Origin of the sequence: Streptococcus parasanguinis (genome assembly GCF_047465465.1) — a bacterium.
GTDB classification, from domain to species: Bacteria; Bacillota; Bacilli; order Lactobacillales; family Streptococcaceae; genus Streptococcus; species Streptococcus parasanguinis_AI.
This window is the reverse complement of record NZ_JASGZU010000005.1, coordinates 55,994-113,093: the sequence shown is the minus strand read 5'-3', so window position 1 is coordinate 113,093 and position 57,100 is coordinate 55,994. Positions and strand designations below refer to the sequence as shown.

At 43.9% G+C, this 57,100-nt stretch carries 59 protein-coding genes and 3 pseudogenes (2 of these 62 cut by a window edge); 53 read left to right on the top strand and 9 right to left on the bottom strand.

The features are described from left to right. From purF to purH, 4 genes are all read left to right on the top strand, one after another. A protein-coding gene (gene purF / locus QM351_RS09185) for an amidophosphoribosyltransferase (protein ID WP_003009289.1) crosses the window boundary here: on the top strand, positions 1–450 show its 3' end. Its footprint begins 990 nt before the window's first position; only the last 450 of its 1,440 coding nucleotides appear in the window; its start codon lies beyond the left edge, outside the window; its stop codon occupies positions 448–450. A 209-nt stretch (positions 451–659) separates the two neighbouring features. Then, positions 660–1,682, top strand: a complete 1,023-nt coding sequence (gene purM, locus QM351_RS09180) for a phosphoribosylformylglycinamidine cyclo-ligase (RefSeq protein WP_414327234.1) — start codon at positions 660–662, stop codon at positions 1,680–1,682. Positions 1,683–1,866: 184 nt separating this feature from the next. After that, a complete protein-coding gene (purN, locus tag QM351_RS09175; protein ID WP_414327233.1) occupies positions 1,867–2,415 on the top strand; it encodes a phosphoribosylglycinamide formyltransferase in 549 nt (182 codons plus the stop codon). A gap of 75 nt (positions 2,416–2,490) precedes the next feature. Then, a complete protein-coding gene (gene purH / locus QM351_RS09170) occupies positions 2,491–4,038 on the top strand; it encodes a bifunctional phosphoribosylaminoimidazolecarboxamide formyltransferase/IMP cyclohydrolase (RefSeq protein ID WP_414327232.1) in 1,548 nt (515 codons plus the stop codon). Between the two features lie 182 nt (positions 4,039–4,220). Here purH and QM351_RS09165 read toward each other — a convergent pair whose 3' ends face one another. Beyond that, a complete protein-coding gene (locus QM351_RS09165; RefSeq protein ID WP_342984018.1) occupies positions 4,221–4,763 on the bottom strand; it encodes a TetR/AcrR family transcriptional regulator in 543 nt (180 codons plus the stop codon). 166 nt (positions 4,764–4,929) lie between these two features. Between QM351_RS09165 and QM351_RS09160 the strand changes: the two genes are divergently transcribed. Both QM351_RS09160 and QM351_RS09155 read left to right on the top strand, forming a co-directional pair. Then, on the top strand, positions 4,930–5,439 hold the full coding sequence (locus tag QM351_RS09160) for an HXXEE domain-containing protein (protein ID WP_342984017.1): 510 nt from the start codon (positions 4,930–4,932) through the stop codon (positions 5,437–5,439). A gap of 59 nt (positions 5,440–5,498) precedes the next feature. Next, a pseudogene (locus QM351_RS09155) lies at positions 5,499–5,573 on the top strand (IMP cyclohydrolase); the annotation flags it as partial. A 54-nt stretch (positions 5,574–5,627) separates the two neighbouring features. Here the strand turns inward: QM351_RS09155 and QM351_RS09150 are convergent. Beyond that, complete coding sequence (locus QM351_RS09150) at positions 5,628–6,647, bottom strand: GBS Bsp-like repeat-containing protein (protein ID WP_414327231.1); 1,020 nt, start codon at positions 6,645–6,647, stop codon at positions 5,628–5,630. Positions 6,648–6,829: 182 nt separating this feature from the next. Here QM351_RS09150 and purD point away from each other — a divergent pair, with 182 nt between their 5' ends. From purD to purB, 6 genes are all read left to right on the top strand, one after another. Next, complete coding sequence (gene purD / locus QM351_RS09145) at positions 6,830–8,092, top strand: phosphoribosylamine--glycine ligase (protein ID WP_414327230.1); 1,263 nt, start codon at positions 6,830–6,832, stop codon at positions 8,090–8,092. 298 nt (positions 8,093–8,390) lie between these two features. Then, positions 8,391–8,879 carry a 5-(carboxyamino)imidazole ribonucleotide mutase gene (gene purE, locus QM351_RS09140; RefSeq protein ID WP_414327229.1) on the top strand — a complete coding sequence of 163 codons (489 nt, stop codon included), beginning with the start codon at positions 8,391–8,393 and terminating at the stop codon, positions 8,877–8,879. After that, on the top strand, positions 8,866–9,957 hold the full coding sequence (gene purK / locus QM351_RS09135) for a 5-(carboxyamino)imidazole ribonucleotide synthase (RefSeq protein ID WP_414327228.1): 1,092 nt from the start codon (positions 8,866–8,868) through the stop codon (positions 9,955–9,957). Before purE ends, purK begins: the two co-directional genes overlap by 14 nt. Beyond that, entirely contained in the window at positions 9,958–10,908 is a 951-nt protein-coding gene (locus QM351_RS09130; RefSeq protein WP_373106225.1) for a ketopantoate reductase family protein, read from the top strand. Positions 10,909–10,917: 9 nt separating this feature from the next. After that, positions 10,918–11,145 (top strand): hypothetical protein, encoded by a 228-nt coding sequence (locus QM351_RS09125; protein ID WP_045760093.1) that lies wholly within the window; start codon positions 10,918–10,920, stop codon positions 11,143–11,145. 55 nt (positions 11,146–11,200) lie between these two features. Then, a complete protein-coding gene (gene purB, locus QM351_RS09120) occupies positions 11,201–12,499 on the top strand; it encodes an adenylosuccinate lyase (protein WP_003013885.1) in 1,299 nt (432 codons plus the stop codon). 338 nt (positions 12,500–12,837) lie between these two features. Here the strand turns inward: purB and QM351_RS09115 are convergent, their stop codons facing one another. Beyond that, on the bottom strand, positions 12,838–13,554 hold the full coding sequence (locus tag QM351_RS09115) for a GntR family transcriptional regulator (protein ID WP_023920049.1): 717 nt from the start codon (positions 13,552–13,554) through the stop codon (positions 12,838–12,840). Between the two features lie 132 nt (positions 13,555–13,686). Between QM351_RS09115 and QM351_RS09110 the strand changes: the two genes are divergently transcribed. From QM351_RS09110 to QM351_RS08980, 27 genes and pseudogenes are all read left to right on the top strand, one after another. Beyond that, positions 13,687–15,474: a beta-galactosidase family protein gene (locus QM351_RS09110; RefSeq protein ID WP_368385674.1), complete on the top strand. Its 1,788-nt coding sequence runs from the start codon at positions 13,687–13,689 to the stop codon at positions 15,472–15,474. Then, complete coding sequence (locus QM351_RS09105) at positions 15,471–15,947, top strand: PTS system mannose/fructose/N-acetylgalactosamine-transporter subunit IIB (RefSeq protein WP_003009322.1); 477 nt, start codon at positions 15,471–15,473, stop codon at positions 15,945–15,947. Before QM351_RS09110 ends, QM351_RS09105 begins: the two co-directional genes overlap by 4 nt. Before the next feature lie 26 nt (positions 15,948–15,973). Continuing rightward, complete coding sequence (locus QM351_RS09100) at positions 15,974–16,888, top strand: PTS mannose/fructose/sorbose/N-acetylgalactosamine transporter subunit IIC (protein WP_347112526.1); 915 nt, start codon at positions 15,974–15,976, stop codon at positions 16,886–16,888. After that, complete coding sequence (locus QM351_RS09095) at positions 16,875–17,693, top strand: PTS system mannose/fructose/sorbose family transporter subunit IID (protein WP_414327227.1); 819 nt, start codon at positions 16,875–16,877, stop codon at positions 17,691–17,693. The genes QM351_RS09100 and QM351_RS09095 overlap by 14 nt, the downstream gene beginning before the upstream one ends. A gap of 11 nt (positions 17,694–17,704) precedes the next feature. Continuing rightward, complete coding sequence (locus QM351_RS09090) at positions 17,705–18,109, top strand: PTS sugar transporter subunit IIA (protein ID WP_003002366.1); 405 nt, start codon at positions 17,705–17,707, stop codon at positions 18,107–18,109. Positions 18,110–18,192: 83 nt separating this feature from the next. Further along, a pseudogene (locus QM351_RS09085) lies at positions 18,193–18,784 on the top strand (SIS domain-containing protein); the annotation flags it as partial. 65 nt (positions 18,785–18,849) lie between these two features. Continuing rightward, positions 18,850–19,362 (top strand): annotated as a pseudogene (locus tag QM351_RS09080) (SIS domain-containing protein); the annotation flags it as partial. A gap of 81 nt (positions 19,363–19,443) precedes the next feature. After that, positions 19,444–20,484, top strand: coding sequence for an aldose epimerase family protein (locus QM351_RS09075; RefSeq protein ID WP_368385677.1), 1,041 nt, complete (start codon positions 19,444–19,446; stop codon positions 20,482–20,484). A gap of 420 nt (positions 20,485–20,904) precedes the next feature. Beyond that, positions 20,905–21,897 carry a Holliday junction branch migration DNA helicase RuvB gene (gene ruvB / locus QM351_RS09070; RefSeq protein ID WP_368385678.1) on the top strand — a complete coding sequence of 331 codons (993 nt, stop codon included), beginning with the start codon at positions 20,905–20,907 and terminating at the stop codon, positions 21,895–21,897. A 12-nt stretch (positions 21,898–21,909) separates the two neighbouring features. Continuing rightward, on the top strand, positions 21,910–22,476 hold the full coding sequence (locus QM351_RS09065; RefSeq protein WP_368385679.1) for a nucleotidyltransferase family protein: 567 nt from the start codon (positions 21,910–21,912) through the stop codon (positions 22,474–22,476). 174 nt (positions 22,477–22,650) lie between these two features. After that, entirely contained in the window at positions 22,651–23,076 is a 426-nt protein-coding gene (locus QM351_RS09060) for a low molecular weight protein-tyrosine-phosphatase (RefSeq protein WP_049483967.1), read from the top strand. A gap of 25 nt (positions 23,077–23,101) precedes the next feature. Further along, on the top strand, positions 23,102–23,506 hold the full coding sequence (locus tag QM351_RS09055; protein WP_070586627.1) for a hypothetical protein: 405 nt from the start codon (positions 23,102–23,104) through the stop codon (positions 23,504–23,506). Continuing rightward, entirely contained in the window at positions 23,496–25,298 is a 1,803-nt protein-coding gene (locus QM351_RS09050; RefSeq protein ID WP_049472667.1) for an acyltransferase family protein, read from the top strand. Before QM351_RS09055 ends, QM351_RS09050 begins: the two co-directional genes overlap by 11 nt. A 403-nt stretch (positions 25,299–25,701) precedes the next feature. After that, complete coding sequence (adhE, locus tag QM351_RS09045; RefSeq protein WP_049485591.1) at positions 25,702–28,353, top strand: bifunctional acetaldehyde-CoA/alcohol dehydrogenase; 2,652 nt, start codon at positions 25,702–25,704, stop codon at positions 28,351–28,353. 251 nt (positions 28,354–28,604) lie between these two features. Further along, complete coding sequence (locus QM351_RS09040; RefSeq protein WP_414327226.1) at positions 28,605–29,162, top strand: hypothetical protein; 558 nt, start codon at positions 28,605–28,607, stop codon at positions 29,160–29,162. Between the two features lie 13 nt (positions 29,163–29,175). Further along, positions 29,176–29,481 carry a hypothetical protein gene (locus QM351_RS09035; RefSeq protein ID WP_049472664.1) on the top strand — a complete coding sequence of 102 codons (306 nt, stop codon included), beginning with the start codon at positions 29,176–29,178 and terminating at the stop codon, positions 29,479–29,481. Further along, positions 29,481–29,804: a hypothetical protein gene (locus tag QM351_RS09030; RefSeq protein ID WP_003009394.1), complete on the top strand. Its 324-nt coding sequence runs from the start codon at positions 29,481–29,483 to the stop codon at positions 29,802–29,804. The genes QM351_RS09035 and QM351_RS09030 overlap by 1 nt, the downstream gene beginning before the upstream one ends. Before the next feature lie 161 nt (positions 29,805–29,965). After that, complete coding sequence (locus tag QM351_RS09025; protein ID WP_003015314.1) at positions 29,966–31,018, top strand: zinc-dependent alcohol dehydrogenase family protein; 1,053 nt, start codon at positions 29,966–29,968, stop codon at positions 31,016–31,018. A gap of 158 nt (positions 31,019–31,176) precedes the next feature. Further along, a complete protein-coding gene (locus QM351_RS09020) occupies positions 31,177–31,563 on the top strand; it encodes an ABC transporter permease (RefSeq protein ID WP_118398170.1) in 387 nt (128 codons plus the stop codon). Positions 31,564–31,733: 170 nt separating this feature from the next. Then, on the top strand, positions 31,734–32,432 hold the full coding sequence (locus QM351_RS09015) for an N-acetylmannosamine-6-phosphate 2-epimerase (protein ID WP_118398167.1): 699 nt from the start codon (positions 31,734–31,736) through the stop codon (positions 32,430–32,432). A 139-nt stretch (positions 32,433–32,571) separates the two neighbouring features. Further along, positions 32,572–33,888 carry an extracellular solute-binding protein gene (locus tag QM351_RS09010; protein WP_118398165.1) on the top strand — a complete coding sequence of 439 codons (1,317 nt, stop codon included), beginning with the start codon at positions 32,572–32,574 and terminating at the stop codon, positions 33,886–33,888. 182 nt (positions 33,889–34,070) lie between these two features. Beyond that, positions 34,071–34,958, top strand: coding sequence for a carbohydrate ABC transporter permease (locus QM351_RS09005; protein WP_003009412.1), 888 nt, complete (start codon positions 34,071–34,073; stop codon positions 34,956–34,958). Between the two features lie 15 nt (positions 34,959–34,973). Next, entirely contained in the window at positions 34,974–35,813 is an 840-nt protein-coding gene (locus QM351_RS09000; RefSeq protein ID WP_003002334.1) for a carbohydrate ABC transporter permease, read from the top strand. 74 nt (positions 35,814–35,887) lie between these two features. Beyond that, positions 35,888–36,340 carry a YhcH/YjgK/YiaL family protein gene (locus QM351_RS08995; RefSeq protein WP_049472658.1) on the top strand — a complete coding sequence of 151 codons (453 nt, stop codon included), beginning with the start codon at positions 35,888–35,890 and terminating at the stop codon, positions 36,338–36,340. Positions 36,341–36,361: 21 nt separating this feature from the next. Next, the gene (locus QM351_RS08990) at positions 36,362–37,009 is read left to right on the top strand and encodes a YesL family protein (protein ID WP_003009419.1); all 648 of its coding nucleotides are present in this window, start codon (positions 36,362–36,364) and stop codon (positions 37,007–37,009) included. Positions 37,010–37,040: 31 nt separating this feature from the next. Continuing rightward, entirely contained in the window at positions 37,041–37,958 is a 918-nt protein-coding gene (locus tag QM351_RS08985) for a dihydrodipicolinate synthase family protein (RefSeq protein ID WP_070594665.1), read from the top strand. A gap of 15 nt (positions 37,959–37,973) precedes the next feature. After that, positions 37,974–38,861 (top strand): ROK family protein, encoded by an 888-nt coding sequence (locus QM351_RS08980; RefSeq protein WP_414327225.1) that lies wholly within the window; start codon positions 37,974–37,976, stop codon positions 38,859–38,861. Positions 38,862–38,958: 97 nt separating this feature from the next. Here the strand turns inward: QM351_RS08980 and QM351_RS08975 are convergent, their stop codons facing one another. Continuing rightward, the gene (locus tag QM351_RS08975; protein WP_414327224.1) at positions 38,959–39,798 is read right to left on the bottom strand and encodes a MurR/RpiR family transcriptional regulator; all 840 of its coding nucleotides are present in this window, start codon (positions 39,796–39,798) and stop codon (positions 38,959–38,961) included. 293 nt (positions 39,799–40,091) lie between these two features. Between QM351_RS08975 and QM351_RS08970 the strand changes: the two genes are divergently transcribed. From QM351_RS08970 to QM351_RS08920, 11 genes are all read left to right on the top strand, one after another. After that, entirely contained in the window at positions 40,092–40,415 is a 324-nt protein-coding gene (locus tag QM351_RS08970; protein WP_003015405.1) for a hypothetical protein, read from the top strand. Then, positions 40,405–42,366, top strand: a complete 1,962-nt coding sequence (locus tag QM351_RS08965) for a V-type ATP synthase subunit I (RefSeq protein ID WP_414327223.1) — start codon at positions 40,405–40,407, stop codon at positions 42,364–42,366. The genes QM351_RS08970 and QM351_RS08965 overlap by 11 nt, the downstream gene beginning before the upstream one ends. 30 nt (positions 42,367–42,396) lie before the next feature. Continuing rightward, entirely contained in the window at positions 42,397–42,876 is a 480-nt protein-coding gene (locus QM351_RS08960) for a V-type ATP synthase subunit K (protein ID WP_003009435.1), read from the top strand. A 70-nt stretch (positions 42,877–42,946) separates the two neighbouring features. Further along, positions 42,947–43,537 carry a hypothetical protein gene (locus QM351_RS08955; RefSeq protein ID WP_414327222.1) on the top strand — a complete coding sequence of 197 codons (591 nt, stop codon included), beginning with the start codon at positions 42,947–42,949 and terminating at the stop codon, positions 43,535–43,537. 9 nt (positions 43,538–43,546) lie between these two features. Beyond that, complete coding sequence (locus tag QM351_RS08950; protein WP_414327221.1) at positions 43,547–44,566, top strand: V-type ATPase subunit; 1,020 nt, start codon at positions 43,547–43,549, stop codon at positions 44,564–44,566. Further along, entirely contained in the window at positions 44,547–44,867 is a 321-nt protein-coding gene (locus QM351_RS08945) for a V-type ATP synthase subunit F (protein WP_031572747.1), read from the top strand. The genes QM351_RS08950 and QM351_RS08945 overlap by 20 nt, the downstream gene beginning before the upstream one ends. Next, positions 44,864–45,568, top strand: coding sequence for a GNAT family N-acetyltransferase (locus QM351_RS08940; protein ID WP_414327220.1), 705 nt, complete (start codon positions 44,864–44,866; stop codon positions 45,566–45,568). Before QM351_RS08945 ends, QM351_RS08940 begins: the two co-directional genes overlap by 4 nt. Before the next feature lie 33 nt (positions 45,569–45,601). After that, the gene (locus QM351_RS08935; RefSeq protein ID WP_414327219.1) at positions 45,602–47,392 is read left to right on the top strand and encodes a V-type ATP synthase subunit A; all 1,791 of its coding nucleotides are present in this window, start codon (positions 45,602–45,604) and stop codon (positions 47,390–47,392) included. Further along, positions 47,379–48,764, top strand: coding sequence for a V-type ATP synthase subunit B (locus QM351_RS08930; protein WP_003002370.1), 1,386 nt, complete (start codon positions 47,379–47,381; stop codon positions 48,762–48,764). The genes QM351_RS08935 and QM351_RS08930 overlap by 14 nt, the downstream gene beginning before the upstream one ends. 3 nt (positions 48,765–48,767) lie before the next feature. Then, positions 48,768–49,391 carry a V-type ATP synthase subunit D gene (locus QM351_RS08925; RefSeq protein ID WP_414327218.1) on the top strand — a complete coding sequence of 208 codons (624 nt, stop codon included), beginning with the start codon at positions 48,768–48,770 and terminating at the stop codon, positions 49,389–49,391. A gap of 481 nt (positions 49,392–49,872) precedes the next feature. Then, positions 49,873–51,012 (top strand): LysM peptidoglycan-binding domain-containing protein, encoded by a 1,140-nt coding sequence (locus QM351_RS08920; protein WP_414327217.1) that lies wholly within the window; start codon positions 49,873–49,875, stop codon positions 51,010–51,012. 90 nt (positions 51,013–51,102) lie between these two features. Here QM351_RS08920 and QM351_RS08915 read toward each other — a convergent pair whose 3' ends face one another. Further along, positions 51,103–52,272: a CynX/NimT family MFS transporter gene (locus QM351_RS08915; protein ID WP_414327216.1), complete on the bottom strand. Its 1,170-nt coding sequence runs from the start codon at positions 52,270–52,272 to the stop codon at positions 51,103–51,105. A 1,013-nt stretch (positions 52,273–53,285) separates the two neighbouring features. On the opposite strand from QM351_RS08915, the gene QM351_RS08910 reads away from it, so the two are divergent. Continuing rightward, positions 53,286–53,567, top strand: a complete 282-nt coding sequence (locus tag QM351_RS08910) for an autorepressor SdpR family transcription factor (RefSeq protein WP_414327215.1) — start codon at positions 53,286–53,288, stop codon at positions 53,565–53,567. Continuing rightward, positions 53,554–54,189: an SdpI family protein gene (locus QM351_RS08905; protein ID WP_414327214.1), complete on the top strand. Its 636-nt coding sequence runs from the start codon at positions 53,554–53,556 to the stop codon at positions 54,187–54,189. Before QM351_RS08910 ends, QM351_RS08905 begins: the two co-directional genes overlap by 14 nt. 119 nt (positions 54,190–54,308) lie before the next feature. Here the strand turns inward: QM351_RS08905 and QM351_RS08900 are convergent, their stop codons facing one another. The 3 genes from QM351_RS08900 to QM351_RS08890 all read right to left on the bottom strand — a co-directional run bounded on the left by QM351_RS08900 (position 54,309) and on the right by QM351_RS08890 (position 56,159). Further along, a complete protein-coding gene (locus tag QM351_RS08900) occupies positions 54,309–54,776 on the bottom strand; it encodes a DUF1643 domain-containing protein (RefSeq protein WP_414327213.1) in 468 nt (155 codons plus the stop codon). A gap of 418 nt (positions 54,777–55,194) precedes the next feature. Next, entirely contained in the window at positions 55,195–55,533 is a 339-nt protein-coding gene (cadX, locus tag QM351_RS08895) for a Cd(II)/Zn(II)-sensing metalloregulatory transcriptional regulator CadX (protein WP_000711078.1), read from the bottom strand. Positions 55,534–55,544: 11 nt separating this feature from the next. Next, the gene (locus QM351_RS08890; protein ID WP_414327212.1) at positions 55,545–56,159 is read right to left on the bottom strand and encodes a CadD family cadmium resistance transporter; all 615 of its coding nucleotides are present in this window, start codon (positions 56,157–56,159) and stop codon (positions 55,545–55,547) included. A gap of 28 nt (positions 56,160–56,187) precedes the next feature. Between QM351_RS08890 and QM351_RS08885 the strand changes: the two genes are divergently transcribed. Further along, positions 56,188–56,373, top strand: coding sequence for a FanG protein (locus QM351_RS08885; protein WP_414327211.1), 186 nt, complete (start codon positions 56,188–56,190; stop codon positions 56,371–56,373). Positions 56,374–56,568: 195 nt separating this feature from the next. Here QM351_RS08885 and QM351_RS08880 read toward each other — a convergent pair whose 3' ends face one another. After that, a protein-coding gene (locus QM351_RS08880) for a tyrosine-type recombinase/integrase (RefSeq protein ID WP_414327210.1) crosses the window boundary here: on the bottom strand, positions 56,569–57,100 show its end. 734 nt of this gene lie beyond the right edge of the window; the window shows 532 of its 1,266 coding nt (coding positions 735–1,266); the start codon falls outside the window, past its right edge — the gene reads right to left on this strand; it ends in the stop codon at positions 56,569–56,571.

Below are 57,100 nucleotides of genomic sequence, written 5' to 3'. Positions count from 1 at the left end.
GAACTACGGGAGCAAGGGGTTCGGATGAAGCTCTCTGCCGTATCCGGTGTCGTGAAAGGCAAACGGGTTGTCATGATTGACGATTCTATCGTACGTGGGACAACATCACGTCGGATTGTGAAGTTATTGAAAGAAGCAGGAGCTACAGAGGTCCACGTAGCAATCGGTAGCCCAGCCCTTGCCTATCCATGTTTCTACGGGATCGATATTCAAACACGTAAGGAATTGATTGCTGCCAATCATACAGTAGAGGAAACACGCGATATCATTGGTGCAGATAGCTTGACGTATTTGTCAATCGATGGCTTGATTGATTCTATTGGAATCGATACAGATGCCCCCAATGGCGGTCTTTGTGTGGCTTACTTTGATGGAAAATATCCAACGCCTTTGTATGACTACGAAGAACGCTATGTGGAAAGTTTGAAAGAACATACTTCTTTCTATTAAGAGTAGTGCAAAAGAAAAAAGAGGAAAAAATTATGTCTAAAAATGCTTATGCTCCACGTCTCACTACTGACTAAAAGCTAAAGCATTTGTCAGTAGACGCTTTGCCCTATGGGACCAAAGCTAGAGACCTGACTAGTATTTTTAGATAAAAAAATTGTTTATCTAAAAATACGTCGCACTCTTTCTCAAAAAAAGAAAAGGATTAAAAAATGACAAATAAGAATGCATACGCTCAATCTGGTGTGGATGTTGAAGCGGGTTATGAAGTTGTTGAACGGATCAAAAAACACGTTGCTCGTACGGAACGTGCTGGTGTCATGGGAGCTCTTGGTGGCTTCGGTGGTATGTTCGACCTTTCAAAAACAGGTGTCAAAGAGCCTGTTTTGATCTCAGGTACAGATGGTGTTGGTACCAAGTTGATGCTGGCTATTAAGTACGACAAACACGATACCATTGGTCAAGACTGTGTGGCCATGTGTGTTAACGATATCATCGCTGCAGGTGCGGAGCCCCTTTACTTCCTTGACTATATCGCAACTGGTAAAAATGAACCTGCTAAATTAGAGCAAGTCGTTGCTGGTGTTGCAGAAGGTTGTGTGCAGGCTGGTGCAGCCCTTATCGGTGGAGAAACGGCTGAAATGCCTGGTATGTATGGTGAAGATGACTATGATTTGGCTGGGTTTGCTGTCGGTGTTGCAGAAAAATCTCAAATCATTGACGGTTCAAAAGTAGCTGAAGGGGATGTGATTCTTGGATTTGCTTCAAGCGGTATCCACTCAAATGGTTACTCACTTGTTCGTCGTGTCTTTGCGGATTACACGGGTGAAGAAGTTCTCCCAGAATTGGAAGGCAAAAAACTTAAAGACGTTCTTTTGGAACCAACTCGTATCTACGTCAAAGCAGCTTTGCCACTCATCAAAGAAGAATTGATCAACGGAATTGCCCACATCACAGGTGGTGGTTTCATCGAAAATGTACCACGTATGTTCTCAGATGACTTGGCTGCTGAAATTGATGAAAGCAAAGTGCCAGTCCTTCCAATTTTTAAAGCCCTTGAAAAATATGGCCAAATCAAACATGAAGAAATGTTTGAAATCTTCAACATGGGGATTGGTCTCATGCTTGCAGTGAAACCAGAAAATGTGGAACGTGTCAAAGAACTTCTTGACGAGCCTGTTTATGAAATCGGTCGGATTGTGAAGAAAGATGGCGCAAGTGTGGTGATTAAATAATGGTGCTATCACCATTTTATACGGAGAAATTGTAGAAAGGAGTGTTTAGTTAGCAAGCCTAACTGAACACGGGACTCATTTTCTAGGAAAAAAGAGAAATCATTTTGTGTGCAAGCACCCAGCAATGATTTCCTATTTTTCTACGAAACTGTTCGGCTAGCCGAAACGTCCCTTTGTATCGAATATGAAAATCGCTGTATTTGCCTCTGGCAACGGCTCAAACTTTCAGGTGATTGCAGAACAATTTCCAGTAGAATTTGTCTTTTCAGATCATCGTGATACCTATGTCTTAGAACGTGCCAAGAACCTTGGTGTGGCTAGTCATGCCTTTGAACTCAAGGAATTTGACAATAAAGCAGCTTATGAAGAAGCTATCGTCAAACTTTTGGATGAATACCAGATTGACTTGGTTTGTTTAGCGGGTTATATGAAAATCGTTGGTCCAACCTTGCTAGCAGCTTATGAAGGCCGTATCATCAATATTCACCCGGCTTATCTCCCTGAATTTCCAGGTGCTCATGGTATTGAGGATGCTTGGAATGCGGGCGTTGCTGAGAGCGGTGTGACCATTCACTGGGTGGATTCGGGCGTTGATACCGGAAAGGTCATCAAACAAGTCCGTGTCCCACGCCTTGAAGGTGATACCCTTGATACTTTCGAAACTCGCATCCATGAAACAGAGTACAAGCTCTATCCAGAAGTGTTGGATAGTTTGGGTGTAGCGAGAAAATAAGGAAGTGCTAGAGCAGAAAGATAATTTTCGACTGTAGCAGATAAAGAACTTTTTTAAAAAAGGAAAATAAAGAAAATGACTAAACGCGCACTAATTAGTGTTTCAGACAAAGCGGGCATCGTTGAATTTGCCCAAGAACTCAAAAAACTCGGTTGGGACATCATCTCGACAGGTGGGACTAAAGTTGCCCTTGACAATGCTGGGGTAGACACTATCGCTATCGACGATGTGACTGGTTTCCCAGAAATGATGGACGGTCGTGTGAAGACCCTCCACCCAAATATCCACGGTGGTCTCCTCGCTCGTCGTGATCTCGATAGCCACCTAGAGGCTGCTAAGGATAATAAGATTGAATTGATCGACCTTGTTGTGGTCAATCTTTACCCATTCAAGGAAACCATCCTTAAACCAGATGTGACTTACGCTGATGCGGTGGAAAATATTGACATAGGTGGGCCATCCATGCTCCGCTCAGCAGCGAAAAACCACGCTAGCGTGACAGTCGTGGTAGACCCTGCTGACTATGCTGTGGTTTTGGAAGAATTGTCAGCTAATGGCGAAACCACTTATGAAACTCGCCAACGGTTGGCAGCCAAAGTTTTCCGTCACACAGCAGCTTATGATGCCTTGATTGCGGAATATTTTACAGCTCAAGTGGGGGAAAGTAAACCTGAAAAACTCACTCTGACTTATGACCTCAAACAAGCTATGCGTTATGGGGAAAACCCTCAACAAGATGCCGATTTCTACCAAAAAGCCTTGCCGACGGATTACTCCATTGCATCCGCTAAACAGCTGAACGGGAAAGAATTATCCTTCAACAATATCCGTGACGCTGATGCCGCTATCCGGATCATCCGTGATTTCAAAGACCGTCCAACCGTTGTGGCTCTCAAACACATGAATCCATGTGGGATCGGTCAAGCAGATGACATCGAGACTGCTTGGGACTATGCGTATGAGTCTGATCCAGTATCCATCTTTGGTGGAATCGTGGTTCTCAACCGTGAAGTAGACGCTGCGACAGCTCAAAAAATGCACGGTGTCTTCCTTGAAATCATCATTGCACCAAGCTATACAGATGAAGCGCTTGAAATCTTGGCTACCAAGAAGAAAAACTTGCGGATTCTTGAGCTACCGTTTGATGCTCAAGATGCCAGTGAAGTGGAAGCAGAATACACTGGTGTTGTTGGCGGCCTTCTCGTTCAAAACCAAGACGTGGTGAAAGAAAGTCCAGCTGACTGGCAAGTGGTGACCAAGCGTCAACCAACGGAGACAGAAGCAACAGCTCTTGAGTTTGCTTGGAAAGCCATCAAGTATGTCAAATCAAATGGAATTATCGTGACTAATGACCACATGACACTTGGTGTTGGCCCTGGTCAAACAAACCGTGTGGCTTCAGTTCGTATTGCTATTGACCAAGCTAAAGACCGTCTTGACGGCGCTGTTCTTGCGTCAGATGCCTTCTTCCCATTTGCGGATAACGTGGAAGAAATCGCCAAAGCAGGGATTAAAGCGATCATCCAGCCGGGTGGATCAGTCCGTGACCAAGAGTCAATCGAAGCGGCTGATAAATATGGCTTGACTATGGTTTTCACAGGCGTGAGACATTTTAGACATTGATGGGTATTTTAAAATTAGCTCATTATCAACTGTGATAAAGGATTTATCGCTAACAAAAAGAGAAGACGTAAGTTGTCTTCTCTTTTTGTATGTCTAAAACAATAAGCATTTTAGTGTTAGAAATTATTAAAATGATTTGTTAGAGCTGTTCATGACGAATCTCGAAAAACTCAGTTTCTCACTTAACTATTTTTTATACGTTTTATGGTGTTTAAGGTTGTTGTGACTAGCTCGTTAATAGGCATGGCTTTATAATCTCCTTTTAACCATTCATCAAAAATATTGTAGAGACCGCCGGTAATGAATCTAATATCATAGTTGATTTGTCTTTGATCACTATTTGTGATGTGCCAAGGTGCTATGACAGTGGTATAAGCAGCAGGAAACTTATCATAATACCTTTGCAAGATAAGCACGAGTAAGTTTGCGTCTTGCAAAATTTTTAATGGCTCAGTGTACTGGCTCCAATACTGAAAGAAAAGGTTCACTAAATCTTCAAAATTAGTCAGTTTTGCTGTTTGAAGTTCGATAATATAGTATTGGATTAAGCGGTCTAAATAGTTCGTAAGAACTTCCTCTTTTGAATGGTAATAACGATAAAATGTTCGTCTAGCAATCTGAGCATGCTCGCTCAGTTCAGCAATGCTGATGTTTTGGAGAGATTTCTTAGTTGCTAATAAATCGAACAAGGCTTCCTCCAGCCATTGTCGCGTTTGATATTCCATGGTATTTTTCCTTTCCTGTCGCACTTTTGGTCAAACTGTGCCAATTCTCTTAACCTCTTGTTTTTGTAACGGTTTATCTTTATACTAAAAGTGTTGCGCGTGATATATGATGATCATTTATTCTTAACATTGTACAATTGTTAGTTGTTATTAAGGAGGGAAAGATATGAGCATTCTTTTTAATGTTTGGATGCTTCCTATTTTATTTATTTTACATGATTTTGAAGAAATAATTTTTATGCCCTTGTGGAAAACACGGCATCATCAAAAGTTAGAAACTTTTAAGAAACCGTTCTTTGGTTCCGTTACGCAAGGTTCAGCTTTTGCAGTAGGTGTGTTCGAAGAATTTATCATCCTGGTGTTTATTTCTGGATTCTGCCAAATAACTCACAACAGTTTACTCTATTTATCTTTTGTAATAGCTTATACAGCTCATTTCATAATCCATTATATCATGTGCCTGCAATTTAGGGGCTATGTTCCTGGAGTCGTCACGGTAACCCTAGAATTGCCAATGGTTCTAATGATTGTTTCCCACTATTGGCCTTCTGACATTTCTTTGTTATCAGTCGTTGTCTATCTTTTATTGGCCATGGTAATAGCTTTTACGAATCTTAAAATCATGCATCTCATCATGCCAAAAATTCAAACACATCTAGAAAAATACGCGAAATGAAAAACGATTAAACGAGAGCTACTTTTTAACCTTTCTGATATAACTGGTTAATGAGCGGCCAAGAATCTATCGAAGTGGCTGATAAATATGGCTTGACTATGATCTTCACAGGAGTGAGACATTTTAGACATTAATCAAATAAGGCACACATCAATGGATGGGTGCCTTTTCTGCTGGTTAAGAAGACCTTAATCTGGGTAGATATAGGTGACAGTTCCCCAGATGGGGTTGGTCGGATCAAACCAGCCACGGAAGTTGTCGATATAGCGATGGCCGTTGTAATTAGCCTCTTGGATCTGAATTTTTTGGTCATGTTCGACATCCGTAACCAAGGCGACATGACCATATCCCCCATTGTCCCAACAGGCGATGGCACCGACCTCTGGGATGTCTCCTGTCCGGAATCCCGCAGTGCGTGCACTAGCTGCCCACATGCCACCGTTTCCCCACCAGTTGTGGGCCCAAGGGGCTAATTCTTTGGCTCCCCAGGTGCACTCACCAATGGGGTAGGTGTTTCCCGGATGTGTCGCGAGTGGAGTGAGCTTTGGCTTTGCCTTTTCCACTTGAAAGGTAGTGGGGAATAGTCCTTGTAGTTGCCCCTTCTTTTTCTGATAGACGTGGAGATGAAATAGCCCACTTCCCTTGTGTTTTTGAGCCTGAAAGCGCAGTTGGAAATGTCCAGGTGCGATCTTCTTTGCGGGATACCAGACCAGATCATCCTGCCCATTTTCTTCAGACCAGATGGGGAAGACAATCTCGTCAACGTCTTCGAACAACTTTAGGTCTACCTCAAATTCTTGTGAGGAGATGGGTGTGATCGTAATCTTGGGTTGGGAAGAAGCCAGGTCTTTTTGCTGGACGCTGGTCGTGAGAGGGTAAAGACCGGTTAACTGTTCATTTGCCTCCATCCCATAGACATGAACATGATAAAGTCCAGCTTGATCAGAATGGTTGGTCAATGGCACTTGTAGATTAAATCCAGTGTCACTTCGCTCCACAGGATACCAAATCAGGTCATCTTGGCCATTTTGGTCAGACCAGATGGGAACTTGGATCTTATGATACTTATCCGGGACATTTCCAAGATGAATCATCAGCTGCCCTTTTTCGGCATAGATAGCATTGGTCGCTTGATCTGCATGAGCAATAGAGGCTTGCATCCCCCATGCCGCACAAGTCAGTACTACAAATTTTTTGATCGTTTGCATAATACTCCTTTTCATCAATTAGTAGGTCTCACCTATACTATTCGGAAAAAAATGAGAAATAGGAGAAAATAGCAAAAAATGTTTGGATTCTACTGGAAATAGGAGACTTTTGCTGAAATCATTAGAATAAAACGAACGATTATGATATAATTTAATAAAATAATTCGCAAAAGAGGTTTGAGATGAAACTTTTGGTTGTTGGATCTGGTGGTCGTGAGCATGCGATTGCTAAGAAATTGTTGGAGTCTACAAACGTTGAGCAGGTTTTTGTGGCTCCTGGTAATGACGGGATGCGATTAGATGGTCTGGATTTGATCAATATCGGAATTTCCGAACATTCTAAGCTGATTGACTTCGCAAAAGCGAACGATATTGCTTGGACCTTTATCGGCCCAGATGATGCCCTTGCAGCTGGAATCGTGGATGATTTCAATGCAGCTGGTCTCAAAGCCTTTGGTCCTACAAGATTAGCAGCAGAGCTGGAGTGGTCTAAGGATTTCGCTAAGGAAATCATGGTCAAATACGACGTTCCGACAGCAGCTTATGGCACCTTTTCAGATTTCGAGGAAGCCAAGGCCTACATCGAGGAAAAAGGCGCTCCAATCGTCGTCAAGGCAGACGGATTGGCCCTAGGTAAAGGTGTCGTCGTTGCGGAGACGGTTGAGCAAGCAGTTGAAGCCGCTCACGAGATGCTTTTGGACAATAAATTCGGTGATTCAGGTGCGCGTGTGGTCATCGAGGAATTCCTTGACGGGGAAGAGTTCTCTCTCTTTGCCTTTGTCAACGGGGACAAGTTCTATATCATGCCAACGGCTCAGGACCACAAACGTGCCTACGATGGTGACAAGGGCCCTAACACTGGCGGAATGGGTGCCTATGCGCCGGTTCCTCACTTGCCACAGAGCGTAGTTGACACAGCGGTTGACACCATTGTCAAGCCGGTTCTTGAAGGTATGATTAAAGAAGGCCGTCCGTACCTTGGTGTCCTTTACGCTGGTCTTATCTTGACAGCTGATGGACCGAAAGTCATCGAGTTCAACTCACGTTTTGGCGATCCTGAAACGCAAATCATCTTGCCTCGTTTGACATCTGACTTTGCACAAAACATCACTGACATTTTGGATGGCAAAGAGCCAGCCATCACTTGGACGGACAAGGGTGTGACACTGGGGGTGGTTGTAGCATCAAACGGATATCCACTCGCTTATGAGAAAGGTGTCAAGCTTCCTACCAAGACAGAAGGCGACATCATCACTTACTATGCTGGAGCTAAATTTGCTGAAAATGGCCAAGACCTCCTCTCAAACGGCGGACGTGTCTACATGCTCGTCACAACAGCAGACACCGTCAAAGACGGCCAAAACATTATCTACAACGAACTCAACAAACAAAACACAGAAGGCCTGTTCTATCGTACGGATATCGGTAGCAAGGCGAATAAATAAAACTCTTTGAAAATCTTCGATTGACTGTGTTAAAGCTCCTTGATGAACTTTAGTTCTATCTTCGTCGCTTTGCCTTGTCACTCTATGATTTTCTTCGAGTTTTCGAATATCAATGCTATATTAGGCGATGAAGTCGCCAAACACGTTAATGGTCGCCGTGGTGAAAAGACCAGAACAGCATCTGTTCTGGTCGGGGGAAACTTTGAGACCTTAGGCTCAAAGTTTAGGAATGAAACCGAAGGTTTGCTTCCGTCCCCACCACCTAAGACCATTATCAAAAAAAGAAAAAGGATTAAAAATGAAACCAGTAATTTCCATCATCATGGGCTCAAAATCTGACTGGGCAACCATGCAAAAAGCTGCTGAAGTCTTCGACAACTTCGGCGTCGCTTACGAAAAGAAAGTTGTCTCTGCTCACCGGACACCAGACCTCATGTTCAAACATGCGGAAGAAGCACGTAGCCGTGGCATCAAGGTCATCATCGCGGGTGCGGGTGGCGCTGCTCACTTGCCAGGTATGGTTGCTGCTAAAACAACCCTTCCAGTTATCGGGGTACCCGTCAAATCACGTGCCCTTAGCGGTGTGGATTCGCTCTATTCTATCGTTCAGATGCCGGGTGGCGTGCCTGTGGCAACAATGGCCATTGGTGAAGCAGGAGCGACAAACGCAGCCCTCTTTGCCCTTCGTCTTCTTTCAGTAGAGGACCAGGCTATTGCGACAGCGTTAGCGGATTTCGCAGAAGAACAAGGAAAAATCGCAGAGGAGTCTACCAATGAGCTCAACTAAAACCATTGGCATCATCGGTGGCGGTCAGCTTGGTCAGATGATGGCCATTTCTGCTATTTACATGGGTCACAAGGTCATCGCCTTGGACCCAGCAGCTGATTGTCCAGCCTCCCGCGTGGCGGAAATCATCGTGGCCCCTTACGACGACGTGGATGCCCTTCGTCAGTTGGCAGATTGCTGTGATGTTCTCACTTATGAATTTGAAAATGTGGATGCTGACGGTTTGGATGCTGTTATCAAGGAAGGACAACTCCCTCAAGGAACAGACCTGCTCCGCATTTCTCAAAATCGAATCTTTGAGAAGGATTTTCTTTCTAACAAGGCCCAAGTCACTGTGGCTCCTTACAAGGTCGTGACCTCAAGCCAGGATTTGGCAGATATTGACCTGTCGAAAAATTATGTCCTCAAGACTGCGACCGGTGGTTACGATGGCCATGGTCAAAAGGTTATTCGTTCAGAAGCAGACTTGGAAGAAGCATACACTTTAGCCGATTCAGCAGACTGTGTCTTGGAAGAATTTGTCAACTTTGACCTTGAGATTTCAGTCATCGTGTCTGGAAATGGCAAGGATGTGACAGTCTTTCCCGTTCAGGAAAATATCCACCGCAACAACATTCTTTCAAAAACCATTGTGCCTGCTCGCATTTCAGAAAGTCTAGCTGAAAAAGCCAAAGTCATGGCAGTGCGAATCGCAGAACAACTGAACCTTTCTGGTACACTTTGTGTAGAAATGTTTGCGACAGCTGATGACATCATTGTCAACGAAATTGCGCCACGTCCACACAACTCAGGTCATTACTCAATCGAAGCCTGCGACTTCTCCCAGTTTGATACCCATATCTTGGGTGTTCTCGGAGCACCACTCCCAGCAATTCACCTTCATGCACCAGCTGTTATGCTCAATGTTCTCGGCCAACATGTCGAGGCTGCTGAAATATATGTGACAGAAAATCCAAGCGCTCACCTCCACTTATATGGTAAACTAGAAGCAAAGCACAACCGCAAGATGGGACATGTGACTTTGTTTAGTGATATGCCTGATAAGGTTGAGGAATTTGGGAAAGGGATTGATTTTTAAGTGAAAATAGCGATTCTAGGACTTGGAGTCATCGGGACCACTTATGCCTACGCCTTCCAAAAAGCAGGCCATCAAGTGGAACACGTACTGAGAGATAGTAAGAAAAGCACTGCTCCGAAGGAGTTGTCGGTTGATCTACTAGATGGTCGCTATCATTCCAAAGGTGAAAATAAACACGACACCTATGAGGTTCATGTGGCAGAAGCTGATTCAGAATATGATTTTATTTTTCTGAGTGTGCGACATGGGTTTGTCAAAGAAGCTGTGGAGACCTTGCGAAAAAATAACATCAAAGGTACCCTTGTTTTCTTCTGCAATTTCTGGGATACTCGAAAAGAGGTCCAAGAGTGGGCAGGGGATTACGACTATATTCTGGCCTTTCCGACAGCTGGAGGTCACATGCAGGAGGACCATTTGGATGGTGTCTTGTTTGACCATTTAATGCTAGAAGCTGAGCAAAAAGCACACATTTCTAACTATGCTGATCTGACGACTTTGCTGACTTCTGCAGATTTGAAGTGGGAAGTGCCTCATGATATGGTCGAGTGGATTTGGATTCACATGGCGATTAATGCGGGTGTTACTTCGACAGCTGCGCGTTCGGGAAATCTGGAAAATCCAGAAGAATTGGCTCTGAACTTGATGAATAGTTCTTCGGAATTATCATTAGCTATCAAGGCCATTCGAGAAGCTTTGAAAGTTGTAGAAGCGCGTGGTGTGAATTTGAAACTTTATAAGGCAGAACTCTTACCCTACAAAATTCCCGCTTGGATAGCCGGCAAAGCCATGAAAGTTATGTTTGCGAAAAATGAGCTAACCCGAAAAATCATGACCTTACACAATGATAAACAGGACATCTTCTATTGTTGTCAAAGTGTTTATCAGACTGGTCAGGAGTTAGGTGTGAAGATGCCTATTCTGGAAGCAAATATGAAGGGCATTTCGATTTAGGAGGTTTTTATGATTCAACTTATCGTCAACGCATTTGTTGAAAAAGAGAAGACTGGAGCAGTCGTCGAAGTCTTATATGCTAGTAGCGATCACGAAAAAGTGAAAGCTAAGTATGAAGAGCTGACTGCTCAATACCCTGAAAACTATTTAGCTATCTATGATGTCCCACTGGATACGGATTTGAATACACTCGATCACTATCCATCTGTGTGGATTGGGAAAGAAGAATTTGAGTAAAGCGACAGTCGGTTGCTAACTGATGTGAAACATCAAAAGAAAGGAAAATAATAATATGATCGAACGTTACTCTCGCCCAGAAATGGCGAACATTTGGACTGAAGAAAATAAATACCGTGCTTGGCTTGAGGTGGAAATCTTGGCTGACGAAGCCTGGGCTGAGTTGGGGGAAATCCCTAAGGAAGATGTGGCTTTGATTCGCGAAAAAGCGGACTTTGACATCGACCGTATTTTGGAAATCGAGCAGCAAACGCGTCACGATGTGGTGGCTTTCACACGTGCGGTTTCTGAAACGCTTGGTGAAGAGCGCAAGTGGGTGCACTATGGTTTGACTTCTACTGACGTGGTCGATACGGCCTATGGTTACCTCTACAAACAAGCCAACGATATCATCCGCAAGGACCTTGAAAACTTCCTTAACATCATCGCTGACAAAGCGAAAGAACACAAGTTCACTATCATGATGGGTCGTACTCACGGTGTGCACGCTGAACCGACAACTTTTGGTCTTAAATTAGCAACTTGGTACAGCGAAATGAAGCGGAACATCGAGCGTTTTGAGCACGCGGCTGCTGGTGTGGAAGCTGGTAAGATTTCTGGTGCGGTTGGTAACTTTGCTAACATCCCACCATTTGTTGAAAAATACGTCTGCGATAAATTGGGTATCCGTGCTCAAGAAATCTCTACACAGGTGCTCCCTCGTGACCTTCACGCTGAGTACTTTGCAGTTCTTGCGAGCATCGCAACTTCGATCGAGCGGATGGCGACTGAAATCCGTGGTCTTCAAAAATCTGAACAACGTGAAGTGGAAGAATTCTTTGCCAAAGGTCAAAAAGGATCTTCAGCAATGCCGCACAAACGTAACCCAATCGGTTCTGAAAACATGACAGGTCTTGCGCGTGTTATCCGTGGTCACATGGTCACAGCTTATGAAAACGTAGCCCTTTGGCACGAACGTGATATCTCTCACTCATCAGCTGAGCGCATCATCGCACCAGACACAACCATCTTGATTGACTACATGCTCAACCGTTTCGGAAACATCGTTAAGAACTTGACAGTCTTCCCAGAAAACATGATTCGCAACATGAACTCTACATTTGGTTTGATCTTCAGCCAACGTGCCATGTTGACTTTGATTGAAAAAGGGATGACACGTGAGCAAGCTTACGACCTTGTTCAACCGAAGACTGCCCAATCATGGGATAACCAAGTAGACTTCAAACCACTTCTTGAAGCAGATCCAGAAGTAACTTCACGTCTCACTCAAGAAGAGATCGACGAAATCTTCAACCCAACTTACTACACCAAACGGGTGGATGAAATCTTCGAACGCATCGGTTTGGGTGACTAATCGCAACGAAAAAGGGAATTTGAAAAATAGACGAAAGAGGCTGGGCAAAAACTGTCCAGCCTTTGATGTTTGATAAGACTAACTGCAAGACGCAGTGGTTGAGTGGGCTCTAATACGCTGATTTCATCAGCTTTTACAGCCCTACTCAACTGTGCGGAGGTGGGACGACGAAATCGAATTCTAACGAATTACCGATTTCTGTCCCACTCTCTTTTTAAACTTTTTATAGCTAAACTATCACTAATTATATATATTTTTAAAGAGGTCTTTAGAAATCGTTTTTAACATGCTATACTGGAGCTATAAAAAAGACCGAGATGTCTCAGTCTTTTTGGTTCTTAGTGATCGCGGTCACAGGAGATGAACTTGATCTTGTAGTAGTCACCGCGTTTATAGGTTTCCGTGTATTCAAGGATTTGGCCAGTCGCTTCTAGCTTGGTCGTCTTCACTTGTTTGACCGTTGGGAAATTTTCATCGATCTTCAATACTTTAGCAATCTTGCTTGGTGTAGGAAAGACGATTTCGTTGACTTCTTCGAAGTGCTCGTCATTCATATGAATGTGGTAGTCTTCTTTGAAGCGATCATAGATAGAGCTGTAGTATTCCAAATTTGGATAGTTTGGATTGATGTATTGTTCAGGAACATAGGTTTGGTGGAAGATATAGGTATCATCCCCTGTCTGGCGAGTCCGTTCGATCTTATAGTAGAATTGCGTTGGGTTGAGGCCTAGTTTGTCTAGGATGCTTAAGGTATTTCCACGTTTAATAGAGAGAACTTTGACTTTGGCCTTTTGGATTGGGAAGGTTTCAACATCTGAAAATTCAACCAGTTTGTGTTTTCGAGCACGAGAAACAAAGGTTCCTTTTCCTTGCTGGCGGACAATGTAGCCATCAGCAGCGAGGTCGTTCAAAGCACGGACAACGGTGATAGAGCTGACATCATAAATTTTAATGAGTTCAGCTTCAGTATAAAATTTATCTCCATTTTCAAATTTTCCGGAGATAATTTGCTGCTTCAATTCATCTTTGATGTGTTGGTACTTTGGAATTGCCATAGTGCTACCTCTCTTTAGATTTCTCTTATTTAACCCTATTTTAACATATTTTTTATAAAAGTGTTGACATTTTTTAAATAATTTATTATATTAATAAATGAAAAGGGTTACATATAAGAAAGGGGGGCGTTTATGGGAGTTTTTGAGATTCGCGATGCTTTCTATTTAAAAGATCAACCCTTCAAGATTTTATCCGGAGCGATCCATTATTTCCGAATTGACCCAGCAGACTGGTATCATTCCTTGTATAATCTAAAGGCTTTAGGTTTTAACACGGTTGAGACCTATGTCCCTTGGAATGCGCATGAACCCCGCAAAGGGGAGTTTGACTTTAGTGGTCGATTGGATCTAGAGCGTTTCATTCGAACAGCCCAGTCCCTAGGACTTTACATGATTGTAAGGCCGTCGCCCTTTATCTGTGCAGAGTGGGAATTTGGTGGATTACCAGCCTGGCTCTTAGAAGAAGACCTGCGAATCCGCTCATCTGACCCAGCCTTTATCGAATCAGTGGATCGTTATTATGATCGCTTGCTTGGCTTGTTGACACCCTACCAAGTGGATCAGGGTGGTCCAATCCTCATGATGCAGGTGGAAAATGAGTACGGCTCTTATGGAGAGGATAAGGATTATCTTCGTGCCATTCGGGATTTGATGAAGGAAAAAGGCGTGACCTGTCCTCTCTTTACATCAGATGGACCATGGCGAGCAACGCTAAGAACAGGAACCTTGATAGAAGAAGACCTCTTTGTGACGGGAAACTTCGGTTCCAAAGCAGCCTATAACTTTGCTCAGATGCAAGAATTCTTTGACGAATACGGCAAGAAATGGCCCTTGATGTGTATGGAATTTTGGGATGGCTGGTTTACCCGCTGGAAAGAACCTGTGATTCACAGGGACCCAGAGGAGTTGGCAGAAGCTGTCCATGAGGTCTTGGAGCTTGGCTCCATCAATCTCTATATGTTTCATGGCGGGACCAATTTCGGCTTTATGAATGGTTGCTCAGCTCGGGGAACGCTAGACTTGCCACAGGTAACGTCCTATGACTATGGGGCTTTGCTCAATGAGCAGGGAAATCCGACGGAGAAGTATTATGCTATTCAAAAAATGATGGCGACCTATTATCCGGAATACCCACAGCAAGAACCACTCATCAAAGAGTGTTTGCCAGAACAAACCTTGCAATTGGCAGCCAAGACTAGTCTTTTTGGGAATTTGGACAATTTGGCTCAGGTCGAGACCAGCCTTTATCCCGAAAAGATGGAAGAGTTGGGGCAAACCACAGGTTATCTCCTATATGAGACAGACCTTGAGTTGGATGCGGAAGAAGAAAAACTGCGCATCATTGATGGTCGGGATCGGGTACAAATTTACCTGGATGATCAACATGTAGCAACGCAATACCAAACAGAGATCGGTGAAGATCTTTTTATCAAAGGAAAAAAGAAAGCGGTTACGAATTTAAAAATCTTGCTTGAGAATATGGGACGTGTAAACTATGGGCACAAGCTCTTGGCTGATAGCCAGCACAAGGGCATTCGCACAGGTGTCTGTGTGGATTTACATTTCCACCTTCATTGGAAGCAGTACCCACTGGATTTACAAGATCTCAGTCAGCTCGATTTTTCAAAGGAATGGCAGGCAGGTGCTCCAGCATTTTACCGATATGATTTTCAGCTGGACCACACCCTTGACACTTATCTGGATATGACAGGATTTGGGAAAGGGGTCGTCTTTGTCAACGGCCACAACCTTGGTCGCTTCTGGGAGGTCGGACCGACCACTTCACTTTATGTGCCTCATGGTTTCCTCAAAGAAGGAGCCAATAGCCTGATCGTCTTTGAGACAGAAGGACGTTACCAAGAGACACTTCAACTTGTTCAACAACCTACATTCAAAGAAGTAAAGGGGGAAAACTTATGACTATTGTAGGATGCCGTATCGATGGACGTTTGATCCACGGGCAGGTAGCCAATCTTTGGACTACCAAACTAAATGTTTCACGTATCATGGTGATCGATGATGAAGTCGCTCAAAATGATATCGAAAAAAGTGGCTTGAAACTAGCGACACCACCTGGTGTTAAGCTCAGTATCTTGCCAGTCGCAAAAGCTGCGGAAAATATCTTGGCTGGAAAATATGATAGCCAACGACTCTTTATCGTGGCTCGCAAACCTGATCGTTTCCTTCGTTTGATCGAAGCAGGCGTTCAGCTTGAAACGCTGAATGTCGGCAATATGTCTCAATCCGATGAGACACGCGCGATTACCCGCTCGATCAATGTGGTGGACGCGGACGTGGAAGACTTTAACAAAATCCACGAAAAAGGTGTGAAGATTACGTCTCAGATGGTGCCAAACGACACTGCAGAAGACTTTATGAAGTTATTAAAGTAAAAGAAAATTTTTAGGAGGAAATTGTCATGATACAATGGTGGCAAATTTTACTACTTACTTTGTACTCAGCTTATCAAATCTGTGATGAGTTGACGATTGTTTCATCAGCAGGATCACCAGTCTTTGCTGGTTTCATTACAGGACTTGTCATGGGAGATTTAAAGACAGGTCTATTTATCGGAGCTTCTCTTCAATTGACAGTGCTCGGTGTTGGTACTTTCGGTGGAGCTTCTCGTATTGACGCCACTTCTGGTGCCGTTCTTGCGACTGCCTTCTCAGTAGCAAAAGGGATTGATGCAGAGATTGCTATTGCTACAATCGCTGTGCCGGTAGCAACTTTGTTGACCTACTTTGATATTCTTGGTCGTATGACTACAACTTACTTCGCTCACCGTGTAGATGCTGCGATCGAACGTTACGACTATAAAGGAATTGAACGCAACTACCTTCTTGGTGCTGTTCCTTGGGCTCTTTCTCGTGCCCTTCCAGTCTTCTTGGCTCTTGCCTTTGGTGGTTCTTTCGTAGAAACTGTTGTTACAGGTCTTGCTAATGTACAATGGTTGGCAAACGGTCTGAAACTTGCAGGTCAAATGCTTCCAGGTCTTGGATTTGCGATCTTGCTTCGTTACCTTCCTGTTCGTCGTAACCTTCACTATTTAGCACTTGGCTTTGGCTTAACAGCAATGTTGACAGTGCTTTATAGCAATGTTCAAAGCCTTGGTGCTGCAGTGTCTAGCATTGTTGGTTCTGATGTGTTCGCTAAACTTCCAAAAGAACAAGCTATTACTTTTGTTAACAACTTCAAGAGTGTATCTATGATTGGTATTGCCATCATCGGTATCTTCCTTGCAGTACAACACTTCAAAAACAGCCAACGTACAGTTGTAGCTGCTCCAGCAAGCAATGTAGAAAGCGGGGAAATTGAAGATGACGAATTCTAATTACAAACTAACAAAAGAAGATTTTAAACAAATTAACAAACGTAGCCTCTTCACCTTCCAATTGGGTTGGAACTACGAACGGATGCAGGCTTCTGGTTACCTTTACATGCTTCTTCCACAATTGCGGAAAATGTATGGAGACGGCACACCTGAATTGAAAGAAATGATGAAATTGCATACGCAATTCTTCAATACTTCTCCATTCTTCCACACTATTATCACTGGTTTTGACCTTGCTTTGGAAGAAAAAGATGGTGTCAAATCAAAAGATGCGGTGAACGGGATCAAGACAGGTCTTATGGGACCATTTGCCCCTCTTGGGGACTCAATCTTTGGATCATTGGTACCAGCTATTATGGGTTCAATCGCAGCAACTTTGGCTATTGCAGGAAACCCAGCCGGTATCTTCTTGTGGATCGCTGTGGCAGTTGCTTATGACATTTTCCGTTGGAAACAGTTGGAATTTGCCTATAAAGAAGGGGTTAACCTCATCAACAACATGCAAAGTACCTTGACAGCTTTGATCGACGCAGCTGCCGTTCTGGGTATCTTCATGGTTGGTGCCTTGATTGCCAGCATGATTGGTGTTGAAGTTTCTTGGGCTCCACACATTGGGGACAAAGTGATTGAAATTCAAGATATGCTCAACCTTATCTTCCCACGTTTGGTACCAGCAATCATCACAGGTGTAATCTACTGGTTGCTTGGACGTAAGGGTATGAACTCTACAAAAGCTATCTTGCTCATCATCCTTGCAGCAATCGCATTCTCAGCATTTGGCCACTTCTTCTTTGGAATGGCATAATGGAGTAAGGTATGGCAAAAGAGTTAGTATTGGTCAGCCATGGTCGCTTCTGTGAAGAGCTTAAAGCTAGCACAGAGATGATTATGGGACCACAAGAATCCATCCATACGGTTGCACTCTTACCAGAAGAAGGACCAGAAGACTTTACTGCTAAATTTGAAGCAACAGTCCAAGGTCTAGAAGACTATATTGTATTTGCTGATCTATTGGGAGGAACTCCTTGCAACACTGTGAGCCGCTTGATCCTTGAAGGACGTGCGATTGACTTATACGCAGGGATGAATCTTCCGATGGTCATCGAGTTCATCAATAGTAGCCTGACTGGTAATGAAGGGGACTACCCTGAACGTGCAAAAGAAAGTATTGTCAAGGTCAATGACCTCTTGTCAAACCTTGATGATGATGAAGATGAGTAGGTTGGTATGGGAGTCTGGGAGCATCATCTCAGGCTCCTTTCCCATTTATCAACGTTAGATTGTAGAAAGGAACAACAGTTTCTATGTTAGACTATACAAAAGAAGACTTGCAGGAGCTAGGAGCAGAGATCACCACTCGTGAGATCTACCAACAACCAAGTGTTTGGAAAGAAACGGCTCACTTGTACCAAGAAAGAAAAGCGGAAATAAAAGCTTTCTTAGAAAAAATTGGGCAAGAGCATGACTATATCAAGGTCATCTTGACAGGGGCAGGGACCTCAGCCTATGTAGGGGATACCTTGGTTCCATATTTGCAGGAGGTGCACGATGAACGCCACTGGAATTTCCAATCCATTGCGACAACGGATATCGTAGCTCATCCTCAAACCTATTTGAAAAAAGAGGTTCCGACGGTTTTAGTATCCTTTGCCCGGAGTGGTAATTCGCCAGAAAGTGTCGCAACCGTGCAGTTGGCCCAAGATCTGGTTGATGAGCTCTATCAGATCACCATTACCTGTGCCGAAGAAGGAAAACTGGCCCAGCAAGCCCACGGAGATGAGCGCAATCTCTTGCTTCTCCAACCTAAAGAAACCAATGATGCCGGCTTTGCCATGACCTCTAGCTTCACCTCCATGCTCTTGACAGCTCTCTTGGTCTTTGATCCAAGCGAGGAAGAAATCAAGGAAAAACGAGTAGCAGAGATGGTTCATCTGTCTGAGCAAATCTTGGAGCAGGACCGTGAGGTCAAAGAAGTGGTCGATCTAGACTTTGAGCGCGTGATCTATCTGGGAGCAGGACCTTTCTTTGGCCTAGCTCATGAAGCCCAGCTCAAGATTTTGGAATTAACAGCAGGCAAAATCGCAACCATGTATGAGAGTCCTGTCGGTTTCCGTCACGGTCCGAAATCCCTCATCAATGCCCAGACCCTCGTTTTGGTCTTTGGATCCATTGATCCTTATACCCGTCAGTATGATCTGGACTTAGTTCGCGAAGTTGCAGGGGATCAGATTGCCCGTCAGGTCGTCCTCTTGACGAATCAAGCTGCAGGGATCGAGCATGTACGGGAAGTGTTGGTGAAAGCATCAGCAGACTCCCTAGATATCTACCGTGCCTTCCCTTACATTATCTATGGTCAATTGATTTCTCTCTTAACCTCACTCAAGGTGCAAAATCGCCCAGATACGCCTTCACCAACTGGTACCGTCAATCGGGTTGTGCAAGGGGTGATCATTCATCCATTTCATAAAGAATAGCCACTAATTTTCTATAAAAAGTGGAGTGTTTCTTCTTGTGAAACTGATACAATGGAGAAAAACAGTGAGAGGAGAAGGTTTGTGAAACAGTATCAAGAAAGCGTGTTTGGAGAATGGCAGAATCAAGAGGTTCGGGCTTATCGCCTCGAAAATGACAAGGGCTACCAATTATCTGTCATGACCTATGGGGCGACGATCTTAGAATATGTAACGCCTGATAAAGAAGACCAGTTTACTAATATTATTTTAGGCTTTGATCGCTTTGAGGACTATGTGGGTAATAGCCCTAAATATGGGGCTAGTATTGGCCCGGTAGCAGGCCGGATTGCAGGGGCCAGCTTTGAGCTTAATGGTCAAACCTATCACTTGGAAGCCAATAACGGTGCCAACTGCAACCACAGTGGACCGACGGGTTGGGATAGCGCTTTGTTTAGCGTGGAGTCGGTAACGGATCAGGAAATTACCCTGTACACAGAACGTGCAGATGGTACCGGCGGTTTCCCTGGAAATCTCAAGATCTGGGTAACCTATGGTTTGACGGAAGATGGTGAACTTGAGATTGCCTATCGGGTAGAAACGGATCAAGACACCTTGGTCAACCCGACCAACCACAGCTATTTCAACCTATCTGGAAACTTCACCCAGCCGATCAATGATCATGTCTTTCAGATCAACCATCAAGGGCTTTACCCTATCCATCCAGACGGTGTTCCTCTTCAGACCGTGGATAGAGAAAGTCCGGTTGTTCAGCATCTTTACCAAGCTATGCTCTTGGAGGATCTTTTTAAGGACTCTGATCCGCAAATCCGTCTGGTAGAAGGATTAGACCATCCATTTGCTCTTCCAGAAGGGCATGAAAATGCTGGCTTTCTTTACCATCAGCCATCTGGACGTTTCTTGACCTTCAAGTCAGAAGCCCCAGCCTTGGTGGTATATTCAGCCAATTTCGTAGACGAAACTGTTCATCTGCAAGGCCAACCAATGGTTCAGCACAATGGCTTGGCTCTAGAATTCCAAACAGTGCCAGATGCCATTCACAGTGACCAGGCTGAAAAGGTCATCTTGAGAGCAGGTCAAGTCTTCACCAGCAAGACTAGCTACCATGCCATCGCTAAGAAATAGATAAGAAAGAGAAGGTGACAAACAAGGATGGGAAATCTTTGCTTGGAACCTCCTCTTTTTTAGAAAAAAATTTTTTAAAAATGACTATAAGGAAACTTTAAGCTTCCCGTCGTATACTAATACCATCATCAAAGACCTCCTAACTTTGAATGATAAAACTCCTAAAACTTTTTCATAATAATCTCCCTATAAGAGCCACCAAAACCGGTGGCTTTTTTTCTATGTACCTTAGTGAACGTTAGTGAGCTTAGGTACATTGATGCAGTTTGAGCGGAGCGAAAACTACGTTCCTTATTCTTTACGAGCATTAGCGAGCTTAGGTACGTTGACGCAGTTCGAACGCTAGTGAGAACCAGGATCTTTAAAAAACACATTCTATTTATGGTACCGAAGGTATCATTTTTTGCTATAATAGACTGTATGAGTAGAATTTTAGACAATGAAATCATGGGCGATGAAGAGGCCGTTGAACGGACGCTGCGCCCGCAATATTTACATGAATATATTGGTCAAGATAAGGTCAAGGACCAGCTGAAAATCTTTATTGAGGCAGCTAAGCTTCGGGATGAAGCGCTGGATCATGTCCTTCTTTTTGGCCCTCCGGGGCTTGGGAAAACCACCATGGCCTTTGTCATTGCCAATGAACTGGGCGTCAATCTCAAGCAGACTTCTGGTCCTGTCATTGAAAAGGCTGGTGACTTGGTAGCCATCCTCAATGATCTAGAGCCGGGCGATGTCCTCTTTATCGATGAGATCCACCGTCTGCCTATGTCAGTCGAAGAAGTGCTTTACAGCGCCATGGAAGATTTTTACATCGACATCATGATTGGCGCTGGTGAGAGCAGCCGGAGTGTCCATCTGGACCTTCCTCCTTTCACTTTGATTGGGGCCACGACTCGAGCTGGTATGCTGTCCAATCCCTTGCGCGCTCGCTTTGGGATTACCGGACACATGGAATACTATGAGCAAGATGATTTGACAGAGATTGTCGAGCGGACCGCCGAAATCTTTGAGATGGAGATTACCCACGAAGCTGCCGAAGAGCTTTCTCTTCGTAGTCGGGGGACCCCTCGGATTGCCAACCGTTTGCTGAAGCGGGTGCGCGATTTTGCTCAGATTATGGGCGACGGCTTGATTGACGACACCATTACAGACAAGGCCCTCTCTATGCTGGATGTGGATCATGAAGGACTGGACTATGTCGATCAAAAGATCCTGCGCACCATGATTGAGATGTACGGCGGTGGCCCGGTCGGGCTTGGGACTCTATCGGTCAATATTGCCGAAGAGCGAGAGACCGTAGAAGACATGTATGAGCCTTACTTGATTCAAAAAGGCTTTATCATGCGGACCCGGACAGGGCGCGTGGCGACCCGCAAAGCTTATGAACACCTGGGCTATCCCTATAATTGAGACTAGAAGAAGATGCTGACGGAAGAAACAATAGTAGAACAGATCCAAGCGGATCCGGAGATGATGACTGTCTTGGCCATTATTCGAGATCTAGACTTGGCAGATGCCTGGTTAGCAGCGGGCGCGGTGCGCAATTTCGTCTGGAACCAGCTTTCTGGCAGACCAGGGTTTGATGCGACGACAGATCTGGATCTGGTCTTTTATGACCCTACGATCAGTTATGAGGAGACTCTGCAGATCGAGCAGGAATTAAAGAAGACCTATCCCCAGTACGCTTGGGAAGTGAAAAATCAAGTCTACATGCACCAGCATAGCCCGGGGACAGCTCCATATCGCAGTGCCTGTGATGCGGTTTCCAAATACCCCGAGCAGTGTACGGCACTTGCAGTTCGCCTAAGGAAAGATGGTCAGCTAGAGCTCTTTCTCCCTTATGGGACAAAGGATATCGAAGACTTCATCGTTCAGCCGACTCCGCATTTTTTAGCCAGTCCAGAGCGTTTAGCGGTTTATACAGAGCGGATGAAAAAGAAAAATTGGCAGAGTAAATGGCCTCCATTAGAGGTTCGTTTTCCAAAATAGAGAAACAGATCAGATTTGAAAAAAGGAATCTGATTTTTCTTTAAAATGATGGAGCCCCTTTGTCATCTTTCTGTCACATTTTTGTTATAATAGTAATAGTATGCTGGTTTTCCATAGTGGAAAGCGAAGGGCTCAGCTAGGTTGGGCAGTCCGAACAAGGAGTTAGGTGGAATCATGAAAAAAATCGTCTTTGTCTGCTTAGGAAATATTTGTCGGAGCCCCATGGCGGAGTTTGTCATGAAGGACTTGACGGATCAGTATGAGATTGAAAGTCGGGCCACCTCGAGCTGGGAACATGGCAATCCCATCCATCGGGGAACCCAGAAAATCTTTCAACAACACCAGGTCCCATATGATCCAGCCAAGACGTCCTTACAGATCAAGGAAGAGGATTTTTACAACTTTGATTTGATCCTAGGGATGGACGAAAACAATGTAGCAGATCTGAAGCAAATGGCTCCTGCAGGAACAGAACACAAGATTCATCTTTTTGCTGCTGAAAGTGTGCCAGATCCGTGGTATACCGGTGATTTTGAGGAGACCTATTCCAGAGTCCTGAGCGGCTGTAAGGCTTGGTTAGATCAGTTAGCAACTTCCTAAGAGTTTGATATGTGAGAGAATGAATATGAAAGAATTTTATGAGACTTATAAGGTCTATCTGACGCGAAAAAATTTAGAAATAGCAGCATTAGTCGTGATTATTCTATCTGCTTTGCTGGTTTTCCTTTCAGCCATTCCAGGTCAGGGCGTCTTGACCTTGGATAAGGGGGCGATCCGTTACGACGGAAGTTTGGTCCGTGGCAAGATGAATGGCAAGGGAACCGTCACCTTTAAAAATGGGGATACCTATACAGGTAACCTCGTCAACGGCTCTTTTAGCGGCTATGGTAAGTTTAAGTCCAAGGATGGTTGGACCTATGAAGGGCAGTTTGTTAACGGCCAGCCGGAGGGCAAAGGCACCTTAACCACAGAAGCCAACGTCGTATACAAAGGAACATTCAAGCAGGGGATTTATCAAAATGCGCATTAAATGGTTTTCACTAGTCCGTGTTACAGGACTCTTATTGGTATTGCTTTACCATTTCTTCCAAAAAGCCTTTCCTGGAGGCTTCATTGGGGTAGATATTTTCTTCACCTTCTCAGGATTTTTGATTACAGCGCTCTTGATCGATGAATTTGCGCGCAAGCAAGGAATCGACTACCTGGCATTCTTGAAACGGCGCTTTTACCGGATCGTACCACCCCTTGTCTTTATGGTCTTGGTCGTGATGCCCTTTACCTTTATGGTCCAACGGGACTACGTGGCTGGTATTGGGACTCAGATTGCGGCGGTCTTCGGTTTTGTGACCAATTTCTTTGAGATGGCAACGGGTGGTAGTTACGAAAGTAACTTCATTCCACATCTCTTCCTTCATACCTGGAGTTTGGCCCTAGAAGTGCATTACTATGTGCTCTGGGCACTTTTGGCATGGTTCTTGGCTAAGCGGGCTAAGACGGTTGGAAAGTACCGAGGTATGCTCTTCCTGGCATCCAGCGGGCTCTTTCTCTTCACCTTCTTGTCCATGTTCATCCGTGCCTTTCTGACAGCCAATTTCTCTACCATCTATTTTTCTAGCTTCACTCACATCTTCCCCTTCTTTGCGGGATCATGCCTAGCAACGGTGACAGGGATTGCTAATGTCAGCCCGAACTTTACAAAGCTGGTGCAGTCTTGGAGCATGAAAAAGACCTTATCGGTCTTGGGTGGAAGCTTTGCCTTCTTGTTTGTGCTCAGTCTTTTCTTGCCATTTGATAGCTTGTGGACCTATCTGTTTGGCTTTTTAGCAGCGACAATCGCAGCTTGTGCCATGATTCTGTCGGCCCGCATTCTCCATGAGAAGACGCCAGATAAAAAAGAACCAGCCATCCTCAATTTCTTGGCAGATACCAGTTATGGTGTCTATCTTTTCCACTGGCCTTTCTTTATCATCTTCTCTCAACATTTGGGAAATATGATGGCAGCCCTTGTGACGACGATCGTTTCCTTGATTCTAACGGCTCTGTCCTTCTATATTTTGGAGCCAACCATTGCAGGCAAGGAGCCTCGTGTCTTTGGCATGAAGATGGATCTCAGTTTTTTGACCAAACCGATCTTTTACCTCATGATTCCACTGGCTCTCTTGATGGTTGGAATCTCCGCCTTTGCACCAACCGTCGGAGCTTTTGATGAGAGTTTGGTAGTGAGTGGGCTCAATCAAGCAGACAGCAAAATGCAGGTCACACGGACGCAAGTGGATAATGCGACTGCAACAGACTATAACGTCTCAAATGGTGTGACCATGATCGGTGATTCGGTTAACTTGCGAGCGCAGGACTACCTGACTAAAGCCATCCCTGGCATCCAGATTGATGCAGTGGTGAGTCGTCAGTTGGAAAATGGAATGAAGGTCTTTGAGACTGACATCTCCAATAAAGTTCTCCTAAAAAATGTGGTCATTGCCCTAGGAACCAATACTGTAAGCAACTACAAAGAATTGCTGGATCAGTATGTTGAGAAACTTCCAAAAGGCCGTCGCCTGATCCTTGTGACACCATATGATGGTCGCTATGCCAACGATCAGTCCAGTGAATCGGTTCAAACCCGTCTTTATGAGTTGGAACTAGCAAAGAAATACGACTTTATCACCATTGCGGACTGGTACCAAGTAGCAATTGAAAATCCAAACATTTGGGTGGGAACAGACTCTGTTCACTTCAATATGGAAACCAATGGTGGGGAACTCTATGCTCAAACAGTCAAAGAAGCCCTTGATAAGGCCGAAAAGGGTCCGGTCAAGAAGTAAAAATGCTTCTCTGAAACTGAAACAAAACAAATCCTAACAAAATAAAACAAAAAGCAACTTTTTACTTGTAAAAAGCTGCTTTTTTTAGTAAGATTAAGAAAACGCTTACATAAGTCAATTGAAAATATCACTTTGTGAAGAAAAAAATTTTTTAATTATTTTTTCACAATTTTGCTAGATGATTACTTTCACAGCAATAGGATTGATAAAAATTTCACAAACTTCAAAAAAATCTTTGTGAAAGTTGCTTGGAAGTGTTTACAAAAATCTCAAAATAGAGTACAATTATATTGTGAAATAATTAACAAATCGAAATTTCTTACACTATTCTTGAAAATTTCCGAAAACATGAAAAAAGTTCTAGAAAAGGATAAGGGTTTCAAACATTGGAGGAAAGCATCAAATGGCTGATAAAAAAACTCTCTCACCTGAAGAAAAGAAACTCGCTGCTGAAAAACACGTAGACGAGTTGGTGCAAAAAGCGCTCGTAGCGCTTGAAGAAATGCGCAAATTGAACCAGGAGCAAGTGGACTACATTGTAGCGAAAGCATCTGTAGCTGCTCTTGACGCACACGGTGAGCTCGCTCTTCATGCTTATGAAGAAACTGGTCGTGGGGTCTTTGAAGACAAGGCGACGAAGAACTTATTCGCTTGTGAACACGTTGTGAACAACATGCGTCACACCAAGACAGTTGGTGTCATTTCAGAAGATGATGTCACTGGTTTAACTTTGATTGCGGAGCCAGTCGGAGTTGTCTGTGGGATCACTCCTACAACAAACCCTACTTCAACAGCAATCTTTAAAGCATTGATTTCCTTGAAGACACGGAACCCTATCGTCTTTGCCTTCCACCCATCTGCTCAAGAATCATCTGCTCATGCGGCACGAATCGTACGCGATGCGGCAATTGCAGCTGGAGCACCTGAGAACTGTGTGCAATGGATTACCCAACCTTCTATGGAAGCAACCAGTGCCCTTATGAACCATGAAGGAGTTGCTACGATCCTTGCGACCGGTGGTAACGCCATGGTGAAAGCTGCTTATTCTTGTGGAAAACCAGCTCTTGGGGTTGGTGCCGGAAACGTGCCTGCTTACGTTGAAAAATCAGCCAACATCCGCCAAGCAGCACACGATATCGTCATGTCTAAATCATTTGACAACGGTATGGTCTGTGCGTCTGAACAAGCGGTCATCATCGATAAAGAAATCTACGATGAGTTTGTTGAAGAATTCAAATCTTACCACACTTACTTTGTTAACAAAAAAGAAAAAGCCCTTCTTGAAGAGTTCTGCTTCGGTGTGAAAGCGAACAGCAAAAACTGTGCGGGTGCGAAATTGAATGCGGACATCGTTGGGAAACCAGCAGCATGGATCGCAGAACAAGCTGGCTTCTCAGTTCCAGAAGGAACCAATATCCTTGCGGCAGAATGTAAAGAAGTTGGTGAAAAAGAGCCTTTGACTCGTGAAAAATTGTCACCAGTCATTGCAGTCTTGAAATCTGAAAGCCGTGAAGACGGAATTAACAAAGCTCGCCAAATGGTTGAATTCAACGGTCTTGGTCACTCAGCTGCCATCCATACAGCTGACGAAGAATTGACCAAAGAATTTGGTAAAGCAGTTAAAGCCATTCGTGTTATCTGCAACTCTCCTTCGACTTTCGGTGGTATCGGGGATGTATACAATGCCTTCTTGCCATCATTAACACTTGGATGTGGTTCTTACGGACGCAACTCTGTTGGGGACAACGTTAGTGCCATCAACCTCTTGAATATTAAAAAAGTCGGACGCCGGAGAAATAACATGCAATGGATGAAACTTCCTTCAAAAACATACTTTGAACGTGATTCAATTGAATACTTACAAAAATGTCGTGACGTTGAACGTGTCATGATCGTTACAGACCACGCTATGGTAGAGCTTGGTTTCCTTGATCGTATCATCGAACAGCTTGACCTTCGTCGCAACAAGGTGGTTTACCAAATCTTTGCAGACGTAGAACCAGATCCAGATATCACAACTGTTGAACGTGGTACAGAGATCATGCGTGCCTTCAAACCAGATACGATCATTGCTCTCGGTGGTGGGTCACCAATGGATGCGGCCAAAGTTATGTGGCTCTTCTACGAACAACCAGAAGTGGACTTCCGTGACTTGGTTCAAAAATTCATGGATATCCGTAAACGTGCCTTCAAGTTCCCATTGCTTGGTAAGAAGACTAAATTCATCGCCATCCCAACAACATCTGGTACAGGATCTGAAGTAACTCCATTTGCCGTTATTTCTGATAAAGCAAACAACCGTAAATACCCAATCGCAGACTACTCATTGACTCCAACAGTAGCCATCGTAGACCCTGCCTTGGTATTGACAGTTCCAGGATCTGTTGCAGCAGACACTGGTATGGACGTCTTGACGCACGCGACAGAAGCTTACGTATCACAAATGGCTAGCGACTTCACAGATGGTCTTGCTCTTCAAGCTATTAAACTTGTCTTTGAAAACTTGGAAAGCTCAGTCAAGAATGCGGACTTCCATTCACGCGAAAAGATGCACAATGCGTCAACCATCGCAGGTATGGCCTTCGCCAATGCCTTCCTCGGTATTTCTCACTCAATGGCCCACAAGATCGGTGCGCAATTCCACACCATCCACGGACGGACCAATGCCATCTTGCTTCCATACGTTATCCGCTACAACGGTACACGCCCAGCTAAGACAGCTACATGGCCTAAGTACAACTACTACCGTGCAGATGAAAAATACCAAGATATCGCTCGTATGCTAGGACTTCCATGCTCTACTCCAGAAGAAGCCGTTGAAGCTTACGCAAAAGCTGTATACGAACTCGGTGAACGCTGTGGTATCGAAATGAACTTCAAAGCACAAGGCATCGATGAAAAAGAATGGAAGAAACATTCTCGTGAATTGGCCTTCCTTGCTTATGAAGATCAATGTTCACCAGCTAACCCACGTCTTCCAATGGTAGACCATATGCAAGAAATCATCGAAGATGCTTACTATGGTTACAAGGAACGTCCAGGACGTCGTAAATAAGACGCCAAGGAACAACTGATGTTTATCAGCTACCCCCACTCGAAAGAGCGGGGGATTTTTGCTATTTGGGTCCAAAACTCGTTTTTTCATAAAAAATTAGACTTTTTTTCAGAAATTGTGTTATTTTTATAGCATTCCGAGCTATTTTATGTTACCCTATAGTGTGTGAATCTGCCTGTAGCTGAAGGGTTATGATCCTTTTTCAGTTATAGGAAACGAAAAAACAAATCCAAGAAAGGAGGCCATCTCAAATGGAGTTAGAAGGTGACGTGCAAGGAAGACAAGATCAGGCACAGAAAATTATTGAAATGCCCCAACGAGATCGGGCAACGTCCGCTTCAGAAAATCAGCCATCATCTGCTTCGGTGGTCTCCATGTATGGGCAGGAAAATCCAAGCATTTCTAGCCTCCATCAGCAACTGGCAGGCGCATCTGGAACCCAGACCATTCAATTGCGGGAGGAATTGGTGCTGGCGGTAGCGCAGAATGCTTCAGCGCAAGCAACTGTCTTTGAGGCAGAAGTCAAGGATAAGCTGGAAGAGGCTAAGGAGACGGTTTCTCATAAGGTCGCTGAGGTGTCTCAAATGGCCCACAGCATGGCCCAATTTTTAACAGATGCAGAAGTGGAGCAACTATTAGGAGAGTTCTCCATGGATACTTGTTGGGACCAAGCAGTAGAGGCGGAAAACCTTGCCCAAGCAAAGGCCTACTCTACTCGCTTGTCAGATTTGGCAGGTCAGTTGGAGGCAGCATCAGCTCAATTGGTGGACTTGGACAAGGGACAAGCGACGGCCTTTGATTTTTCATAAGTAGGAGAAAAAGATGTTAGAGATCCTGGGAGAGGACAGAGAACGAATTGAGGAGCTCCATCGAGAGATTAAAAAGGAGCAAGAGCGGATTGCGATCCGAAGTTTGATTGCAACGCAGAAAGCCTTGATGATGTTGGAAGGGATGAGTTTGCAGGTAACCTTGGGCGGTCAATCCGAAAAGATGCGCTCTTTTGCTACAACGACCCTCGTTAGTGATTTGAAAGATGGATTTACAGGAGGAGCAGCGGACGCGGTAGAAACAGCACTGAAAGCAGTGAAGAAGCCTATTTTATTGAGTCCGATTAAAGGAGGTATGTGATGTACCATTCAGGAAATAGTGAATTAGAACAACTAGAAGATCGACATTACCGCTTCAATCAAAAGCTTAGTGAGTTGGAGTGGGATTATGCGGATATGCGTATGGATGTCCGCCAACATACAGAAAATTTAGTGGACTGGCTAAGTGCCCTTCATTTTCAAGCGCCAAGTGCGGAGGCTCAAAGTGGCCTGGAGCGTTTATTTGCCTTGCAAGAAGAGTTTGAGGCAGAACTCAAGCGCTATGAAGAGCGTTTAGAAGAAGAACGCGAGCGCGAGCAGCAAGAGTACTACAAGCAGCGTCAACAATTAGAACAAGGTGATTGAAACATTCCTCTGGTATAGATAAGGGGAATGTTTTTGTTTGCTCAAAAAACTTTTAAAAATGTGCCTATAAAATCTTGCAAGCGCTTACTTAGTATGTTATAATATTCACAAAGAAACGAAAATAAAATGGTTTTATCAAACCAACAAAAAAGGAGTCGCTTATGAAAGCTGCAACCTATGTATCTGCAGGCAATCTGCAACTGCTGGATCAACCAAAACCAGTGATCAAAAATCCAACGGATGCCATTGTGCGTGTCTTGAAGACAACCATCTGTGGGACAGACCTTCACATCCTAGGAGGAGATGTGCCAGCTTGTAAAGAAGGCACGATTTTAGGCCACGAAGGAATCGGGATCGTCGAAGAAGTCGGCGATGCAGTGAATAACTTCAAGGTAGGCGACAAGGTCATCATCTCTTGTGTCACAGCTTGTAATACCTGCTACTACTGTAAACGTAGTTTGCCTTCTCACTGTGAAGATGGTGGTTGGATTTTAGGTCACTTGATCAACGGAACCCAAGCAGAGTATGTCCACATTCCACATGCGGATGGAAGTCTTTATCATGCGCCTGAAACTGTGGATGACGAAGCCTTGGTCATGCTCTCAGATATTCTCCCAACCTCTTATGAAATTGGGGTGCTTCCATCTCATGTAAAACCAGGTGATAATGTCTGTATCGTTGGAGCTGGTCCGATTGGTCTTGCAGCACTTTTGACCGTTCAATTCTTCTCACCAGCTACGATTATCATGGTGGACTTGTCTGAATCTCGTCTTGAAGCAGCTAAGAAATTTGGGGCAACTCACACCATCTGCTCCAGCGATATCGCTGAAATCAAGGCCTTTATCAATGAAGTGACCGAAGGTCGTGGGGTCGATATCTCTATGGAATGTGTGGGTTATCCTGCTACTTTTGATGTCTGCCAAAACGTCATCTCTGTCGGTGGTCATATTGCCAATGTCGGTGTCCACGGAAAACCGGTTAGCTTCAATTTGGATGATTTGTGGATCAAGAACATTACTCTTAACACCGGTCTTGTCAATGCCAATACCACTGAAATGTTGCTCAATGTCTTGAAATCAGGCAAGATCGATGCAACCAAGCTCATCACCCACCACTTCAAACTCTCAGAAGTTGAAAAAGCCTATGATGTCTTTAAACATGCGGGTGAAAACCATGCTCTCAAGGTGATTATCGAAAATGATATCAGTGAATGAAGTGGCAACTAATGTTTGTTCATAGTTTTTTTAGACGGACCAGAGATATTCTGGTCCTATTTTCAACCCCAAAAAGCCAATGATTCCTTGCAAAATAAATTTGTTGTCTTATAATAGAAGTACAGAAAACGATTACATAAAGAGAAAGGTGTGATCTTATGAAACGGCTTCGTTATCATCGTGAATTCTGGATGGACTTTCATTTCTGGATCTTGGTCTTGCTTTTAGCGGCTGTAGCTTTGACGATGCGGGATCCTCTTTCGGTAGTTAGCCTCGCTTATCTTGCTTTTGTTGGGATTTTGATCCTTCTTCAGGTCTTTCAACCGCCTGTATCGACACGTCAGTACCCAGAAGGTAGCTACCATTTCAATTGGACCTTCTATCGCGATACCCGACTGTATATCAATCTCTTTTTACTAGCAGGTCTCTTGGCAGGCCCAATGGCTTCATCGGATATGGTCTATTGGATCTTGCTTGGAGCCGTCGTCGGCTCTATCGGTTTTGTATTTGTCGTAAAGGAAAAAGCGACTCAAAAGATGGCCTAGGGAATCATCATGTCCTAGATCTCTGAAACTAGTTTCAGAGATCTTTTTGTTTTGCCCTAAAATGTGAAACTATAATCCAATTGCACGATTAACATTGTAAGCGCTTCAAAAATAGATTATAATCATTTTACAAGTACTCGAGTTGCCTTATTATCAAAGGAGAAGGAGTTATGTCAAAGATTACAAAAGATGAACTGATTGAACAAATCAAAGATGGCATCATTGTTTCTTGTCAAGCCCTCCCTCATGAACCGCTCTATACAGAAGCAGGAGGAGTCATTCCTCTCTTGGTCAAAGCGGCTGAGCAGGGTGGAGCTGTCGGAATCCGAGCTAATAGTGTCCGGGATATCAAGGAAATCAAGGAAGTGACCAAGTTGCCGATCATTGGGATTATTAAACGCGATTACCCACCTGAAGAACCCTTTATCACGGCTACTATGAAAGAAGTCGATGAGTTGGCAGCTTTGGATATCGCGGTCATTGCGCTTGATTGTACTAAACGTCCGCGTCATGATGGGTTTTTGATTAGTGACTTTATCCATCAAGTCAAAGAGAAATATCCAGACCAACTCTTGATGGCTGATATCTCTACTCTGGAAGAAGGATTGACAGCTGTCGAAGCGGGAGTGGACTTTGTCGGAACGACCCTTTCGGGCTATACGGACTACAGTCCAAAGGTTGATGGTCCAGATTTTGAACTGATCCATCGCCTCTGCCAAGCAGGAGTGGATGTCATCGCAGAAGGTAAGATCCACTATCCGGATCAGGCCAAGAAAATCCATGATCTCGGGGTTCGCGGCATCGTTGTAGGTGGTGCCATTACCCGACCAAAAGAGATTACAGAGCGCTTCGTCGCAGCCTTAAAATGAGTAAACAAAACAGTAGATTGAAGGAGGAGGAGACCGAATAGAGAGTAGTCGAATCTGAAACATGAACAAGAATAGGCGTCCTCATTGAGGATAACCCCCTGTAAGAGTAATCTTACCGTAAATTGTGAGGAGAAATCACATGAAAATGAAAAAAGTATTGTGCTCGTTGGTAGCTGGTGCAGCTCTTCTAGCACTCGCAGCTTGTGGCTCTGGCGGAGGATCAAAATCAGAATCTTCTGGTGGAAATTCTGGTAAAACAGAAATCACTTGGTGGGCCTTCCCAGTCTTTACTCAAGAAAAAGCAGAAGATGGTGTCGGAACCTACGAAAAATCAATTATTGCAGCTTTTGAAAAAGCAAATCCAGATATCCACGTGAATTTGGAAACCATTGACTTCAAGTCAGGTCCTGAAAAGATCACAACGGCTATTGAAGCAGGAACTGCTCCAGATGTGCTCTTTGATGCACCTGGACGGATCATTCAGTATGGTAAAAATGGAAAATTGGCTGATTTGAACGATCTCTTTACCGAAGATTTTGTCAAAGATGTCAATAATGAAAATATCATTCAAGCCAGCAAGGCAGGCGACACAGCTTACATGTATCCAATTAGTTCAGCACCATTCTACATGGCGATGAATAAGAAGATGCTCAAAGATGCAGGCGTCTTGGATCTTGTCAAAGAAGGCTGGACAACAGACGACTTTGAAAAAGTATTGAAAGCTTTGAAAGACAAAGGTTATACACCAGGATCACTCTTCAGTAATGGTCAAGGTGGAGACCAAGGAACTCGTGCCTTCATTGCTAACCTTTATGGCGGTTCTGTTACTGATGAAAAAGTAACCAAGTATACAACAGATGATCCAAAATTTGTCAAAGGTTTGGAAAAAGCTTCTAAATGGATCGATGACGGCTTGATGATGAATGGTTCTCAATTCGATGGTGGAGCAGACATCCAAAACTTTGCGAATGGTCAAACTTCTTACACCATCTTGTGGGCGCCTTCACAAAACGGTATCCAAGCTAAATTGTTGGATGCAAGTAAGGTAGAAGTAGTAGAAGTGCCATTCCCATCTGACTCAGGCAAGCCAAAATTGGAATACCTTGTCAATGGATTTGCTGTCTTCAATAATAAAGATGAAAAGAAAATTGCTGCTGCTAAGAAATTTGTACAGTTCATCGCAGACGACAAAGAATGGGGTCCAAAAGATGTTGTGCGTACAGGAGCTTTCCCAGTTCGTAGTTCATTTGGTAAGTTGTACGATGACAAACGGATGGAAACCATCAGCACTTGGACAAAATACTACTCACCATACTACAACACAATCGACGGTTTTGCAGAAATGCGGACCCTATGGTTCCCAATGTTGCAATCTGTTTCAAACGGGGATGAAAAAGCAGAACCAGCTTTGAAGACCTTTACTGAAAAAGCAAACGAAACCATTACGAAAAAATAATCAGTCTATGAAGCAAATCTAAGTCTTTCATAGAAATGAGAATATGCAGGCCCCTTCGAATCCGTATCTCTCTATTTGGAATGGAACGAAGGGGTCTTCATTCTTTCTGGATCTTCTTTTCTTAAGTCGGAAGATATGTTTAGAAAAGAAAATAGAAAAAGAACACTAGGAGGTGCCTTACTGTGAAGGTAAACAAAATCCGAATGAGGGAGACGCTCGTTTCCTACGCATTCCTAGCACCCATTTTAATCTTCTTTACGGTCTTTGTCCTAGCCCCCATGATCATGGGCTTTGTGACAAGTTTCTTCAACTATTCTATGACATCCTTCAAGTTTGTCGGTTTAGAAAATTATTCCCGCATGTTTGCGGATAAGGTCTTTGTGAAGTCCTTGATCAATACTGTCATCATCGTTATCGGCTCGGTTCCGATCGTCGTATTGTTCTCCTTGTTTGTGGCTTCTCAGACCTACCATCAAAATGCCATTGCGCGTTCCTTCTATCGTTTCGTCTTCTTCCTTCCAGTTGTTACAGGGAGTGTAGCGGTAACGGTTGTATGGAAATGGATCTATGATCCGCTATCAGGGATTTTGAACTTTGTATTGAAATCTGGACATGTCATCAACCAAAACATTTCTTGGTTGGGGGACAAGCACTGGGCTTTGATGGCCATCATTATCATCTTGTTGACCACCTCTGTTGGTCAACCGATCATCCTCTACATCGCAGCTATGGGAAATATTGATAATTCTCTCGTAGAAGCAGCGCGTGTCGACGGTGCGACAGAATTTCAAGTTTTCTGGAAGATCAAATGGCCAAGCTTGTTGCCAACAACCTTGTACATTGCCATCATTACGACTATTAACTCTTTCCAATGTTTCGCCTTGATCCAATTGTTGACATCCGGTGGTCCTAACTACTCAACGAGTACCCTTATGTACTACCTCTATGAAAAAGCCTTTAAACTCTCTGAATACGGTTATGCCAACACCATGGGTGTCTTCCTTGCGGTGATGATTGCCATTATCAGTTTTGCGCAATTCAAGATCCTCGGAAACGACGTAGAATACTAAAGAAAGGAGCCTCAGATGAAACCAACACAAAAGAAACCCATCACTGCCTTTACAGTGATTTCAACGATCATTTTGCTCCTTTTGACAGTCTTGTTCATTTTCCCATTTTATTGGATTTTGACAGGGGCCTTTAAGTCTCAACCAGATACCATTATGATCCCACCTCAATGGTGGCCAAAGACACCAACCATGGAAAACTTCCAACAGTTGATGGTACAAAACCCAGCCCTACAATGGTTGTGGAATAGTGTCTTCATCTCCCTTGCAACCATGCTTTTGGTGTGTATGACCTCTTCCTTGGCAGGTTATGTCTTGGCTAAGAAACGCTTCTATGGGCAACGAATTCTCTTTGCCATCTTCATTGCAGCTATGGCCCTTCCGAAACAAGTTGTCTTAGTTCCATTGGTACGGATTATTAACTTTATGGGGATCCATGATACCCTTGCAGCGGTTATTCTACCATTGGTCGGATGGCCATTCGGGGTCTTCTTGATGAAGCAATTTAGTGAAAACATCCCAACAGAACTCTTAGAATCTGCTAAGATCGATGGTTGTGGAGAGTTGCGGACTTTCTGGAGCGTTGCCTTCCCAATTGTCAAGCCGGGATTTGCAGCCCTTGCCATCTTTACCTTTATCAACACCTGGAACGACTACTTTATGCAATTGGTAATGTTGACCTCTCGGCAAAACTTGACCATTTCCTTAGGGGTAGCAACCATGCAGGCTGAAATGGCCACCAACTATGGCTTGATCATGGCTGGGGCAGCCCTAGCTGCAGTGCCAATCGTTACGGTCTTCCTCGTGTTCCAAAAATCCTTTACACAAGGGATTACCATGGGAGCGGTCAAAGGATAAGTCGTCTGCTTGGACAAACGATAGTTGTGTACAGATCGGTTTTCTAGGCTGAGAAGTATCGAAAGGATGAGAATATGATATTTGATGATTTAAAAAACATCACCTTTTACAAAGGGATCCACCCCAATCTGGATCAGGCCATTGACTTTCTCTATGAACATCGGAAGGATTCTTTTGAATTGGGGAGATACGATATTGATGGGGATAAGGTCTTTCTCGTCGTTCAAGAAAATACCCTCAACAAAGCAGAAAATGATCGCTTTGAACACCACAAAAGATATGCTGATTTGCATTTATTAGTAGAAGGGCATGAGTTTTCGAGTTATGGATCTCGTGTGACAGGTGAGGCTATCGCATTTGATGAAGTATCGGACATCGGTTTTGTCCATTGCCAGGAGTCTTATCCGCTTCATCTAGGCTATCATAATTTTGCGATTTTCTTTCCAGGGGAGCCTCACCAACCCAATGGCTATGCAGGGCAAGAAGATATCGTGAAAAAATATCTATTTAAAATTGCGATCGATTGATCACGTTAGAAAGGAGTGCCTATGTCATCTAAGGGGGCAGGATTGATCAAAACCGTTTTTAACACGGACAATGTAGTGATGCGTATTAGTGAGAAGGTCCTCGACTTGGTAACTGTTAATCTTTTATTTGTGCTAAGTTGTTTACCAGTTCTCACGATTGGAATTGCGAAAATTAGTTTGTATCAGACCTTATTTGCCATTAAGCACCAGCGTCGTGTTCCGGTGATTCGTAGTTATGCGAAGGCTTTTCGGGACAATTGGAAAATAGGCTTGCAACTAGGAAGTTTAGAACTGATTGTTGCAGGTATTTGTCTCTTTGATTTATTCTTATTTTGGGGGCAAACTTCCCTAGCTTTCCAAGCTTTGAAAACCATTTGTTTAGGCCTCTTTCTCTTTCTTGTGTTGATCTTATTGGCTGCTTATCCTATTGCGGCCCGCTACCAATTGGATTGGAAAGAGTGTTTGCAAAAAGCTATGATTGTGACAGGCTTACATTTTCCCTGGTTCTTTGTCATGGGAAGTGCTCTCTTACTTCTATGTATGGCTCTTGCAAGCTCGGTTTTAGCTTTCCTATTGGGACTTATGATCTTTTTCTTGTTCGGCTTTTCAAGCTTGGCTTTTGCACAGGTTGGATTAATGGAAAAGATTTTTGCCCAGTACCAAGAATAAAATGAATTTATTAGTGACAAAAGGAGAAAAAATGTCAGATTTAAAAAAATATGAAGGAGTCATCCCCGCTTTTTACGCCTGCTATGATGACCAAGGAGAAATTAGCCCGGAGCGGGTACGTGCGCTGGTAGAATATTTTATCGCGAAAGGTGTGCAGGGCTTGTATGTCAACGGATCCTCTGGCGAATGTATCTACCAGAGCGTGGCCGATCGCAAGCTGATTCTAGAAGAAGTGATGGCAGTAGCTAAAGGGAAATTGACCATCATTGCTCACGTAGCCTGCAACAACACCAAGGATAGCGTGGAATTGGCACGACATGCAGAAGAACTAGGAGTGGATGCCATTGCGGCCATTCCGCCGATCTATTTCCGCTTGCCAGAATATGGTGTGGCCCACTACTGGAATGAAATCAGTGCAGCTGCACCTCATACAGACTTTGTCATCTACAATATCCCGCAATTGGCTGGGGTAGCTTTGACACCGAACCTTTACAAGGAAATGTTGAAAAATCCACGGGTGATTGGGGTGAAAAATTCTTCGATGCCTGTTCAGGACATTCAAACTTTTGCTTCTTTAGGAGGCGATAACCATATCGTCTTTAATGGTCCGGATGAACAATTCTTAGGTGGTCGTCTCATGGGGGCACATGCTGGTATCGGTGGCACCTATGGTGCTATGCCAGAGCTATTCTTGAAGCTCAATCAGCTAATTGCTGAGAAAGACTTAGAGACCGCGCGTGCCTTGCAGTTTGCCATCAATGATATTATCGGAGTCTTGACGTCTGCTCATGGCAATATGTATGCGGTCATTAAAGCGGTTTTGCGCATCAATGAAGGTTTGGACTTGGGATCTGTTCGCTCCCCTTTGACGCCAGTAGTAGAAGCGGATCAAGAAGTGATTCAACGTGCTGCTCAACTCATTCAGGACACAAAAGACAGATTCCTTTGATCAAAGGAGGTCTAGATGAATCCATATGTTGTAATTGATATCGGAGGGACCAGTATCAAGTATGGTCTAGCCGATGCAAAAGGGCAACTCCTAGAGACCCATGAAATGCCAACGGAGGCCCAAAAAGGAGGACCTCATATACTTAAAACAACAAAGGAAATAGTAGCCCGTTATTTGAAGAAGCATGCCTTGGCAGGGGTTGCGATTTCTTCGGCCGGGATGGTGGATCCTGATAAGGGAGAAATCTTTTATGCTGGGCCACAAATTCCCAACTATGCAGGAACCCAATTCAAAAAGGAAATAGAAGAGACTTTTCAGATCCCTTGCGAGATTGAAAATGATGTTAACTGTGCCGGTCTCGCAGAGGTCACTACAGGCCATGCAAAAGGATCGAACAATGCTGTTTGCTTGACGATTGGGACAGGGATCGGCGGTTGCCTCTTGCTTGATGGTCAGGTCTTTCATGGTTTTAGCAATTCAGCCTGTGAGGTTGGCTATCTTCATTTGCCAGACGGTGCCTTTCAGGATCTAGCTTCAACGACGGCTTTGGTCGAGTATGTGGCAGAACATCATGGTGATCCTGTGGAACAGTGGAATGGTCGCCGGATCTTCAAGCAGGCAACTGAAGGAGATAAGATCTGTATGGCTGGAATTGATCGGATGGTGGCCTATCTCGGAAAAGGACTGGCCAATATCGCCTATGTGGTCAATCCAGAGGTCATCGTTCTTGGAGGGGGGATTATGGCTCAGGAAGCCATCCTCAAGCCAAAAATCTATCAAGCCCTGTGTGCCGAACTGGTTCCTAGCCTAGCAGATAAGATCCGTTTGGAATTTGCCCACCATCAAAACGCCGCAGGTATGTTGGGGGCTTACTATCACTTTAGACAAAAACATGAAACATAAAACAAGTCGCGTTGGCGACTTGTTTTTGATTCATCAAAAAAAGCATGAAAGATGAAGAAAGCCTGATCTTTCATGCTTTTTAAATAGGGAGACCATATTAAGATTTTCGAGAACGTTGACTAGAAAGTTTTTTGTTTTCCCAGTAGCTATTAAAGACAATTTCCTTTTGTTCTCGGCTTTTATTAAGGAAATGGGCATAGATTAAATCGACCACGATGAGGAGTGGTAAAATCGCAGAGATACGATCGATATAGGTACTACTAGGAAGGGGTGCGGCTGGTAACACTTCTGTGAATCCTTGGTGGATAGCAGCCGGGTTAGCAGTCAAAAGAACCGTTTTAGCCCCTTTTTCTTGCGCATTCAGCAGACTGTCTGTAATGGAGTTGGTGCCTCCTGACAATGAGAAACCGATGACTAAACAAGAGGAATCGAGAATACTGGTCGTCCAAGCAAAGCCGTCTTGATCAGTCAGGGCTTCACAAACGACGCCTAGTCGCATAAAGCGCAATTTCATTTCTCGAGCGACTAAACCGGAACTACCAATCCCGAAGAAATAGACTCGGTCCGCTTGATCGATTAGTTCAGCTACCCGATCCAATTGGGAATCTTTTATCAGACTTTCAGTGACGTTACTGATATGGTGGTAGCGTTGCAAGACGCTGAGAGTGAGTTCATCATGCTCTTGCACTTGTTTTTGATTCTTTGTTTCCTCATTAAAATGATAGACAAACTCCCGATAGCCGGAAAAACCACATTTTTGAGAGAAACGCGTTAAAGCTGCCTTTGAGACGTGGAGTAACTCCGTTACACGAGAAGAGGACAGGGAGTGCTGTCGTGCTTCGGATGATAAAAAATATTGGGCAATGTCGCGTTCCATATCTGTTAACTCAGCTTCATGGCTGGCGATAATGGCGCGTAAATCTTGATCTTGTTTCACAGCAATCCTCCTTTCTCACGAGATGAAATAACAGGATGCTCCTATAATATATTACACATTATAACATGGGTAACCGCTTTATTCAAGTAAAAGCAAGTAAGAAATACTGAAACTAGGAACAGGATATGCGAAAAGAAGAGAACGCTACCAATCTTGGCAGTAGGGGCTTGCTGGCTGTCCAAAATTTTCTGAAAATTCCCGGTTGGGCCTGAACAAACGATATGAATTGTGGTATAATTTAAGATAATTGTACTGTTGTTGGAAGAACAATAGTTGAATAAGGAGGTGTGACGATGTCGAATGCAACACTCGAGATGATGCAAGAGATCGAGCAAGCTGCTCAGGGCGTGATCGTAGGCTATGAAGCTCAAGTTGAACAAATCCGAACGGATTCGCGCGATCGCCTTGCAACAGTGGCACAGCATTACGATGAGGAAACCAAGCAATTGGTCACAGAGGCAGAAAAAAACGCCCAGGAAAGACTCGTCCGTTTAACGAAAGATCTGGAAGAAACGGTTGCGCGCAATGATGCCAAGGTACAAGAGGCGATGACCGACAAGCGAGCTGGGTTAGTTGAAGCCATTGTAGAAAAGGTGGTAGCAAGCTATGGCCGTTAGTCAGATGCAAAAACTGTCCCTCATCTTACCCAAAGATGACTTGGACAGTCTCCTACTAGCGCTACAGTCTGAGGCAAAAATCCAGATTTATGACCTCAGTGAGCATGAAGAATGGCAGGCTGCCTTTGAGGCAAATACCTTGTCTCAACCCTTAACAGAGGACAATCGTCAAGCCTTGGTAGAGCTGCAAAAACGTCAAGAACAAGTCGAAAAAATGATTCAGACTCTGGAGCCCTATATGCCTGAGAAGAAGGCCCTGCAAGCTCTGAAGGAAGAACCCTTAAGCTTGTCTTTTGATGACTTGCAGGCCCACGGGATGATTCGAGATGAGGATCTTCTATTGACCAAGTTGAAACGCCAATTGCGCGTGTTAGACAAAGCTCGTCAGAAGATTGCGGATGCAAAGGCAGAGATAGAGCGCTTAGAAAAATGGCGACCGTTAGAGGTGACGCCAGCTGCTCTCGCTAATTTTCACTATGTGCATGGCTTGATTGGGACCATCCCAAATAGCGATACAGACGCTGTTCGTTCTTCCTTAAAAGCTCATCCAGAGCTGGAGTTAGAAGAAGTCTTTACGTCTGAGACTGAACACGGCTATGTCATCTTGTATCGTTCGGGAGACCGTGTAGCTGTTCAGGAGCTTCTGGAAGACCATGGGTTCAAAGAATTGGACTATGAAGAAGAGCAAGTCCCAGCCGCCTACTTGGATCGCCTAGAAGGGGAAATCAAAGAGCAAGAAGCTGTAGTTGCAGCAACCCTAGCCGAGTTGCAAAACTCCCAGAAGGAGTTGGACCAGCTTAAGTACCAGATGGATTACTTGCTGAGTTCGGGAGCTCGTGAGGAAGCCAAGTCGCTTCTTGCCAGCACGCAAAGCTTGGTAGCCCTAGAGGGTTGGATTGAAACCTCCCAAGTGGCCTCATTGCGAGACTTCTTGCAAGAAGGTTTTGGTTCTCGGGTCTTACTAGAGACGCGCGATGTGACGGAAAAAGATTGGGATGACGTTCCGATCCAGTTGCGAAATAATGCCTTGGTAGAGCCCTTTGAATTAGTCACAGAGATGTATGCCCTGCCTAAGTATTACGAGAAAGATCCGACACCGATCGTTTCTCTCTTCTACTTTGTTTTCTTTGGCATGATGGTCGCAGATATCGGTTATGGACTGTTGCTAACGGTAGCGACAGGCTTTGCCCTTAAAGCCTTCAAGCTCAAGCCTGGGACAGCGAAAAACCTTCGTTTCTTCAGTCTCCTCGGAATTTCAGTTGCCCTTTGGGGTGTGGTCTATGGCTCTTTCTTTGGATTTGAGATGCCTTTTGCCTTGATCAGTACGACCAGTAACGCCATGACCATCCTGATCCTCTCAGTGGTCTTTGGTTTTGTCACTGTCTTAGTGGGCCTCTTTCTAGGAGGAATGAAAAATGTTCGCCTCAAAGACTACACCGAAGCCTATAATGCTGGCTTTGCTTGGGTCTTGATCCTACTTGGCTTAATGCTTCTAGCAGTAGGCAATATCTTGCCAGGGATGAGCGTCCTAGTTCCGATTGGCAAGTGGCTGGCTATTTTGAATGCCATTGGGATCTTGATTGTTTCCATTGTCAGTGCCAAGAAGCTATCCGGTTTAGCGTCTGGTCTCTTTAACCTCTACAATGTCAGTGGCTATGTCGGAGACTTGGTCAGTTTCACCCGTTTGATGGCCTTGGGCTTGTCTGGAGCTAGTATCGGTTCGGCCTTCAACCTCATTGTCAATCTCTTTCCACCGCTTGGACGGTTTACGGTAGGGCTTCTGCTCTTTATCGTCCTACATGCCATTAATATGTTCCTGTCCTTCTTGTCAGGATATGTGCATGGAGCCCGTTTGATCTTTGTGGAGTTCTTCGGTAAGTTCTACGAAGGAGGAGGCAAGCCATTTCGTCCTCTCAAACCTTCTGAACGCTATATTAAAACAAAAAAATAAGTATTATCTTTAATAAATAGGAGTATATTCATGGAATCTTTAGCATCATACTTTTCAGCCCATGGGGGCGCCTTCTTTGCAGCATTTGGTGTGGCGATCGCCGTTGCACTTAGTGGAATGGGATCTGCCCTTGGGGTTGGTAAAACGGGTCAAGCAGCAGCAGCACTCTTGAAAGAACAACCTGAAAAATTTGCCCAAGCCTTGATTTTGCAATTGTTGCCAGGTACACAAGGTTTGTACGGTTTCGTTATCGGGATCTTGATCTGGTTGCAAATTAAGCCAGATATGCCACTTGAAACAGGGGTTGCTTACTTCTTTACAGCTCTTCCAGTTGCGATCGTTGGTTATTTCTCAGCCAAACACCAAGGAAATGTTGCGACAGCAGGGATGCAAATCTTGGCCAAACGCCCTGAAGACATGATGAAAGGGGTTATCCTTGCGGCCATGGTTGAAACCTATGCCATCTTGGCCTTCGTTGTGTCCTTCCTATTGACCCTACGCGTCGGCTAATAGTTAGCTTTGATGGATTCGCCTTTCGAGGCGAAAAACACAAGACGCATGCAATAGGAGAAAAAACGATATGGATGAACAAACCCAATTAAAGGATTCAATCTTGGCCCAAGCCCATGAAAAAGGGCGTAAACTCATAGAAGAGGCCAAGGAAACCATCCTAAAAGAAGAGACTGCGCAAGAAGAGCGTTTGATCCAAGACAAACTCAATCAACGCTCTGAGCAGCTCAAGCGGATTCAACGTCAATTGCAACGTGAAACCCAACAAATCGAAAATAAAAAACGCCAATCAACCCTTGTCACCAAGCAACGCGTCTTAAAGGATCTCTTTGCGGATGCTTATGAAGCGATGGTGGCTTGGCCCCTTGAAAAGGAAATGCAGTTTGTAGATGCGGTCTTAGATCGCTATCAGGGACAAGTTGTGACTCTGACCTTTGGGGCGGTGAGTGCTAGCAAATTTGATCCAGTAGCTCTCGATAGATTGAAGCAGACTCATCAGAATGTGACAGTTGCGGATGCGACGATTCCAGCTCAAGCAGGCTTTGTCTTGTCGGTCGGGAAGATTGATGACAACTATCTCTACCGTGATTTGGTGGATTCCATTTGGGAGCAAGAAAGCTACCAGATGGCAGCCAGCATTTTCACCGACGAAGAGAACTAGGAGGTTGCAATGAGCGAACGGACCTATTCTCAAATTAATACAGGAATCAGCGTACGTGAGGCCAGTTTTGTCAGTCCCAGTCAGTTCGAGCAGTTGCTTGCAAGTCCCTCCAGTGAGAGTCGAGAAGGCTTGCTGCAAGGAACGTCCTATGCTCTAGATAGCCAGGAGATCAAGGATTTATCAGCCCTTGAAGCCCGCCTGATGGCAGCCTTGTTGGCAGAATACCAATGGGCTTTTGAGGTAAGCCCTCAGTCAGACCTGGTTAGCCTTTTTACCTTGAAATACACTTATCACAATCTCAAGGTATATCTGAAACACAAGGCGACAGAGCGCAAGTTGGGGCATTTATTGATCCCCATCGGTCCTTATTCTCTTGATGTGCTCGAGCATTTGGTGGCGACCTTTTCTGCGGAGCATTGTCCAGCCTTTATGGCGGAAGAAGTGGCTGCAACTTGGCAAGAATTCCAAGACTATCAGGACTTGCGTGTCCTCGAAATAGGGATGGACTTAGCTTATTTTAAACACCTGAGATACTTAGGAGACAGCCTAGATCATCCGATTTTGAAGCAGCTGGTAGACGTGACCATTGACTTTTACAATGCGATTACGGTCAAACGGGCCTTGGATCAGCAAAAACCGCATAGTTTCATGCACCAATTGCTCTCAGATGAAGGGAGTCTCATTGCCCATCAGGTGATCGACCTGCTAGAATCGGGTCAGTGGTTGACCTGGTTTTATCAAGTCAATCCGCTGGAGTACGATCTCGCCTTAGAGAATTATGAAGAAAAGATGCGCACCGGTCAACTAAAGACTGTAGAGTTGGAGTATCTAGAAAGCTTGGTGAAATTCAGTCTTCTAGACGCTGGCCGTTTTGAAGTCGATGGACCACTCCCTCTTGTTCGTTATCTTTACGGAAAAGAGTTAGAAGTGACCAATCTTCGTTTGGTCCTCTCTGGTTTGGATAATGGTTTTCCGCTAGCAGACATCAAAGAAAGGATGAGACCGATTTATGGACAAACAGACCTATAAGATCGCAGTTGTGGGCAATCGGGACGCCATCCTTCCTTTTCGTCTGATTGGCTTTCAAACCTATCCGGTCACAGAGCCGCAAGAAGCGATCAATACCTTGCGAAAACTCAGTCGGGAAAACTTCGGGATTATCTACCTGACAGAGGATATTGCTCAAGCTATTCCAGAAACAGTGGCTTTTTACGACCAGCAGCTGACACCAGCCTTGATTCTTATCCCGACCCATAGAGGGACTACAGGACTGGGCCAACAGCGGATTCGTGATAATGTCGAAAAAGCAGTAGGACAGGATATTTTATGAGAACAAATGAATTTGGTCAAGCGATTGGAGATGCACTGTCTGAGTTTACACCGGGGCGTCTGCCAGCTATTGAGCGGATCGAAGGTCGCTATACCGTAATTGAGCGCCTCTCAAAAGAAAAACACGGGGCGGATCTTTATCAGGTCTACGGGCCGGTCTCCCCAGCAGCTATGTGGACCTATCTGTTCAAAGGCCCTGCCCGAAATGAAGAGGAGTGGGACCGCTTATTAGATGATCTCATGACAGCCAAAGGTCGCTTTTACTATGCGATTGTAGACAAAGATTCAGGCAAGGCTTTGGGGACATTCTCTCTCATGCGGATTGATCAAGCCAACCGGGTGATCGAAGTCGGAGCAGTGACCTACTCACCAGCGCTCCAAAAGACTCGCATGGCTACAGAAGCCCAGTATCTATTAGCGCGCTATGTGTTTGAGGATCTAGGTTATCGACGCTATGAGTGGAAATGTGATGCCTTAAACCAAGCTTCTCGCAAAGCAGCTGAGCGCTTAGGGTTCACCTATGAAGGCTGTTTCCGTCAGGTTGTTGTTTATAAGGGGCGAACCCGAGATACAGACTGGCTATCTATCATTGACCAAGAATGGCCAGCAATTAAGGAGCGTTTCGAAGCTTGGTTGGATCCAAGCAACTTCGATGACAATGGCCAACAAAAGCAATCTCTAAGAGAGATAGCGCAAAAGTAATACAAAGAAACAAAGGATTCCCAGGAGGAATACATGACTCAAGGAAAAATTATCAAAGTTTCCGGTCCCTTGGTGGTCGCATCAGGGATGCAGGAGGCCAATATTCAAGATATTTGCCGGGTTGGCGATCTTGGTTTGATTGGCGAAATTATTGAGATGCGGCGGGATGAAGCCTCTATCCAAGTATACGAAGAAACGTCTGGAGTCGGTCCAGGAGAACCAGTGGTAACAACTGGAGCTCCTCTTTCTGTCGAGTTGGGACCAGGCTTGATCTCTCAAATGTTTGACGGGATCCAACGCCCCTTGGAACGTTTCCAAGAAGTCACCGCCAGCGATTTTTTGGTTCGTGGGGTGCAAGTTCCCAATCTCAATCGTGACACCAAATGGACCTTCGAACCAAGTGTAGCAGAAGGAACGGAGGTAGTCGCAGGAGATATCGTCGGTACCGTTCAAGAGACCAATATGGTGGAACACCGCATCATGGTACCGTTCGGTGTCAGTGGACGTGTGACCAAGATCGCAGCAGGTTCTTACACAGTGGAAGAGCCAGTTTATGAGATCGAGCAGGCTGATGGTAGCCTCTTTACTGGTACTTTGATGCAAAAATGGCCAGTTCGTCGAGGCCGTCCCTTTGCACAAAAACTGATTCCGGTAGAGCCTTTGGTCACAGGTCAACGGGTTATTGATACCTTCTTCCCTGTTACGAAAGGTGGAGCTGCAGCTGTTCCTGGTCCTTTCGGAGCTGGAAAAACCGTCGTGCAACACCAGGTGGCCAAGTTTGCCAACGTAGACATCGTGATCTACGTGGGTTGTGGGGAACGTGGAAATGAAATGACGGACGTTCTGAATGAATTTCCAGAATTGATCGATCCAACGACTGGTCAATCCATCATGCAACGGACCGTTCTGATCGCCAACACTTCGAATATGCCAGTGGCTGCGCGGGAAGCTTCCATCTACACAGGGATTACTATTGCCGAATACTTCCGTGACATGGGCTATTCCGTTGCCATCATGGCCGATTCGACATCGCGCTGGGCGGAAGCTCTCCGTGAAATGTCTGGTCGTCTAGAAGAAATGCCCGGGGATGAAGGCTACCCAGCCTACCTTGGTAGCCGGATTGCTGAGTACTACGAACGGGCCGGTCGAGTCAAGACACTTGGAACCACTGCGCGTGAAGGCTCGATTACGGCGATCGGTGCCGTTTCTCCTCCAGGTGGAGACATTTCAGAGCCGGTGACCCAAAATACCCTGCGGATTGTCAAGGTCTTCTGGGGACTAGATGCTCAGTTGGCGCAACGCCGCCACTTCCCAGCCATCAATTGGTTGAGTTCTTATTCCCTTTACCAAGATGAAGTGGGCCAATATATCGATCAACATGAGCAGATTAGCTGGGCAGAAAAAGTGACCCGCGCCATGAACCTGTTGCAAAAAGAGAGTGAATTGCAAGAAATCGTCCGCTTGGTTGGTCTAGATTCCTTGTCTGAGAAAGACCGCTTGACCATGAATGCGGCCAAGATGATCCGCGAAGACTACCTGCAACAAAATGCCTTTGATGAGGTCGATACCTATACCTCTTTCAGCAAGCAGGTGGCCTTATTGACCAACATTTTGACCTTTGACCAAGAAAGTCAGAAAGCACTAGAATTAGGAGCTTACTTTACAGAAATCATGGAAGGAACCGTGGCCCTTCGAGACCGTATTGCCCGGAGCAAGTTCATCCATGAGGACCAGTTAGCAACCATTCAAGCCCTGAAAGAAGAAATCGTAGAAACCCTACACCAAATCGTCGCAAAAGGAGGAGTAGACAATGAGCGTGATTAAAGAATACCGTACTGTCAGCGAAGTTGTTGGCCCCTTGATGATTGTCGATCAGGTCGAGGGGGTTCACTACAATGAACTGGTAGAAATCAAGCTTCATGATGGAACGACCCGTCAGGGACAAGTCCTCGAAGTCCAAGAAGACAAGGCCATGGTCCAGCTCTTTGAAGGATCTAGCGGGATCAACTTGGAAAAAGCCAAGGTTCGCTTTACCGGACGTCCCCTAGAACTTCCTGTATCTGAAGACATGGTGGGACGGATCTTTAACGGGATGGGCAAACCGATCGATGGCGGTCCAGAGATTATCCCAGAGAAGTACTTGGACATTGATGGTCAAGCCATCAACCCTGTTTCACGGGACTATCCGGATGAATTTATACAGACAGGGATCTCAGCCATTGACCATTTGAATACCTTGGTTCGGGGTCAAAAACTCCCCGTGTTCTCAGGTTCTGGTCTCCCTCACAAGGAGTTGGCAGCTCAAATCGCCCGTCAAGCGACGGTGCTTAATTCGGAGGAAAACTTCGCCGTGGTCTTTGCAGCCATGGGGATTACCTTTGAAGAAGCCGAGTTCTTTATGAACGACCTGCGGGAGACAGGGGCTATTGATCGCTCTGTCCTCTTCATCAACCTAGCCAATGACCCAGCTATCGAGCGGATTGCGACCCCTCGGATCGCCTTGACCGCGGCAGAATATTTGGCCTATGAAAAAGACATGCACGTCTTGGTCATCATGACCGACATGACCAACTACTGTGAAGCCCTTCGGGAAGTCTCCGCTGCCCGCCGGGAAGTTCCAGGACGTCGGGGCTATCCAGGGTACCTTTATACCAACCTCTCAACCCTCTACGAACGTGCAGGACGCTTGGTTGGAAAGAAAGGATCTGTGACTCAGATTCCAATCCTCTCCATGCCGGAGGATGACATCACCCACCCCATCCCTGACTTGACAGGCTACATCACGGAAGGACAAATTATCTTGTCCCGCGATCTCTACAATAGTGGTTACCGCCCACCGATCAATGTTCTTCCATCCCTTTCTCGTTTGAAGGACAAGGGTTCTGGTGAAGGTAAGACACGGGAAGACCATGCGGCGACCATGAACCAGCTCTTTGCGGCCTATGCCCAAGGAAAACAAGCCAAAGAACTGGCTGTAGTGCTTGGGGAGTCTGCCTTGTCCGATACCGACAAGCTTTATGTCAAATTTACCGACCGCTTTGAGCAAGAATACATCAACCAAGGCTTTACCACCAATCGGACGATTGAGGAAAGTTTGGATCTCGGTTGGGAACTCTTATCCATCCTTCCACGAACAGAGCTCAAACGGATCAAGGATGAGATGATTGACAAGTATCTGCCAAACAAAGAGGACTAGCCTATGGCACGATTAAATGTAAAACCAACTCGGATGGAGCTTAATATTCTCAAAGAGCGCCTCAAGACAGCAACCCGGGGGCACAAGTTGCTCAAGGACAAGCGGGATGAACTCATGCGCCGCTTTATTGAAGCTGTACGTGAGAATAATCGCCTGCGCCAAAAGGTAGAGGCGGCGCTTGTGGACAATATGCAAGATTTCGTGATGGCCAAGTCACTAGAGAGCGACCTCATGGTGGAAGAAATCTTTGCTGTACCTACGCGAGAAGTGATGCTGCATATTGAGGAAGAAAATGTCATGAGTGTGCGCGTGCCCAAGCTCCATGCCCGTATCGATAATCCATACGGAGATGATGAAGGGGACGTGGTCTATAGCTATCTCGCCTCTAACAGTCAAATGGATAGCACCATCCAAGAAATGGGTAACCTCCTTCCAGATTTGCTCAAGTTAGCGGAAATCGAAAAAAGCTGCCAACTCATGGCAGATGAAATCGAGAAAACCCGTCGTCGAGTGAATGGACTCGAGTATGCGACGATCCCAGACCTCAAAGAGACCATCTACTATATCGAAATGAAACTCGAGGAAGCCGAACGCGCCAACCTCGTCAGAATCATGAAGGTCAAATAAGATACATCAAGATACAAAGCCCGTAAAATGCAAAGTGAAAATAGGGAGCAGGACAGAAGCACTGTTGTATAGAATGCTTCGTTGTCCTGCCCCCACAAGGCTGATTAGGATTTTTCCGAGCTCTTAAAGCGAGAGAAAAATCCAATCAGCTACTGTGCCTTTGAAGTCAGTACTATTACAGTTTGCGTTTTTCACACAGCATTTAGGGCGTGTTCAGTTGCTTTATACATACAAGAACCTCATCTAGGTACCGCTCCTGGATGAGGCTTTTTTTGTACCCTTGAACTCTTCTTCCAGCACCTTATTATGTTACTAGTTTGTAACAATATGACAAGAAAGACGAAATGTTACAAGAAAAATACAGTTTTGTTAAATAGCCAAAAAAGGCCTTTAATTATTTTTAAATTGTGATAAGATAGTATAGTAGTTCATTTGCCCAAGATAATCTTGAGCAAAATACAAAGAAAAAAGAGGATAAAAGATGAAATTAAAAGTTAATACGAAAGCCTTGATCGCTTCAACAGTAGCTCTTGCAGTGATTCCATTTACAAAAGCCACTGCAGAAACACTCGAAGATTGGGTAGCTCGTTCAGTAGATGAAATCAAACATGATATCCAACAAAGTGGTGAAAACCAACAAACTTATACTGTTAAATACGGTGATACATTGAGCTCTATCGCAGAAGCGCTAGGAATCGATGTTCATGTGTTGGCAAACTTGAACAATATCAGTAACATGGATTTGATCTACCCAGGTACTGTTTTGAAAACAACAGTAAATGATCAAAAAGAAGTAACTTCAGTTGAAATCCAAACTCCTCAAGTAGGTTCGACAGACACAACAGTTGCAAGTGCTGACTTGACAACGAATCAAGTGACAGTTGCTGATCAAACAGTCGCTGTAAACGATCTGTCAAAACCAGTGAATGAAGATAACAAAGCTGTACCAGTTGCGCCAGCAGCAGCTCCTGCAGTAAAAGAAGCCCCAGCACAACCAGCTGAAGCTCCTGTTGTTGAAGTTCCAGCAGCAGAAACTCCAGCACAACCAGTTGTTCCAGAAACACCAAGCTATGGTGCTCCAGCTGTGAATGTTGAAATTCAAAATCAAGAAGCGCCAGCAGCTCCTCAAGCAGCCCCAGTGGCAGAAACTCCAGCAGAAGCGCCAGCAGCTCCTGCAGTAGAAGAAGCCCCAGCACAACCAGCAGCAGAAACTCCAGCCACACCTGAAGTGCAACCATTAGCATCAACTCCAACAAGTGGAAATACTATTCCAACTGATCCAAACCTTCAACCACAGGCTGAAGCTTTCCGTCAAGAAGTTGCAGCGAAATTCGGCATCACCAACATCGGTGGTTACCGTGCAGGAGATCCAGATGATCATGGTAAAGGACTTGCAGTAGACGTTATGGTTCCTACAAATTCAGAACTTGGAGATCAAGTTGCGCAATATGCGATTGATAACATGGACCGTGCAGGTATCTCATATATTATCTGGAAACAACAATTCTATATGCCAGTAAATAATATTTACGGACCAGCTAACACTTGGAATCAAATGCCAGACCGTGGTGATGACACAGCAAACCACAACGACCACGTGCATATCTCATTTAACGGATAATAAACCATTGAACTAGGCCTAGTGCCTAGTTCTTTTTTGTATTTTTTAAAAAAGAAAGGCTGGAACACGAATGCTCCAACCAGAATGAAATTATAAAATGTGATCGACCTTTTCAACCTGATAAAGGGCAATTGCCATGATGATGGTTAAGACCAGCAACATGAGGACCGCTGGTGTCCATGAGTGGAAGATCGATTTACTATACCCAAAGAGGATAGGACCAAAGGCCGCAAAGACATAGCCTCCTGTTTGAGCAAGGCCAGAAAGTTGGGCCGTTTTTTCAGGTGTGCTCGATTTCATGGAGAAAGCAACCATGAGGTAAGGGAAAAGCGAGCTAACGGAACTTCCGATAAGGACGTTTAGAAGGAGCCAGTAGAAAAAGTTGCTCGTCGGAATTAAGAGCATGGCTACTCCTAGAATCCCTGCTCCGACAACAATCGTAAGCATCAAGCGTCGATTACGATCTGACAACCGTGTGGTTAAACTTGGGATAGTCAGAGAGAAAGGTAGACTAATGAGAGTAAAAACTGTAGCAAGAAGACCAGATTCAACCTGTGAAACACCAGCTTGAACAGCCATAGTTGGAAGCCAGGTCATGCTTGTATAGAAAAGTAGAGACTGAAGTCCACCAAAAATCATGATAGCCCAAACGTATTTATTGGTATACCATTTACTACTAGATTCACTAGTAGTCGTCTTTTTAAGGTGGTGGTTGTAGCGAAGGTTGGGGATCCAGATGAGTAAAGCCAGTGCACAGACGACAGTCAAGATGTTGACTAGCCCTTGCCAAGAAGTAGCTTGGGTGATGGGAACAGCCACAGAAGCTGCGATCGCTGTAGACATCCCCATAGAAGTGATGTATAAAGTGGTTAAAATACCGAGTTGCTTCGGTCGATTTGCTTGGATAAGACTGGGAAGCAGAACATTGAGAAAAGCAATACTTGCTCCAATCAAGATGGTTCCCAGATAGAGAAAGGGGAGGTTGATCGTTCGAGTGGCAGATCCAATCGTCATTGCGATCAAGACAAGAAAGAAGAGACGCTCAATCCCTAATTTTTGAGCAAATTGAATCGCAAAAGGTGAGAAAATGGCAAAAGTCAGAAGTGGCAAGCTAGTCAATAGTCCCAGAGAGCTCACATCAACCCCCAAACCAGCTGCGATGTCAGACAAGACCGTCGGAAGCGTAGTAAATGGTGTTCGTAAAATAATCCCAAGCATAATGATGCCCGGGATGAATAGCATAGAATGTGTTTTTTTCATAAATCCTCCTCAGACAAAAATTCTCTTCATTATAACATAGATTAAGCATAAATTGGAGTATTTGTACAAATGAAGGGTTAGGATCGTAGTTCTCACTAGCGTTCGAACTGCATCAACGTACCTAAGTTCGTCTGCGTCCCGGGTGGACTTGACTCACTAAAAAATAAGGATCGTAGTTCTCACTGGCGTTCGAACTGCATCAATATCTCTAAATTCGGTTGAACTCTCTGAGTTCACCTCATTAAGAGATATAGAAAAAGCCACCGGTTTTGGTGGCTCTTATAGGGAGATTATTATGAAAAAGTTTAGGATTTTCTATCAAACAAAGTTAGGAGGTCTTCATTTGATGATTTCATTATAAGGCATCTTGCTTAAAGAAAACTTAAGAAAAGTCTCTAATGGAAAGAATCGGTCTGAAGTCTGAGAAAATACATTAGCCAGCATCATAAACAGGATGCGTTTTTTATTTAAAATAATAAAGATCGTAGTTCTTACTAGCGTTCGAACTGCATCAACGTACCTAAGCTCATAAACGTTCGAAAAGAGAATAAGGACCGTAGTTTTCGCTTCGCTCAAACTGCATCAATATCTCTAACTTCGGTTGAACTCTCTGAGTTCACCTCATTAAGTATTATAAGGATCGTAGTTCTCACTGTCGTTCGAACTGCGTCAACGTACCTAAGTTCGTCTACGCCCCTATTGGACTTGACTCACTAAGGTACGTAGAAAAAAGCCACCGGTTTTGGTGGCTCTTATAGGGAGATTATTATGAAAAAGTTTAGGATTTTCTATCAAACAAAGTTAGGAGGTCTTCATTTGATGGTTTTATTATAAGGCTGATTTCTTAAAGAAAACTTAAGAAAAGACGCTGTTTATAAGAATCGGTCTTAGGTCGGATAATTTTTTTACAATAGAAACTATTTAGATTTTTTTCTAAATAGAGTTGACAATTTTAGTTTAAAGTACTAGAATCTATTTAGAAAGATATCTAAATAGAATAGAGGAGATAGAGAATGAATTTTGCGCAAACATTTAAAGCTTTATCGAATCCGATAAGAAGAAGTATCTTAGAGCTGCTAAAGGCGGGGAAATTATCCGCGGGCGATATCGCTGGCCACTTTGATGTAGCAGGAGCGACCATTTCCCATCATTTAAGCCTCCTCAAGCAGGCGGATTTAATTCGAGAGGAAAAAGAAAAGAATTTTATCTACTACGAACTCAATACTTCTGTTTTGGAGGATTTAATGGTCTGGCTCGTTGATTTGAAAGGAGGTTCTACTGATGAAAATGAATAAAAAACTATTGACTGTAACTTCTACCGTAACACTCTTCCCCATACTTTGGGGCTTGATCATTTGGTCGCAATTGCCTAACCAAATCTCGATTCACTTTAACGCTGCTGGTCAGGCCAATAACTTCCAATCGAAAGCACTAGCTGTGTTTGGGCTTCCTTTTTTCCTTCTCTTGGTGCATCTGTTTGTGATCTTTATGATCGGACGGGATCTTAAGAATCGCACGATGAATGAGAAAATGGTCAAAGTGATCTACTGGTTGATTCCAATCGTCTCCTTAATCGTCTCCTATCTCATCTATAGCAAGGCACTAGGTTCTACGACCAATCCATCTGTTTTTGTTTCGGTTTTGCTGGGTTTTATCTTTGTGATCATGGGCAATTACATGCCTAAGTTGAAAGTGAATCACACGGTTGGAATCCGTCTGCCTTGGACCTTGCAGAATGAAGATAACTGGCACAAAACCCATCGCTTGGCAGGAAAACTGTGGGTCCTTGGAGGGTTGATCCTCCTTCTTGAAGCAGGCCTTCAATTCGCGCTTTCTTATGTACTGGTCCTGGTCATCCTCGCCATTGTCCTTATCCCTGTGATGTACTCTTATCAATTAAGTCGGAAAGATTTTTAGTATAAAAAACAACCAGAGAAGAAGTAGTTGGTAATTGCTTCTTTTCCGGTTGTTTTTGTTTGTTCATCGTTTCAAATTCAAAACTTTCAGGAAAACACATATTTTTCGGAAAAACGATATTAGAAATTGAATGGTATTGGATTAATATCTCTAGAGAGTCTAAGGGAATGATGTGGGGTTCCATTCTTGTTTTTCTGAAGGCAATAGAGATTTGGTACTAATTCTTTAATAATTTTTTCCCTATCCATGTAAGTACCATTGTTTCCCCAGCAAGCAATTATTAAATTAGACTGTTTTACACATTCTAAAATATAATGATCATTATCTTTTCCTATAGGATCATCAATTAAATATATTTCTTTCGGATAAGTACTTCTAAAAGCAAATAAATTAGCCATAAGTAAAGTCCCATATCCCCAATCTTTTGCAAAATTTATGCATCTAGTAATTGTGGGATCATCAATATTTTCATCTGCTATTGAAAGGTTTAATCCAATAAATAAAACTGTAGGTTTTGTAGAGTCCCAAGTTCGAGACAGTGTGTAACGATAAATTTTGTCTTTAGATATATTAGCTTTCTTTTCCACGATTGTTTCTCCTTTTTTATATTATATACTATTGATTAAAAACATAGCTAAACTAGGTGAGAAAAAGGTAGAGTTTGAATTGAAATACAGTGCAATATATCGCATTTGGCAAAAAGAAAAAACGCTTGAAATCAGCGTTTTTCTTCTGTATTGATTCGCATTGAATGCTTACTTCACTTCTATCTACAGTTTCTAAATCTCTAAATATAATAGAGCTGAAGCAGTGGTAAAACAAATCATCAACAAACTTGGTAATAGCTTAGAAAATAATTTCTTTATAGTCCAAGTCGGTTTGCTTTAAATTATACTTTTTTCTTAAACATTTGCTACGAGTAGGTCTTTCTTGTGAGTAATTTTCATCAAAAAATTTCATAGATAAGTCCTATATATAATCATGGAAAAGTAGTAAAAATAGTTGTTATCCTAGTTGATTAAAAAAATCTCTGATTTCCTCATCTTTTATAAAATAATATATAATTTTCCCCTCTCTTCTAGTATCCAAGATGTTTTGATTGGCTAGTTTACGAAGATGGTGGGAGGCAGATGCCATACTGAGATTTAGTAAACAGGCTATATCACAGACACAGAGTTCTTCAACAGCAAGGAGATAAAAGATGATATTTATCTGTTTATTATCGGTAAACTTTGATAAAATACGAAGTGATTTTTGAACTTTTTCCTTTTCAAGGTAGTTCGTTGCGGTTGTAACATTTTGTTGATTAATAACATCCACTTGACAGATACTATCTTTTTTCATATTTTTTTCTCCTAGCCTAACACAGCCCATAGCATGTCAAAGCTGTTGTTTTCAATCAGGATATATATCCCCAATCCTAAATAGACAACGGCAATAAACCATCTGCTATATTTTTCCAAAGTTTCTCCAACAGAAGGGACTTGTGCCAATTTTTGGGCAGAAAAAACCAATAGATAAATCATGACTAGAAAAGTAAGTAAAGTCACTATCAAATTCGCTAAATTTAAGGTGGTAAAATATGGGACAAAGACACCAATATTGTCAGCGCCACAACTTGCAAAAGTAATCATAGCGACTAGAAAAATCAGGTTTTTATTGTCTTTTTGCAAACCATCTTTTGCAATAGCTTCTCCATCAGAATCTCCTAAAAGCAAAACTTTGAGGCCTAGGAAAATTGGAATCAAACCGAGTAAACCTAAAATCTCTTTACTAGGAATATAATTTAAGACAAATGCAAAAAGCAAACTTAGCAATATTAGACTAACAGAGCCTAGAAATTGTCCTAAATAGATGTTAATGATGTCTTTTCTGCTTTTTCTTTTGGCAAAAAATAACATTAGGATAATAAGTAAGTCTACGGCTGTCCCAGAATACAGGATTATTGAAGTAACAACATTTTGAATCATAAAACACCTCATTCAAATATATTTTTGAATGTATTTTAACATTAAACTTTGTAGATGTCAACTTCAGCTCCATCAAAATATAGATAAGAAGGTAGTGTACCAAATATTAAAAAGCCCTGCCATCGAAATTATAGCAGGGCTTAACTTCAATATCCAGATGATATATTTATCTAAAAAAGGTAGAGAAAAAGGTAGAGAAAAAGGTAGAGTTTGAATTGAAATACAGTGCAATATATCGCATTTGGCAAAAAGAAAAAAACGCTTGAAATCAGCGTTTTTCTTATGTATTGATTAGTATTGAATGCTTACTTCACTTCTGTAAGGGTTAAATAATAGGACTATAAACCTTATTATATCAAGGATTATAGCTTTTTGAAGTACAAAGGTAGTGATAAAGGTAGTGATGAAGTCAACTTGCCAGCTCTTCCATTTTATTTAGGAAAATATCCACTGCTTCAAACTTCTTTTTAGGAGCTAATTCCGCATAGGTATCCATAGTTGTTGATATGGACTTGTGTCCCATTCTATGTTGTAGCTCTTTCCAGTTCATACCAGCATTTAACATCATAGAAGCGTGTGTATGGCGGAAGAGGTGGAAACCATAGTCAGGTAAACCAAGAGTCGATAATCGCTTTTTAAGGGTTGCACGTTCGTTTCTATCACACATATAGTTGCCATAGATAGTTGGGAAAATAAGTGAAGATTTTGGTAGACCGTGCTTTTCAAAATAGCCAGTCATTTCCTCATGAAACTCTTTGAGACTTTCCATGATTGAAAGTGGGACGGCAACTCTACGATTCCCAGAATCCGTTTTAGGAGTTTTCTTACAAACCATTTCCCCTTTGATACCTAGTTTGTTATTTGCACTTTTCCACATTAATGTTTTACTGACAATAATTTCATTAGTTTCAAAATCAAGGTCAGTAATTTCTAATGCCAAT

What these genes read in the sequence shown, in the direction of transcription:
- QM351_RS09090 (WP_003002366.1), top strand. Translation starts at nt 17,705, where the DNA reads ATGGCAAAAGAGTTAGTATTGGTCAGCCATGGTCGCTTCTGTGAAGAG.
- QM351_RS09095 (WP_414327227.1), top strand. Translation starts at nt 16,875, where the DNA reads ATGACGAATTCTAATTACAAACTAACAAAAGAAGATTTTAAACAAATT.
- QM351_RS08905 (WP_414327214.1), top strand. Translation starts at nt 53,554, where the DNA reads ATGAAAATGAATAAAAAACTATTGACTGTAACTTCTACCGTAACACTC.
- QM351_RS08915 (WP_414327216.1), bottom strand. Translation starts at nt 52,272, where the DNA reads ATGAAAAAAACACATTCTATGCTATTCATCCCGGGCATCATTATGCTT.
- QM351_RS09105 (WP_003009322.1), top strand. Translation starts at nt 15,471, where the DNA reads ATGACTATTGTAGGATGCCGTATCGATGGACGTTTGATCCACGGGCAG.
- QM351_RS08960 (WP_003009435.1), top strand. Translation starts at nt 42,397, where the DNA reads ATGGAATCTTTAGCATCATACTTTTCAGCCCATGGGGGCGCCTTCTTT.
- QM351_RS08930 (WP_003002370.1), top strand. Translation starts at nt 47,379, where the DNA reads ATGAGCGTGATTAAAGAATACCGTACTGTCAGCGAAGTTGTTGGCCCC.
- QM351_RS08885 (WP_414327211.1), top strand. Translation starts at nt 56,188, where the DNA reads ATGTATTTTAACATTAAACTTTGTAGATGTCAACTTCAGCTCCATCAA.
- QM351_RS08920 (WP_414327217.1), top strand. Translation starts at nt 49,873, where the DNA reads ATGAAATTAAAAGTTAATACGAAAGCCTTGATCGCTTCAACAGTAGCT.
- QM351_RS09100 (WP_347112526.1), top strand. Translation starts at nt 15,974, where the DNA reads ATGATACAATGGTGGCAAATTTTACTACTTACTTTGTACTCAGCTTAT.
- QM351_RS08990 (WP_003009419.1), top strand. Translation starts at nt 36,362, where the DNA reads ATGTCATCTAAGGGGGCAGGATTGATCAAAACCGTTTTTAACACGGAC.
- QM351_RS08950 (WP_414327221.1), top strand. Translation starts at nt 43,547, where the DNA reads ATGAGCGAACGGACCTATTCTCAAATTAATACAGGAATCAGCGTACGT.
- purE (WP_414327229.1), top strand. Translation starts at nt 8,391, where the DNA reads ATGAAACCAGTAATTTCCATCATCATGGGCTCAAAATCTGACTGGGCA.
- QM351_RS09030 (WP_003009394.1), top strand. Translation starts at nt 29,481, where the DNA reads ATGTACCATTCAGGAAATAGTGAATTAGAACAACTAGAAGATCGACAT.
- QM351_RS08970 (WP_003015405.1), top strand. Translation starts at nt 40,092, where the DNA reads ATGTCGAATGCAACACTCGAGATGATGCAAGAGATCGAGCAAGCTGCT.
- purN (WP_414327233.1), top strand. Translation starts at nt 1,867, where the DNA reads ATGAAAATCGCTGTATTTGCCTCTGGCAACGGCTCAAACTTTCAGGTG.
- purM (WP_414327234.1), top strand. Translation starts at nt 660, where the DNA reads ATGACAAATAAGAATGCATACGCTCAATCTGGTGTGGATGTTGAAGCG.
- QM351_RS08955 (WP_414327222.1), top strand. Translation starts at nt 42,947, where the DNA reads ATGGATGAACAAACCCAATTAAAGGATTCAATCTTGGCCCAAGCCCAT.
- purB (WP_003013885.1), top strand. Translation starts at nt 11,201, where the DNA reads ATGATCGAACGTTACTCTCGCCCAGAAATGGCGAACATTTGGACTGAA.
- QM351_RS08985 (WP_070594665.1), top strand. Translation starts at nt 37,041, where the DNA reads ATGTCAGATTTAAAAAAATATGAAGGAGTCATCCCCGCTTTTTACGCC.
- QM351_RS08995 (WP_049472658.1), top strand. Translation starts at nt 35,888, where the DNA reads ATGATATTTGATGATTTAAAAAACATCACCTTTTACAAAGGGATCCAC.
- QM351_RS08935 (WP_414327219.1), top strand. Translation starts at nt 45,602, where the DNA reads ATGACTCAAGGAAAAATTATCAAAGTTTCCGGTCCCTTGGTGGTCGCA.
- purH (WP_414327232.1), top strand. Translation starts at nt 2,491, where the DNA reads ATGACTAAACGCGCACTAATTAGTGTTTCAGACAAAGCGGGCATCGTT.
- adhE (WP_049485591.1), top strand. Translation starts at nt 25,702, where the DNA reads ATGGCTGATAAAAAAACTCTCTCACCTGAAGAAAAGAAACTCGCTGCT.
- QM351_RS09020 (WP_118398170.1), top strand. Translation starts at nt 31,177, where the DNA reads ATGAAACGGCTTCGTTATCATCGTGAATTCTGGATGGACTTTCATTTC.
- purK (WP_414327228.1), top strand. Translation starts at nt 8,866, where the DNA reads ATGAGCTCAACTAAAACCATTGGCATCATCGGTGGCGGTCAGCTTGGT.
- QM351_RS09040 (WP_414327226.1), top strand. Translation starts at nt 28,605, where the DNA reads ATGGAGTTAGAAGGTGACGTGCAAGGAAGACAAGATCAGGCACAGAAA.
- QM351_RS08940 (WP_414327220.1), top strand. Translation starts at nt 44,864, where the DNA reads ATGAGAACAAATGAATTTGGTCAAGCGATTGGAGATGCACTGTCTGAG.
- QM351_RS09125 (WP_045760093.1), top strand. Translation starts at nt 10,918, where the DNA reads ATGATTCAACTTATCGTCAACGCATTTGTTGAAAAAGAGAAGACTGGA.
- QM351_RS08965 (WP_414327223.1), top strand. Translation starts at nt 40,405, where the DNA reads ATGGCCGTTAGTCAGATGCAAAAACTGTCCCTCATCTTACCCAAAGAT.
- QM351_RS09110 (WP_368385674.1), top strand. Translation starts at nt 13,687, where the DNA reads ATGGGAGTTTTTGAGATTCGCGATGCTTTCTATTTAAAAGATCAACCC.
- QM351_RS09025 (WP_003015314.1), top strand. Translation starts at nt 29,966, where the DNA reads ATGAAAGCTGCAACCTATGTATCTGCAGGCAATCTGCAACTGCTGGAT.
- QM351_RS09050 (WP_049472667.1), top strand. Translation starts at nt 23,496, where the DNA reads ATGCGCATTAAATGGTTTTCACTAGTCCGTGTTACAGGACTCTTATTG.
- QM351_RS09115 (WP_023920049.1), bottom strand. Translation starts at nt 13,554, where the DNA reads ATGGCAATTCCAAAGTACCAACACATCAAAGATGAATTGAAGCAGCAA.
- QM351_RS09000 (WP_003002334.1), top strand. Translation starts at nt 34,974, where the DNA reads ATGAAACCAACACAAAAGAAACCCATCACTGCCTTTACAGTGATTTCA.
- QM351_RS08910 (WP_414327215.1), top strand. Translation starts at nt 53,286, where the DNA reads ATGAATTTTGCGCAAACATTTAAAGCTTTATCGAATCCGATAAGAAGA.
- QM351_RS09010 (WP_118398165.1), top strand. Translation starts at nt 32,572, where the DNA reads ATGAAAATGAAAAAAGTATTGTGCTCGTTGGTAGCTGGTGCAGCTCTT.
- QM351_RS09165 (WP_342984018.1), bottom strand. Translation starts at nt 4,763, where the DNA reads ATGGAATATCAAACGCGACAATGGCTGGAGGAAGCCTTGTTCGATTTA.
- QM351_RS09060 (WP_049483967.1), top strand. Translation starts at nt 22,651, where the DNA reads ATGAAAAAAATCGTCTTTGTCTGCTTAGGAAATATTTGTCGGAGCCCC.
- QM351_RS09160 (WP_342984017.1), top strand. Translation starts at nt 4,930, where the DNA reads ATGAGCATTCTTTTTAATGTTTGGATGCTTCCTATTTTATTTATTTTA.
- purD (WP_414327230.1), top strand. Translation starts at nt 6,830, where the DNA reads ATGAAACTTTTGGTTGTTGGATCTGGTGGTCGTGAGCATGCGATTGCT.
- cadX (WP_000711078.1), bottom strand. Translation starts at nt 55,533, where the DNA reads ATGAAAAAAGATAGTATCTGTCAAGTGGATGTTATTAATCAACAAAAT.
- QM351_RS09150 (WP_414327231.1), bottom strand. Translation starts at nt 6,647, where the DNA reads ATGCAAACGATCAAAAAATTTGTAGTACTGACTTGTGCGGCATGGGGG.
- QM351_RS09035 (WP_049472664.1), top strand. Translation starts at nt 29,176, where the DNA reads ATGTTAGAGATCCTGGGAGAGGACAGAGAACGAATTGAGGAGCTCCAT.
- QM351_RS08945 (WP_031572747.1), top strand. Translation starts at nt 44,547, where the DNA reads ATGGACAAACAGACCTATAAGATCGCAGTTGTGGGCAATCGGGACGCC.
- QM351_RS09065 (WP_368385679.1), top strand. Translation starts at nt 21,910, where the DNA reads ATGCTGACGGAAGAAACAATAGTAGAACAGATCCAAGCGGATCCGGAG.
- ruvB (WP_368385678.1), top strand. Translation starts at nt 20,905, where the DNA reads ATGAGTAGAATTTTAGACAATGAAATCATGGGCGATGAAGAGGCCGTT.
- QM351_RS09015 (WP_118398167.1), top strand. Translation starts at nt 31,734, where the DNA reads ATGTCAAAGATTACAAAAGATGAACTGATTGAACAAATCAAAGATGGC.
- QM351_RS08925 (WP_414327218.1), top strand. Translation starts at nt 48,768, where the DNA reads ATGGCACGATTAAATGTAAAACCAACTCGGATGGAGCTTAATATTCTC.
- QM351_RS08980 (WP_414327225.1), top strand. Translation starts at nt 37,974, where the DNA reads ATGAATCCATATGTTGTAATTGATATCGGAGGGACCAGTATCAAGTAT.
- QM351_RS08890 (WP_414327212.1), bottom strand. Translation starts at nt 56,159, where the DNA reads ATGATTCAAAATGTTGTTACTTCAATAATCCTGTATTCTGGGACAGCC.
- QM351_RS09055 (WP_070586627.1), top strand. Translation starts at nt 23,102, where the DNA reads ATGAAAGAATTTTATGAGACTTATAAGGTCTATCTGACGCGAAAAAAT.